Genomic DNA, 56,185 nt, shown 5'->3' on the forward strand with positions numbered 1-56,185 from the left:
GCTCAATAACGCCATGTCGATCACTCCATAGCCCCCGCTGAAAACACGCGAGGGAAGGTTCAAACATGGGTCAATTCTCAATGGAAATATCAGGCCAAGCCGGGTCACTTCTCAATGGAAATCAACAGGCATTGCTCAACGCTAAGGGGGAGGAGGGCTGGGCTGCCAAGCTCGAGATGGCCGCAGATCCTTTGTGCGCTCATTTCAAGGATCGTATTTTGGCTGTGGCAGAAGAAAACTGGGCGCAAGAGATCGATGCTGGCGCATTGGATGAGGCTCAGGTGGTTGCGCTTGATAGAAGCGGTGAAGCACCAGCCTCAACGAATGAAGCAATGTTTGCGATTTTGAAAGATAGATTGTCGGACCTTGATGACCTTCTTCTTCGCGATGCTTCACCGCGAGAGGCTTGGGCGGGAATATCCAAAGAGGCGGTCATGCGGCGGGAAATCGCGCGAGAACTGATCCATGCCGCCAACGCGATCTACACTGTGGATCAGGAGGCTGTGACCGCAGATGAAAAGGAAACCGATATCAGGTTGCGATCCGTAGCCTCTCTCCATGAGGCAGTAATCGAACTTAAGCTTGGAGATGATCGCACAGCTACAGATTTGCGCGATACAATTGAGCAACAGCTGGTGAAAAAGTACATGTGCGCGGAGCACAGCCGAGCCGGTGCCTTGATGGTTACCCTTTCGAAAGATCGGAAGTGGGAGCACCCGGACGAAAGCCGCTGGATCGGTGTGGAGGAACTTTTTTCCCTGCTGCGCAAAGAGGCGGCTCGGATTGAGGATGCGTTGGGTGGCACCGTTGCGATAGCCGTTCATTTTCTTGACTTGCGACCAAGACTTTTGCCGGAGCGAAAAAACACTGAGCTGGCTACATCAGAGTGATAGCCTGAGATGTCGTGCCAGACACCCAAGGACCCAACGGGCAGCGCAAGGGGGGGGCTGCGGTCCGGGCGATGGAAAATGGCAGCTAATACCTTAACTAGAATTTGGGTGCCAAGTGAACTTGCGCGAAATGCCAAGCGAAGTTGCGCGCTACAGGAAAGGGTAACACAAAAAAACCGAAGGCAGGATTGCCACCGGTGTCATTCGATTAAATTTGAAAGGAAGGATGGCTCCCTGAGCAGGACTCGCAGTCGACGAATTACTTGATCGTAAATATTTGAATAATATGCGTTATTTTTTCTTTGTAGGTTTTTTAGTGATGGGTGGCACCCTAAAATGTGCCCTAAAAGTGCCCTAAAAAATTAAAAGGATTCTCATCGATTGCTCAGGCAAAAATCTTGAGATGGTCTTTGTCAGGAAGCTAAAGGGGCCTAATCCGGCAATCGGGCAGGCAATCTGCCGCTGTCGAACAGAGAAGCTCGTCTGAGAATTGCGGGAGGGGGCAGTAGTGCTGATCTGGCTGGACAAGAGCAAGCGAGCGAGTGAACATATATGCATGATGGTCTGTTAGTGTCAGCTGGAAATTTTAAGGTAACATAAAATCGGAAATTTATTATGTCGCAGAAGAAGTATCAGGTTTTCGTTTCGTCTACATTTCGAGATTTAATTGAAGAACGACAGGATGCCATTAGAAATATCCTAGATCTAAAGCATATACCTGCCGGAATGGAGTTGTTTCCAGCTTCTGACGTAGATCAACTCGATTACATTAAAAAAGTTATAGACGAGTGTGACTATTATCTTCTGATTATGGGGGGGCGGTACGGGTCAATCGATGCAGATGGCGTGAGCTTCACTGAAAGAGAATATGATTACGCCGTTGAAACCGGAAAGGTTGTGATAGCCTTTGTCCACAGCAACCCTGATGCCATCCCTGTCGGAAAAAGTGATTTAGATCCCAAGGTTATAGAAGCTTTGAAAGGGTTTAGAGGAAAAGTCATGACTGGTCGTTTGGTTAAGACCTGGGCCACCCGTCAGGAACTAGAACCACTTGTCTTGAAATCTCTAATTCACGCCTTTAACGACTTTCCGCAAGTTGGTTGGATTCGCGGAGATAATGCGGCTACAGATGTAATACTGGAGCAAAGTAATAAGGTTCTTCAGGAAAATGTAAGATTGAGAGAGGAGTTGTCCAGTTTTGAGAGTAGAAATATTGTTGATTTTGATGATATAGCGACTTTAGATGATGTATTTACTGTTCGGGTTGAGACTTCAAATTATATTGTACGCCGTGGGACTCAATTCCATGATCGAACTATCGAGCTAACATGGCGTCAGATTTTTGTAGCTCTAGCAGGTGTGTTGGACAAAGCGAGAACCGACGATGCCATTCTTACTGCCGTCAAGGAGGCGGCAAACGAAATCGGTTTTCAACCCAAAATCTCTAGCATAAACCACACGGACAAGGTGACGATCAAAATCCAGCTTGAGGCATTAGGCTTACTAAATGTGAGAGTAAGCAAAACTGTTAAGGGTGGAGTAGCTGAGTTTTTGTTTCTTACACCTAATGGACGACAACTTTTCGTTCAAAATCGCGTTGTTAGAAAGTAAGTCGATAATTATGTTTGGCGTCAGAGAGAGGGCGGTCAAATTTAAGAGAAAGGCGATTTTGGCTCGTTTTTATAGATGCAAAGATCTGGAAGAGAGTTTTATCCCAACGGTGCCTTTTAAGGCCTTGCATCGTCGGTGCAGCCAATCGCGGCGATCTGCCGGGCTTTTTCCAGCAGGCTTTCACGCTGGTTATATTCGTCCTGGATTTTCAAAATTCGCTCGAACGCCATTTCCGCTTCGCGGCCGTGATGCAAGGCTGCAACCGCCAATGCTTTGACGGCTCTCTCAAGCTGTTCGCGACTGATGGCTGCTGCGGAGTGCATGGTCAAAGCAGTTGGTTTGGGTGGTCTTCGTTGTCGGCCTGCGCAAGACGGTCACGCGAACACGATACCGGTCACAGCGACAGCGCCGGGGGCCTCGGGACCGCATATGTGCCAAATCTCACATTGGCGTTTCGCTTCTGAGCGGCGGATATGGAACAGATGAACCGGAGGCAAATCGCCTAAATCTTCCGGCTCAAGGCCGAAGTCTTGGGCTTTGCGGTAGACTTCTGAAACGGTGAAGGCCGCACCTAGATCGACGTGCCCAAGGACGAAAGCCGCCCATGGCAGGCCGTCTGCGTTTACAAAGAAGTTGAGGCCGTTCATTCGCCGGTCTCCTTCGTTGGGAAGGCAGGCAAAGGGGCGGCTTTGCTTGACGCCAGCAACCGGGAGGCCTCAAGAATGAGACCAATCAGTCCATGCTTTGCCACCAGTTGGGCGGCGCGTAATTGGGCGTCACGATGATTTGCCAGCCATTCGTCCGCTGAAATCGCCTCCGCTGTCGCGCCTGACAGATAGGCATTCAGCCAATAAGTTACGGCTTGTTCGCCGCCTGGGGCATTTGTTGCCTGCAATAGCGCATGGGCGTTGAGGGCTTCCGCAATCATGGCTGCCGCCGCGCTCGGGTCTTCTAAGTCTTCGGCCACCGTACAAAGCGGATGCTCCAGAAAACGCAGGCTACTTGAGCGGTGTTCAACGGGCGCCGAAAGCTTCCATATGACAGGGCCGACAGCCCGGTAGGGGGAAGCCGCTTCCGCAGAAAAGGGCGGTTTTGGAAAGGCCGTCATCTGACACACCTCAAAAAAAAGCGACCGGCGAACCGGTCGCGTCAGTTGGGGAGGAGGCTAGGCGGCTTCTTGTTCGCCGCTCATGTTGTCGGTGTTTTTGCTCTCGCCATTTGCCGCCATCAGCGCGGTTTGCATCTGCCAAGCATTCGACCAGTCGGTATAACGCGGGTCTTTCTTGGTGAACGGGTTATTGGTTACCGGCTGGCCCTCACTGGCGGCTTGGATGCCTTGCACCTGGGCTTCGTTCTTTTCGCCGTTGAGGCCAAGAACGCCTTCGTAAAGGTCAATTTGGGCTTCCCGCTGTTCGCGCTCTTCCTTGGTCATCTTTTCGCGCCGAAGCACTTCCCTCATGGCGTCGGTGTCAAAGCCTTGCTTTTTCGCCGCCTTGTAGATCTCGGAAATATCGGTGCCGATTTGCGCCTTTTCTTCTTCAAGGCGTTTGATTTCGGAATAGAAGCCTTTCAGCGTTTCCGAAGCCAAAGTGGAAGAATTGGAGCCGGTTGCAGGTTGCTGCTTCGCGCCGGTCTTCTTGGCATTGCCGGTGGAAGGTTTATTGGCGGCAGCTTTCGCGGTCGAAGCCTTGGCCGGTTGGGTTTCCCTGGTCGCGTTGGCCTTGGGTCCGGCTTGGTTTTCTTCGGAGTCTGCATTTGTCATTCCATCGCTCCATGCTGTGAACTGGGTTGATGATGAGATACAAGAATTCCATTATCACCTTCAAAGGTGATAATCAAACATAATGAAGATGCATTTGGATAACGCAGATCCGAGAGCCGGTATCATCGCGGAGGATGGGACCGATCCTTTCGGCCTGCAAACCCGCTTGTTTCAGCCACCGGACAAATGCAGGCTGCATAAGGGCAATGAGGGTTTGAGCGCCGACAGATTTTGCAGCCAGGGCGATTGCGCGAGCATTTTCGGAAAGAGCAGCGTTTTTCTCGGCAGGCGCAAGGGTTGGATCAACCGAAAAGCGGGTCGCTTCCCAAGTCGCATTATCGATAGGTGGATTTTCCAATATGCCCCTGGGGATGGATGGCAATCGGCCTAAGGCCGCGTCCCGGATCATGTAGGTGAACGTGCCGCCGTCAAAAGAGCAAGGGTTGAACCGGCTTGCAGCGATCACCCGCCCGTCAACATGTGTCAGAACATACCGTGTGTTCGGATTGTCGTAGCAGTCCCATTCAACGTCATTGTTGTGTGGGACGGACCAGCGGTAGCTGTCAACGAAAAGGGCTTTTCTAATCTGGTGATGCTGATACCAGAAATCGCCATGGAGATGGGCGGTTTCCCATGTCAGGCAAACGGTTTCCATGTCACTGCCTCCTAAGGTTTAGACGGGGGGCAGTGTCAAATATTTCGGTTGTATGTGCGGCTATTTTATAGGGTGAATTGTAAGCCCAGCGTAGGAGCAGATGTTAATCACCACTAGGAAACTCGACACACCTATTGATTTTTGGATCGCAAGTTTCCGCTGCTTTATTGCCGCTTCCGAAGTGCCGAAATGAGCCGCGACTTGCTTAGCTCTGAGGCCGTTGGCGAACAGAAAGACCAGTTCTTTCTGTGGCTTGGATAAGCTATGCGCTTTCAGGGCCAAATCCTGATAATGGTATTCGCGGAGCAAAGAGATAGCCCGGTTTTTGCTGGTCTCGGACAGCTGCTTTCTCAGACTTAAACCGGCAATCATGCGGTTTCCGCCAATGTTTTGCGAAAACACGATGCCTCCGGTCAATCCATGCGCATAGGCGGCTTCTGAAAAGGCATCGTTCGGAGCTCTGTTGTCCCAACTGTTCCAGCCCGGGTAGCGCATTCCGGTTACGAGGACAGGATCACAACTCAGCCCGTCCAGCTCAAAATACTGTTCTTGCCACTGCAAGGGGTAGTTTGTGAAAAGCCCCGGCTCGCTGGATGAAAATAGGCCGATGCCAATGGCAAGTCCGCAATCGCCAATATTCAGCAAATCTGAATCGGGTGTGTCGATGGTACGCATGTTGATACTCACCTTTCTAGGTGAATATAACCTCTTTCTTATTTACATACAACCGAAGGATGTTAATAGTTAATTTCTGCATCCGGGGGGCGTTTTATGGGCAATAAGAGGCAGCAGACCGCGAGAGATCGGCTTCGCGAGGTCGTCAGTGAAATGGAAGATGCGGAAGCCGAAGCTTTGTTAAAAGAAATAAAGCAAAATAGGGAGGAGGAGACTTTGTTAAATAAGTTGGAATCTACGGTTTAATTTTTCTCATCTCATGAATACGGTTTAACTCTGCTTCCGCTTCGTCATCTGTCATCGTTTCGATGAGTTCATACAGTTTTATCTTACTCTCAGAGAACGGATTTTTGTTATCAAGTATGGCTGCATTTGGAATGCTAAGAACTTTGCAAATGCGTTCCAGATTTTCCCACGTCAGGGTTCTGGTTTCCCCGCGCAGGAACTTGCTTACCGTATTCACGCTAAGTTCGGCTTGCTTCGAGACCTGGCTGGGGTTTGTCCCTTTGTAGGCAATAAGGGCACGCAAGTTTTTCCGCCTGCGGTCCCAAATCGCCTGATCGCTATCGAGCGTCATCGTCCGTTCTCTCCATTCTCACATTACTCCGATTTTCACCTTTCTAGGTGAAGTTGTGAATATCCCAAAAAGTTATTTCCAACGCCTCTTGATATGAAGTTAACCTTTGAAGGTGATTTGGTTAGTTGAGGGTTTGGCGTTGTCCGGTATCCATCCGCATTTCGATCCCTGTAGAGTCGCGCTTTGGGACATTCCCGATACAGGCGAATTCAGGGAGTGGGTTTCTCAAACGCTGTGCGCACTCGATCTCACGCCCTACGGCTGGTCGATCCGTTCAAACGTTGCTCCGAATTTGGTCTCCAAGTTTTTGAGCGGTGAACAGGCGGATTTGAGACTGCACACCGCGAGTTGTCTGGTTCGCGCGGCATTCAGGATCGCGCAGGAAAAAAATATGACAGTTCCGAGGCTCCCGTATCGGCCGTAGTGCGCCCCGGCACATCAAACGCCCCGAAAATTCGATGGAGGTTTTACGATGGAACCGTCAAAGGGACCGCGTTTGTCCAAAATTCCGGCTGGGGCGGTCTTAGACCCCAACTTGAAACACCGGGATATAAGGGTTCTCGCCTTGCTGGGTATCAGCGCGGACAGGGCTGGTTATTCTATCCGTTCGCAAGTCAAGATGGCACGGGAGTTGGGGGTTGGGCGGACCACCATCCAACGGGCGCTTGCCGCCCTGGTCGCGGCGGGCTGGATTGAGTGGCTGGTGAACAAGCGGCCGGATGGCGGGGCTTGCTCCCATACCTACCGTATCTTGCAGCCCGGCCACGGCCAGGCTGCGCAAGGCGATTTGCTAACAGAGGGGGCGGGCGCTCCAGAGTGGCGGAAGTCTCCCCCAGGTATCGTAGAAGGGCAGGCCGTGCCCATTCAAAGGGGCAGCTATAAGAACGGCTCTTCTAAAACGAAAGAAGATGACAGCCCTAGCCGGAAACCAGAGACCCCGGAAAGGGGCAAGGAAGACGGGACAGACAGCGGGGCAGGCGAACAACAACAGCGGCAAACGGGCGGGCAGGCCCAAGGGCAGGAGACAGAAGGCGAGGCCCGGTTTGTGACGGTTGCCGCGCGGCGCTTGAAATCTCTTGGGCTTGATATCGGGTCCGCCCGCTTCCGGGGCGGGGCATCGCCTTTGCGGTCCTGGTTCCGGGCGGGCTGCGATCTCGAATTAGATGTTATCCCGGCCGTGAACCGGGTTTTGGCGCGAGCGCCGGAGCCGCCTTATTCGCTGAACTATTTCAGCAAGGCGGTTTTTGCTGGCCAACGGTCGCGGCTGGAATTGTCGTCCAAGCATCCCAAAGATTTCTTATCGAAAAACAGACACTTAGAGCGAGAACGAAGGGCTGAGGCCGATTGCGCGGCCGCGCTTGCCGCGCTCGATCTGGAATGCGCGGGGTCCTGACGATGGACAAGCAGGAGAAGGACCGCGTTCGCCGGGAATTTATCAACCGGCTCAAATCAGGTTTCAGGAAAGTTCCGGTCGACAATTCGAGGCTCTATTTCGATGAGATTTGCCGACAGTTGTCCGAGTTTGAGACGGAAGTCTTGAACGAAGCGGCAGACCGCCTGTTGCGTAGGGCGCGGACAACCGTTTGGCCGGTCATCGGTGTTTGCTTTTCGACTTGTAGCGACGTGCGCCAAGAGCTCGCGAAGGCAAACGGGCCGGTTGAACCCGCGCCGAAGCGGGGTGAAAAGGCGCTTTTGCCCGAACGGGTCGCCGTTGAGTTGGCACTTCGGGAAGACTGGCAGCTTGTTGCGAGCGCTGTACGGGACGGCTGGCATGTCCGGCTGGTCGATTTCTATCGAAAGTTTCGACAATTGCCAGACCTCCGGCAATGCGAAGACCTCTTTGTCGAAACCGTCGAGGGGCGGAAACGGTTTGAACGCCTGGGGGACGCCAATTGTCCCGGATCTATCGCTTGGCACGCCCTGAAGGGCCTGGATGGGCGCAAGCGGCTCTATCAGAAAATTATCGATGAAGAACACACCAGACTGCGTGCGAAAGGCTGCTTCGATGACCGAGACCGTTAGAAAACCACAAGCCGAAAACGCAGATCCTCTGCGCCTGACAGCTTCAAAGGTGGAACGAAAGAAAGAGGCTTCTCGGCGGATGGGTTATCAACGCGGAGCCTATCTTGAATGGTTGTACAACAAACACATCATTGGCGAAGCGCAGTACCTAGCTGGGTGTCGGGTGCGTGCTCTCTTTGTGGAGCGTCAGGGATATAGCAAAAGCCTCGATCTGGTGAACCCGCGCGTTGATGGAGGAAAAATCGACCGCGACTTCTTATTGGTGGCGACGACCGATGCAGAACGCATGCTGAAAGTGCTTTCCACAAAGCTAGGGCAAGATCAAACCTTTGTAGTCTTTTGCGTTTTGGGGCTCGGTTTCTCCATTCAAGAAGTTGCAGCGCATTTTGTCGACCAGGGTAAGGAAGGAAAATCGGAGAAAGTCGACAAGGCGACGAAGGACTATTGCGGCCGGTTGTTTCGGGATGGACTTAATCATGCGGCGTTCTTCTTCGGTTATGCCGTAGCGGCCGCACGATCTACCAGAGGGCTAAATTTACCTATTCATAGATGAACGCAAACTAAAAATTGTATTTTGGTTGTAACAAAATCCTGTTGACTAGATAGTCAATTTGATCATTCATATTTTCTTGATAAACATAGTTTTGGAGGTTGTTATGCGGCTTTCTTTGGAAATTTTATCATCGATATTTGTGCTTTTACTATGTATGAATCAATCTTTTGCAATAGACTTGCAAATAAGTCCATCAAACGGATCTGATATAAAATCAGATAGCCAATATTACGTAAAAACAAGTTGCAAGTGGCACGTAAAAAATCTTGAAGATTATGCGAGTAAATTGAATTCATATGGTGATTACGATGTTTCATCAAGTAATGCGTTAAGAAGAATCGGAGAATTTGTGAGGCCGCATGGTGCTTCAATTGTGTTCCAATATATTGGTTTTTCAGATCGTCCAAGTGTGACGATTAACAGTAGTAACTTAACGGTCGAAGATGCAAAGTCGTTAGCAGCAGATCAGGTGCACCTTATTTTTGAGTATGCAAAAGATCGAGGTAATCAAAAAGTGCCACATACGAGTGGTTGCGATCTTAGTTTCTTTCTTTTTGGAAAGTCAGATCAAGCTATTTATACAGGATTGGCGGTGTCAACCGAAAATACTTCAAGTCGATCTTTGCCTGCAATGCTTGCATTCTTTGACAAAATTGTTGAGAGTGCTTCGGTAATACTTTGGAATAAGCCAATAAGTTCGACTCTTCAGTCGCATGTTGAGCAGGGAAATAATATTATTGATGCATATAATCAATACAGGGAGACTTTGAAGGAAAAAATACTGGTTCCTCAAAGTGTAAAGTTACGAGAGGGTACTACAAAAATTGAAACGCATGCCGTTACTGTCACTGTCAATGTTAGGCGCGTGGATAGCTATTTAAAAGATTACAAAGATATCCCTTTCTCAAGCAATGCTGACCGGTTTTTGTCCGAGAATGATTTGCCAAGTTTAAGTAAATCCTCAAGGCTGGTGGATCAATCTGAAATAAATTCATTTCTGAATTCTTGCGTTCAATTTAGAGAGAAGCTGGAGCAGAGTGGAATAAAGTCAGAGTTAGATATTGCATATTTAATGACAGTTGCTTTGAAGAGATCCTCGCCAGACCTTTTGAATGTGCGACGTTGTTTGGGGAGGGCGCGGCTCTTTGAGGCTCAACGTGAGGTCAATGTTGCAAGGTTGATTCGAAGGAAGCTTGGGGACATTTACGTAATTCCAAAAGATGTTGCAGATGAATTTATGAAACAGTACGCGGCAGAGATAAACCTTGATGGATTGGAAGAACTCAAAAAGGAACAGGCGGTTAATTTTGCGTACAAGAAAGAAAAAGATAAGATAAATGGTTTTTTTAACGTGTATGGAAATTTTGTTGGATCAAAGTCGAATGAAATAGATTGGGAGTATTATACTAAACGTTTGCGCGATAATTTTTCAGACACACTGATTTTCTATGATGTGGGATCTCTTATGGATGGTTTTAGCATTAAAGATAGTCCTGAAGTGGTAATTCAGGAAATATCAAAAAGAGGCTACAATCTTCACAATTGTTATGTTCAGAATACAGGAAATTATAGCGATGGAGATGAACTCGGTGATGGGTATTTTCAGAATGGTCACTTTATTTACTTAATGCATAAGGTTGATCCGCCTACGATTGAAACAAAAGACTTGAAAAAATTGAAACCGGAGACCGCTATTGTTGTTCGGGGATATTTCGACAAATCAACCAATAAGATTGCAATTTTGGAAACGGTTCCTCGCTCTGCACTTCCAATATTTAAGTTAAGAAATACATGCAATGATCTTTGGGATCCGGTGTCGAAGAAGGATTTTGTAGTTTCTAGATAGACAGGAATAAAGCTGAGTTGACGTTGCAAGTTTGAGTATCCAGGTATCGTCATTTTGGTAGGGAGTTCAGATTTTCCCCATTCCTGCTCGAATTTGGGCTTGAACATATCCTAACTGTCTTGTAAGTTTCCTTCACTCTCCGTAAATGCGCCACCGGGAAACCGGGCGGCGCATTTTCTTTTGGGGCGGGTGTCAATGCAGCATGTGAGCGCGAATTTTGATGCCTTCCTGAAGGGGATTAGTGACGTGGAGCGCAACCAAGTTCCCTTCGCTATCGCCTTGACGCTCACCGAGACCGTCAAGGACGTTGAGCGCAACAGTCTGAAGAGCATGATGCGGCGGCTCGATCAGCCGACGCCGTTTACTCAGCAAGGTCTTGCAATCAAGGCCGCGAGCAAACGGAACCTTGAAGCGTCTGTTTTCTACAAGGACCGGCAGGCCTCCTATTTGGAAAAGCAGGAAACGGGTGGGACGCGCTATCCGAACAAGCGGGCGATTCCGGTTCCTGTGAACCAGCGCCTCAATAGGTTCGGCAATATGCCGCGCGGAACGTTGAAGAAACTGTTGTCCCGGCCTGACGTATTTCAGGATGAAATCAACGGTGTTGCCGGTATTTGGCAGCGGCCAAAGAAGGTGAAGCGAGGAAAGTCTAAGGCTCTAAAGCTTCTGGTCGCCTGGGAGCCGAAAGCGAATTACCACGAACGCCTGCGCTTCCAAGACGGCGCACGCAAGACAACGGCGGCGCGGATCGCCACGAACTTTGAGCGCTCAATGAGCCGCGCCCTGCGTTCGGCACGTCGATGATCGCGGGTCCTTTCCAGAAGTTCACGCCCTGGGGGGTAATTCGCGACCGTGGGACTTTGAGACACGCGTTGAAATTCAACGTGTTAGGATGATCTTTATGTTTATGTTGCGCCCATGTCAGACCGTGAGAAATACCCCTTGCCGCGTGGTGTCAAAGACGCGGTAGTCAACCGGGCGCAACTCGCTGAAGCCTTTAACACGACAGAGCCGACCATTGACCGGATGCGCCGGGATGGGATGCCGGTTCTTGAGGAAGGATCGAACGGGCGATCCTATCAATTCCAGCTTTCCGATTGCTACGCCTGGAAGATGGCGCGGGAAAGCGAGAAGAGGGCGGCGGAAGAACAGGTTGCCGATTCCGTCCGGCAACTGCGGATGGAATTGCTCGGCGGGGACCACAACGAAACAGCCGAACAGCTTTTTAGCCCGAAGCAGCGCAAAGAGCTTTACGAAGCCGAACATGCCTACAACAAGCTTGCCGCAATGCGGGGTGATCTGGTTCCGCGCGGAGAAGTGGAAGGCCTGTTTAACAAGGTTTTCGATTTGGTCCGCAAGGCGGTCAACGGAATGCCTGACCGTCTGTCACGAGATGCCGGGTTGACTGGACGGCAGGCCGAACAGGCGGTTGCCGTTGCTGACGATATCCTGGGCGAATTGCACAGAACCTTGAGCGAATTTGCCGACAGCGCAGAAGCCGGGAACGGCTTTCTAGAAGCGGCGGAATAACATGACAACATTTCGAATGCCTGAGCGTCCGCACGGCTGGCGGCCGCCCGAGTATGCGCGGGCGGTCGGCTGCTTGCGGTCTGCGTTGCCGACAATTGCGCCAATCCGCCGTCAAGTGGTTTCGCAATGGTCGGAACAATCGCGGTTCTTGAACGACAACGGGTCAATCGTTCCCTGGCGAAATAGTGTCACGCCTTACATGGTCGAGCCTATGGACGTTTCAACGTCCCGGAGGTTTCGCGCCTGTGTGTTTGCAGGACCTGCCCGAACCGGCAAAACCGATGCTCTGATTTTGAACAAGACCGGGCACACCATCAGTTGCGATCCGCAGGACGTGCGTATCGTTCACATGAGCATCGATGCGGCGAAGGAATTTGCCCGGAAGAAGCTTGCCGCGCTTATCCGGTATTCGCCGGAGGTTGCCGCCCGGTTGGGGAAGGACCGCTACGACGACAACACGCTAACGAAGAACTTTGAGGGCAACATGTCGGTGGACGTGGCTTGGCCCGTTCCGGCCAAAATGTCGGCTTCCGATATTCCGCTAATGTTGCTGACCGATTACGACCGGATGCCGGAAGATATCGGCGGCGAAGGAACGCCGTTCGACCTGAGCTTTAAGCGCACGCAAACCTTCGGTTCGCGCGGCATGACGATTGCGGAGAGTTCGCCGGGGCGGATCGTCCTAGATGACGATTTTGAAGCGCCGGAAAACCAGCCGCATCTTGCGCCGCCATGCACGGGAATTCTTGCAATCTACAATCGCGGGACACGCGGCCGGTTCTATTGGCCTTGTCCGGATTGCTCGGAATCATTCGAACCCGATTTCCGGTTGCTGCAATATCCAGAAGAGGGAACGCCAGCCGAAAAGGGGCAGGCGGCGTTTATGGCCTGTCCGCATTGCGGTTGCATTTTGGAGCACCGGCATAAGCGCGAGCGGAATCAGCTTGCGCGATGGATGCATGAAGGCAAGGGCGGTCAACTGGTTTCTATCCATGACGAAGCCTTGCGGGAAACCGACATTGCTAGCTGGTGGCTGAATGGGACGGTTGCCGCCTTTCAGAGTTGGGCGGAACTGGTCACGCGGTATGAAGGCGCTTTGGAGGAATTCGTCAGCACGGGGGATTCCAAAGCCCTGAAAACGACCGTTACGGTTGATCAAGGCAAGCCGTTCTCCGAACGGATTACCGCCGATGATGACGAATTGTCGGTGAAGGAACTGAGGGACAGAGCCGAAAAATACCAACTCAATATTGCGCCTGCCGAAACCCGGTTCCTGATTGTTGCGGTAGACGTGCAGAAAGGCCGGTTTGTGGTCCAAGTGTTCGCGTTCGGTGTCGAGCTTGAACATTGGGTGATTGCCCGAATGGACATTCACACGCCACCGGAGACCGCGCCACGGGCGAAAGATCGGGCCATTGATCCGGCTCGATACCCGGAAGATTGGGACGTGCTTTTTGACCTTTTGGAGCGCGAATTTCCGGTTCTCGGGTTGGCGTTTTCGTTGGTTCCGGTTGCCCTGGTTGTTGATAGTGCGGGCGAAGATGGGGTTACCAAAAACGCATATGCGTTTTATCGCCGGTCGAAGATCAAGGGATATCGGGGGCGTGTGTTCATTTCCAAGGGAATGACACGCTGGGACCGTGACCGGGCCGTTCTGAGAACGCCGGAGAAGCAGGAAGGCAAGCGGCTTAAGCAGGCCAGCGATTTGAAAATCCTTCAAATTGGCACATGGCGGCTCAAATCCGAACTTGTCGCCGCATTGTCGCGTACCGATCCGGGGCCGGGGGCCTGCCATCTGTCCAAGAACCTGCCTTCAGAAGTTTTCGAGGAACTCTGCGCGGAAGAAAAGACCGCAAAGGGCTGGGCTTTGAAGAAGGGCAAAAAGCGCAACGAAGCCTTTGACCTTGGGGTCTACGCGCTTGCGCTGGTGATCGTGCTTAAGGGCGAACGGATAAATTGGAACCGGCCCCCGGCCTGGGCGGCGGAACTGGAAAAGAATGCCTTCGCCCGCGTACGTCCGATGGCTTCGGACCATGAAGAAGCAACAGGCGATGGCGGCACCGCGGAAGTTGAAACCGAAGCCGAAACCGCAACGCCGGAGAGCCCAAAGCCGGAAAGGCAAGTCCGACCTAACCGCAAGAAGCGGTCACGTTCACGGCACCGTCGCGGGTTAGGAGACTACTAAAGATGGCAAATCTGTTTGACGAAATCCCGAATGTTGAACCTCTCAACATTCGGGCGGGCGATCATGTCCAATGGCGCAAGCCGGATCTTGCCGCAGATTATCCGCCCAGCTCCTATATTCTGGACTATCAGGCGATTTTAGAAGCAAACGCGGAAACGCGCTTCGTCCTGTCGGCTAGGGACGAAGGGGGGAGCTTTCTCGTGTCTGCCACCTCTGCGGACACGGAGGATCTCGTTCCGGGCCTCTATCATTGGGTTGCCGTCATCACCCGGATTTCTGACGGGGCGAAGCGGACAATCAATCAAGGCCGCTTCGAAATACTGCCCAACCTGGCAACCGCAACCGGCGACCACAGAAGCCACAATGAACGGATGCTTTCGCAGATTGAGGCTCTGATTGAAGGGCGGGCCAAGTCGGACGTTGCCAACTACTCCATTGCAGGCCGCACCCTGACGAAGCTGTCGCCGGAGGAACTGACGAAATGGGCCGCAACCTATCGCCGTCTTGTCCGCAAAGAGCGGGAAGCACGGTCAGGTAAAAGCGGCCGTAAGGTCCACAAGGTGAGGTTCCTCTGATGGGTATTTTCTCAAGATTATTCGGGAAGACCGAAGAAAAGGCACCGACGACCCGGATACACACCCGCCTTGCTGTGCGCCGTTTCAAGGCTGGCAAATCGGATCGCATTTCGGGATTTCCGAGTTCCTTAAACGGGCAGGGGATTCAAGAGGACGTTCGCAGCGCCTTGCGCGGGCTTATCTCCCATAGCCGCCATGTCAGCCAAAACAACGACTACATGAAGGGGTTTTACGGCCACGTTCGCCGGAACGTCATCGGGCGCAAAGGCGTCCAGATCAAGCCCCAATCCCGTTACCCCAATGGGGACTTGGACACAGGCGCAAACCGGCTGATCAAAGAAGCCTGGGAGGATTGGGGCAAGCGCGGCAACTGCACGGTATGCGGTAAGTATACCTGGAAGGACGTGCAACGCATTGCGATCAGCTCTTGTCCGCGAGATGGGAATTTTTTGCTGCGCGTTTATCGCGGCAAACAATACGGGAAGTACGGGTTTCAAGTTCAGATCTTGGATTTTCTGCAACTCGATATCGACTTGATGGCGGATTTGGGTGGCGGCAGCTATATCCTGTGCGGGATTGAGTTTAACGCACTCGACCGACCGATTGCCTATCACTTGTTCAAGACCAATCCCGGCCGATTTGGTTTCAGGGGCGAACGTGTCCGCATCCCAGCTAGCGATATCGTCCACCTCTATAATCCCTACGATCTTTCAACGTCCGTTGTCGGGGTGCCCTGGGCGCACACCGCCTTGCGGCGGCTTGGTCTTATGGGAGAGTTCGAAGAAGCGGCGGCGGCAAATGCCCGGTGGGGCGCATCAAAGATGGGCTTTTTCACGAAGCGTGCCGATATCGAAGAGGAAGGGCCGGTTACAGGCAGGGCAGAGGGTAGCGACGGCGACGGCGACACTATAACGGAACCCGAGATTGACGAAATCGAAGCGGGCTTGCTGGAGACGTTGCCGGAAGGATGGGATTTTAAAGCCTTCGATCCAGCATACCCAAGCGGTGAAATGGGACCCTTCATCAAGGCGATGCTGCGCGGTTCGGCGGCAGGACTCGGTGTCGCTTACACGTCTTTGGCGAATGACCTTGAAGGGATCAATTATTCAGGTCTCCGGGCTGGTCTTGGGGAAGAGCGTGATGAATGGACCGTTTTGCAAGATTGGTTTTCGGATCATTTTTGTGGTCCGGTTGCGGCGTCCTGGTTGGATATGGCTTTGCTGACCGGGGCGATCAATCTGCCGTTCGCCAAGCGAGACAAATTCGCAGCCATTTCCTGGACTGCTCGCGGATGGCGAAGCGTCAACCCGAAAGACGATGCAACGGCCAATTCGCTCGACATGCAAAATCTTCTGAAGTCGCCGCAAGAAATCTGCGCTGAACGGGGCCGTTCGCTTGAAGAAGTCTTGGATGACTTCAAGGAAGCGGCCGACCTAGCACAAGGGCGCGGCATTGACTTTTGGTCCGCGCTCGCAGGCGGAGCCGCCGCCATGATTGCAGCGTCCAAGCTGGACAGCAAAGAGGACTGAAAACATGCAAAATGAAAATATCAGGTTGCCGGAACGGATGTTCCGGCAAGGCGTAATCGTGCGGGCTGAGAACGGCGGCGTGGAGGAAATTCCGCAAACCTTAAGCCTGTCGTTTTCGAGCGAAGAACCTGTTGAACGCTATTTCGGTTACGAGGTTCTGGGCCACACACCCGGCGAAGTGGACGCGGGCTTTATGGAAAGCGGGCGTGCCCCTCTGTTGGTCGATCACAGGGCGTCTATAGATAATCAGATCGGCATCATTGAAAGCGTTTCCTTTACGGGCGGCAAGGGCCGCGCGGATGCTCGCTTTGGCAAAAGCGAGAGGGCACAGGAAGTCGCTAAGCGCGTGGCAGACGGCGAAATTGTCAACGTGTCGGTTGGCTATCGCCCGAATGCGATTGAGCTCGTGAAGGAAGGCAAGGGAGACCTGCCGACCTATCGCGTCACCAATTGGACCCCTTTTGAAATCTCGCTTGTTTCCGTTCCTGCCGATCCTTCGGTTGGGATCGGGCGCAATCGGGCAGATGGGGGCGGCGAAATCACCCTAGAAGTAACACGGAAGGTAAATGCAATGCCTGCAAACTCTGAAATCCGTTCGGACGATCCGAACACGGAAGAAGCCCGTAAGAAAGCCGTTGATCAGGCTCGGGCCGAAGAAGTGGCGCGTGTTCGCGAGATCGAAGCGATTGGCGCGCAGTTCAACTGCCGGGACAAGGCAAGCGCTGCGATTAAGAACGGCGATTCCATCGACCTTTTCCGGGGGGCTGTCTTGATGGCTCTCGGTGAACGCGGACAGGAACAGATTTCGGCGGCCGCCGATATCGGCCTTACACCGAGCGAACGGAAACAGTTTTCATTCGTCCGCGCCTTGAATGCCCTGGCAAACCCCAACGACAAGCGGGCACAGGATGCGGCGGGCTTCGAACGCGAATGCGGTGCGGCAGCGGCTAAGGCGCGTGGCAAGGAACAGCGTGGAATTCTTGTTCCTGCTGATGTTATGCGCTCGGATATGCACGGGCAAACGCGCGGTCTGACCGTCGGTGTGTCTGCCGAAGGCGGTGCGCTTGTCGGAACCAACTTGCTGGCGAGTTCGTTCATTGAGCTTTTGCGTGCGCGGGCGGTTGTCCTGAAAATGGGCGCACGGATGCTGAACGATCTGCAAGGCAATATCGCGATTCCGCGTCTCACGGGCGGGGCGACCGCCTATTGGGTAGGTGAAGACGGAGCGGTGACCGCTAGTCAACAAGCCGTTGATCAGGTCGTCTTGTCGCCGCACACGCTCGGCGCCTTGACCAGTTACAGCCGTTTGTTGCTGCAACAGTCTTCGCTTGATGTTGAATCTCTTGTTCGCGATGATCTGGCAAAGGTTGTCGGTCTGGAAATCACCCGCGCTTCGCTTCACGGTTCTGGTGCAAGCAATCAGCCAAAGGGCGTTGCTGCGTTGACGGGCGTCAACTCGACCACGTTTGCGGCGGCGGCTCCGACCTGGGCGGAAGTGGTTGCGATGGAAACGGCAGTTGCCAGTGACGAAGCGGACGTTGGGGCGCTCGGGTATATCATTAATCCGGCTATGCGCGGCGGCTTCAAGACGACTGAAAAGGCGGCGGGTACGGCGCGTTTCATTTGGGAAGATGGCGGCACCGTCAACGGCTATCAGGCCGGGGTGACGACGCAAGTTCTCGTCTCCAATGCCTTCTTTGGCAATTGGGAAGATCTGCTTATTGCGGCTTGGTCGGGCGTCGACTTGACCGTCGATCCTTACACCAATGCGCAGTCCGGTAACGTCCGCGTTGTCGCCTTGCAGGAAGTGGATATTGCCGGCCGTCATCCTCAATCGTTCTGTCACTCCTATTTCGCGGGCTAGGCCTGCGTGAAAAGACCTGATCTCCCGCCGCGCAAGCGGCTTTTTTTATGCCTGAAAGCAAGCCGGAAAACCGGCCTGCAAGTCCGGAGAATGAAACATGTCTGAGAAGAAAATTCTTATCCTGGAAAACACCGTTTGCGGTGCGAAGCCCGTTCGCGAAGGCGACGTTGTGACGGCAAGTGCCGCCGATGCGCGGTTGCTGATCACCTTGAAAAAGGCCCGTGAGGCAACAGCGGATGATGTGAAAGAAACCGCCAAGAAATCCAAGGACGTGGAAAGCGGCGACAGCGGCAAAGGGGGCAAGAGCAGCGAATAGCCAACTGACCTAAGTGCCGCAGTGAGAACAGAGGCGGGGCGGGGTCCGCTCCGCTTCTTCAAGGGGGCATTTATGAAACAGCCAATGCCAAAACCACCCGTTGCGCGGGGCGGTCCAGATCACAAACAAACTCGGGTAATCGGGCTTCCAAATGGAGCGGGGGCGTTGCAAGCCCGGATAGGGGGCGCAAATGGCGCTAAACATTGAAGCCGATTTGGATGCATTCTTTCAAACCGGCGAATTCGCTGTAACTGCGAATTACACGCTTGCCGACACTTCTACCGGCACGCTGGACGGGATTTTCGACACTGAAAGCGAGCCCGTAAACCTGGGCGAAGCCGGTTTCATTCAGGTTCAACCGACCTTTCACGTTCAAACCTCCAAGCTTCCGGCGGGAATGACAGAAGGTGCAACCTTGCAAATCAAGGGCGCGACTTACCGGCTTGCTTTTGACCCGATTCCCAACGGTACGGGTGTTTCCGTTTTGACGCTGGAGGGGGCGGGCTGATGGCGCATATCAGAACACAAGTCCGCCAAGCGATCACAGCAGCGCTAACCGGCCTGCCGACCACTGGCACAAACTGTTTCACCATGCGGACCTACCCGACCGGGTCAAAACAGCATCCGGCCTTGCTGATTTATATGCCGGTGGAGCGGTCTCAAGCATCTGCCATGGGTGGCGGTCGACGCTCACTTGAGCGCTTTATGACCGCAACGATTGAGGCTCAGGCGGTGGGCATCGGCTTTGACGATGAACTCGACCAAATCGCCCTTGAAGTTGAGAAGGCACTTTTCCGGTCCAATCGACTCGGGGGGCTTGCGGTCAATCTGGCCTTACAGTCAACGCGCTTGGACTTGTCGGACGGTAAGGCCGGGAATGAAAGACGTTCGGGTGTTCTGACGCTTGAATATTTGGTGGAAGTGGACGGGCCGGAAGGAGACCCGGAAGCGATAGACTAGGAAAGGGACAATCAAATGCCTGTCGTACATGGAAACGAGGGCTCGGTTGCGGTTGGTGCGAATACGGTCGCCAAGGTGCAAGACTTCAGCCTCAATATTGAAGCGCCGATTTCGGATTCAACCGGTATGGGCGATGCCTGGGAAGACCACGAAACCGGCGCGGCCAAGAAATGGAGCGGGTCAATACGCTGCAAGCGGGTCAAGGCGGATGCGGGGCAGGTTGCCCTTTCTGCGGGGGCACAAGTCACGTTGCACCTCTACGGCGATGGGGACGTTGCCGGGGAGGTTTATTATTCCGGTATCGCGACCATTACCAAGGTGGGGCGGTCTCAGAACAAGAACGATACCGTCGAAATGAGCTTCGACTTTACCGGCAAAGGCGAGCTTACCGAACCGACCCAAACCTAAACGATGACCGGACAATCAAACCAGTGCAAAAAGGGCAGCTTGAACGCTGCCCTTTTGCGTTTCCGGAACAAAGAGACAGGGGGCTTTCATGCCTGCGATTGACAATGTTATTGCGCATTATTCCCGGAACAAGGGCAGCGTTGTACTCGTGCCTGAGTGGAGCGAAACGGGCGAACCCTTCAAGGTCTATTACGACCCGATGACGCCGAAGGAACGCAAGGCGGTTTCTCAAGACAACAATGGGGTTTTTGACGCCGAAGCGAACGTTGATCTGCTGATGATGAAAGCGAAGGACGAACACGGCCAACCGCTTTTCACTGCTGACGACCGGCATCAGCTTTTGACACAGGCGGACGGCGCAATCATCGGTCGCATTGCTTTGGCAATTTTGATGCCGACCAACCGCAAGGCGCTGGAAAAAAACTGAGAACCGATCCGGGGCGGCGTCTTTTGTTTCGCCTTGCGGATCGGCTCAAAATGCGGGTTTCGGAAATCGAGGATTGGCCGGAACCCGAAATCCTCGAATGGTTCATCTTCTTCAAAATTGAAGCGGAGCAAGGGCAATGACCGTCCCGGCGCTTATCTATACCGTTCGCGCGGATGACCAAAGCCGCGCGGTCTTCGCTGCTAACCGGCAGGAAATCCAAAAGACGCAAGCAGCTACGCAACGCCTGAATGCGGACATGACAGGCGTTGGCCGGACGATTGGAAGTCTCAAGGCATTCGGTGCCGGGCTTGGGATAGGCATTCTATCGGCCGAACTAATCCAGCTGCCGGGGATTGTTCGAGATCTTGTCGCGGAAGCCTCGACCCTTGCCAAGACTGCCGACCTTATCGGCCTGTCAACGGATGAGTTGCAACGGTTGCAATTCGGTTTTCAACTGGCCGGGGTGGAGGTCGCGACAACAGAAGATGCCTTGCAAAAGTTCGGCAAGCGGTTGAGTGAAGCCGATAGCAAGGGCGGGCGGCTTGCCGATATCCTCCAAGCAAATGGCATTGCGCTTCGCGACAATGAAGGCCGATTGCGGCCGGTCATGGATCTGTTGCGAGACTATGCCGGTTTGATCAAAGGGGCGGGCAACGAACAGGACAGGCTTTCGCTCGCTAACGAAGCCTTCGGGCGCTCGGGGGCGGCACTGGTGCTTGCCCTTCGTGGCGGCGCGGATGGTGTGCGCGATTTGATGCGCGAAGTCGACCGGGCCGGGGGTGTTCTCGACGAAGAATTGTTGCGGCGGGCGGAAATCCTAGATGACGATTTGGCCCGTCTTTGGCGTCGGTTTGAAATCAACAGCAAATCGGCAATTCTTCACGTTGGCGAGTGGCTGGCCGATCTTTCGACCGATTTTGAAGGGGCGCTTAGCGGACTTGGGAACGCCAGTGTTTGGAAGGACCTAACCGCGTTTCTCGATGATTACGGACTGATTGACCATAAAGGCGTCTTTGAACTGCAAGTGAAGCTAGGCGGCGGCTTGGCGGCGCTGTCAAAACAGCAGCAAGACCAGATTTTTTACCGGGACGATTTGAAGATTCCCGGTAGTTCCAGCGCTACCGAGATCACGGTTCATCCAACGATCCTTCCGAGAAAGAAGACGGGCGGCGGGGAAAGCGGCAAACCTAGCGATTACGAACGGATCATTGCCCAACTCACGACCGAATATACCTTGATTGGCATGACTGCCTCAGAACAGAAGAAGTTCAATTTGATCCGTGCGGCTGGTGTTTCCGAGACCAGCAAACAAGGTAAGGCGATTGCCGAACTTGTCGATCAGATCGATCAGCAAGGGGAGGCGCAAGCGCGGGTCAACGATATCACGTCTCTTTTCGGCGGAATTGCCAGTTCGGAAATCGGCCGGTTCGTCAGCGAATTGGGTCTTGCCGACACGGCTGCGGGACGGCTGGTCGCGACCCTGGCGGAAGCCGCGCTCAAAGCCGCCTTGCTCGGGGAAGGTCCGCTCTCATCTTTTCTAGGCACGTCGAACGGCGGTTTGATTGGCCTCGGAATTTCAGCGATTACAGGCAGTTTTGGCGGCGGCGATCCAATTGCCGCAGCTTTCAAGGGCATGTACGCGGAAGGTGGCACGCTTGGGGCTGGCGAATGGGGGATTGCCGGTGAAAACGGGCCGGAGCCTGTTGTGGGGCCTGCCAAAGTCATTTCAAGCAAGGATGCCTTCGGGCAGAGCGGACACACCACAGTCATTCATTTCAATGTCACGACGCCGGACGCGGACAGCTTCAAGCGATCTGATACGCAATTGAAGGCGATGCTTGTCGATGCGGTCAACCGTGGAAAGCGCGGGCGCTGATTGGGGGCACTAATGGCTCTAGATTTTCATGATATCCGGTTTCCGCCGCGCATCTCCCGTGGTTGCCGGGGCGGGCCGCAACGGAAAACCATTGTGGTCGCGCTCGGGAACGGAAAGGAACAACGCAATCAGCAATGGGCCGATTCAAGGCGGCGCTTCAATGCCGGTTATGGGGTGCGTAATATTGACGATATCCACGCCATTATTGATTTCTTTGAGGAGAGGCGAGGGCGTCTAACCGCCTTTCGGTGGAAGGATTGGAGCGATTTTAAATCCTGTCCGCCCGGTACGGCCGTAACCGCGATTGATCAGCAGATTGGAACCGGGACAGGTGCGCAAGCGGTCTTCCAACTGGTCAAGACCTACGGCGGTGCGCATAACCTCTATGAGCGCATCATTACAAAACCTGTTTCCGGAACCGTAAAAGTTGCCCTGAACGGTGTTGAACTGGCAAACGATTTCTCCGTCGATCACGCAACCGGGCTGGTTACCCTCGCGGTTGCCCCCGGTGCTGACGTAGTCGTGACGGCTGGATTTGAGTTCGACGTTCCCGCGCGTTTCGACACGGATATTTTAGAAGTCGAAGTGGATGCGGCGCTGCTCGGAAATATCCCTGACATTCCTGTTGTTGAGGTTCTTCAATGAGGCAGTTTGCAACAGGCTTTGCTGACCATATCGCGCAAGATTGCACAACGCTTTGCTGGTGCTGGGAAGTTACGAGGCAAGACGGCGGCAAACTCGGTTTTACCGACCATGACCGTGCGCTTGTTTTCAGTGGCGTGACCTTTCAAGCCACTTCCGGGGTGATCGGCTCGGAGATCGAGGCAAGCTTAGGGCTGTCCGTTGATAATATGGATTTTGAGGGGGCGCTTTCTTCGGATGCCATCACCGAAGCGGATATTGCTGCCGGTCTTTATGACGATGCCGAAATCACACTTTACCGGGTCAATTGGCAAAATCCCGCTGAGCGCGAAGTCATCAAGCGCGGCAATGTCGGGGAAACCAGCCGGGGCGAACTGGCATTTCAAGCAGAGTTCCGGGGGCTTGCCCATAGGCTGAATCAGACGGTTGGCCGGACGTTTCAGTACGGCTGCGATGCAGTGTTGGGCGGGGCGCGGTGTGGCGTCAATCTTGAGCAAGCAGCCTTTAGGGCAACGGGAACCGTGACGGGGGCAAGCGAGGCAGCAATTGAAGCGAGCGGCATAAACGGTTTTGCCGATGATCACTTTTCGCGGGGGCTGCTGACCTGGCTAACCGGCGCGAATGCCGGAACTGTGGTCAAGGTTAAGACACATCGGACGAATGGAGCTGTCACCTCACTTTCGCTTTGGCGGATGGCACCGAATCCGATTGCTGCGGGCGATACTTTCACCGTCCGGGCCGGATGCCCGCATACCTTCGATGCCTGCCGGAACAAGTTCTCCAACTCGGTCAATTATCGCGGTTTTCCGCATATTCCGGGCAATGATTTTGTTCTCGGTTATGCCCGTCAAGGGGAGCAGGAAAATGACGGAAGCGCACTCGTTTCTTAAGGCGCAAGCTGTCGATATCGCGCGTCTTTGGCTTAGGACACCCTACCATCACCAAGCGAGCGTCCGGGGCGTCGGTTGCGATTGCCTCGGGTTGTTACGCGGCATCTGGCGGGATCTTTATGGCAGTGAGCCGGAAGCGCTTCCGGCTTATTCGCCGGATTGGGGGCAGGTGGGCCGGGTTGAAACCCTGCTGGACGCGGCTGAACGGCATATGTTGCCGGTGCCACTTGCCGAAGCCGGGCCGGGTGATGTTGTCGTTTTCCGGATGCGGGGCGGCGCAATTGCCAAGCACTGCGGAATTTTGAGCGGCAACGGGCGAATGGTCCATGCCCAAGAAAATGCAGGCGTGGTCGAGGTTGATTATTCCGGCGCGTGGCACCGCCGGGCAGTTGCGGCTTTTGCCTTCCCTTAAGAACGAGATTTCAAAGCATGGCAACACTTCTATTGGGTGTGGCTGCGTCGGCTCTTGTCGGCGCAACCGGCACAACCGGTATTATTGCGTCGGCCATAACGACAGCAGCGAGCCTGGGCGGGTCGCTGATTGACGGGTGGTTGTTCTCGGGCGGGGCATCCTCGCAACATGTCGAGGGGCAGCGGCTCGAAAGCCTGCAAGTGCTGTCTTCGACCGAAGGCGCGGCGATTCCTATTATCGCCGGTTGGGCACGGGTTTCCGGGCAAGTGATATGGGCAACCGCCTTGACCGAGACTGTATCCACGTCGACGCAAAAAGCAGGCGGGAAAGGCGGTGGCGGTGCCAAAGTCACAACCACGAGCTACGCCTATTCAGCGAACTTTGCGATTGGCTTGTGTGAGGGGCCGATTTCAAAAATCTTGCGGATATGGGCAGACGGGAAGGAGCTTGACCTTACCCAATTCAGCCCTCGCGTTTACACGGGCACGGAGACGCAAGGGCCTGATCCTCTCATTCAGGCGAAACAGGGAACGGCGGACGTTCCAGCCTATCGCGGTCTTGCCTATGTTGTTTTTGAAGACTTCGCCCTGGCTGATTATGGCAACCGGATTCCGCAACTGACCTTCGAAATTATCCGGAGCGTTGGTTATGAAGAAGAGATTTTGCCGGGCGTGTGCCTGCTTCCTGGAGCCACTGAGTTCGGCTATTCGCCGGAACTGGTCAAGGATGTAAGCGGCAATGCAAGCACCGTTGACAACAACCGCCATACGCTTGTTGCGAAAACCGATTGGGAGCACTCGCTTGACCTTTTGCAAGCGGTCGCGCCCAGCGTTCAATCCGTTGCCTTGGTCGCCGCCTGGTTCGGAAGTGACTTGAGGTGTGAAAGTTGCTCCATCGCGCCAAGAACCGAATACCTCAAGACGACGACCCCGATTAGCTGGAAGGTCGCAGGGCTTAGCCGGGATACGGCAACGCTGGTTAGTTATGTCGATGGCAAACCGGCTTTTGGCGGGTCACCAGACGACGCCAGCCTGATTGCGGCAATTCAGGACTTGAAGGCGCGTGGACTTAAAGTCCTGCTTTATCCCTTTGTCATGATGGACATTCCGGCCGGGAACGGTTTGCCGGACCCATACGGGGGAGGCGAGCAAGCGGCATTTCCCTGGCGTGGGAAAATCACCTGTAATCCCGCAATCGGTCAAGGCGGAACGCCGGACAAGACGGCAGCGGCAGCTACTCAAGTTGCCGCCTTTCTCGGGTCTGCCGGTGCCGGGCATTTTTCGGAGGTCGGCGGCGCTGTTGTCTATTCTGGTCCGGCTGAATGGTCCTATCGGCGGTTCATCCTGCATTTTGCGATGCTCGCGCAAGCTGCCGGTGGGGTTGATAGCTTTGTGATCGGGTCCGAAATGCCAGGAATGACCAGCATTCGCGGGGCCGGGAACAGCTTCCCGTTCGTGGACGGCTTGATTACCTTGGCAAGCGAGGTGCGTTCAATCGTTGGCGGCGCGACGAATGTCGGCTACGCGGCGGATTGGTCCGAGTATCATTCTTACCGGCCGAACGATGGTTCTGGCGACGTGTTCTTTCATCTGGACGCGCTTTGGGCCAATGCCGAAATCGATTTTATCGGCATCGACAACTATATGCCGCTGTCGGATTGGCGGGACGGCGCGGGGCATCTGGACCATGGCGACGGTTCGGCAGGTTCGCCGTCGATCTATAAAACCGACTACCTCAAAGGCAATATTGAAGGCGGCGAACTCTACCACTGGTACTATGCCAGCGATGCAGACCGCCTGAATCAGATCAGGTCGCCAATCCGGGATACCGCCTATGGGGAAGATTGGATTTTCCGCCAAAAGGACTTCCGCAACTGGTGGCTAAACGCGCATTATGACCGGATCGGCGGAGTGCGCTCGGCAAACGCAAGTGCCTGGGTGCCTGAAGGCAAGCCGATTTGGTTTACCGAGTTCGGGTGTCCCGCAATCGACAAGGGCAGCAATCAGCCCAATGTGTTTTTTGATCCGAAGTCGAGCGAAAGCGAAGTTCCCCATTTTTCATCTGGCGTTCGCGACGATCTGATTCAGCGGCGCTTCCTGAGAGCAACCGTCGAATACTGGCAGGCAGCAAGCGGCAATAATCCGGTCTCCGGAGTATACGGCGGGCGCATGGTGGATACGGGCCATATGTTCGCCTGGGCTTGGGACGTGCGTCCTTTTCCGTCCTTTCCTGTCGATGGTGACATTTGGGCGGACTACCGGAATTTTGAGACGGGTCACTGGCTTTCGGGACGGCTCGGCAGTGCGCCTGCCGATGGCGTGGCTCGTATGATGCTATCGAAAAGCGGTCTTACCGAGAGCGCCGATTTTGATACAGCTGAATTCGCGGGCGTTGCCGATGGTTTCATTATCGACAATGTGACCAGCGCCCGCAGTGTTTTGGAAACGCTCGGGCAGACCTTCTTTTTCGACGCGCTGGAATCGGGCGGGCGTATTGAAGCGCGTTTGCGCCGCAGCCGTCCCGCTGTACGCGAGTTGACCACCAGCGGACTTGTCGAGCAAGGCAAGGACAAGGACCTTGCCAAGATCACAAGAGCGCAGCAAACCGAGTTGCCGCGTGCCGTCCGCCTGACCGGCTTTGACAGCTACCGTGATTTCCAGACCGTCACGGGCGAAGGTCTCTTGGAAGAGGTAACGAGTGATCGGGTGCAAGTCGGTACCCTGCCGATTGTCATGCACTATGAGCGGTTCAAGGCGCTGGCAGAGAACCTTCTTCAAGATGCTTGGGCAAGCCGTGAGACCGGAACCTTTGAAGCGCCGCCAAGCACACTTGATCTTGAAGTTGGCGATATCGTCGGCCTGACTTATGCGGGGCGGCGTCAATTGATGCGGCTCACTTCCATTCGGGACGGCGCGGGGCGCTCTGTCACGGCGCGAAGCTATGACGGCTTTGCCTCGGAAGCTGCCGGGGGAGCCAGCCGGGCACCAACGGCAAGCAAGCGGAAAGAAACGGCGGCGGCATTTGGCGTGTTCATTGATGGGCCGTTGTTGCGTGACACAGACAATGCCTGGGAAGGCTATATGACCGGCTTTCAATTGCCGTTCCGGCCGGGCCTTGTGTTTCTATCCAGTCCTTCCGACAGCGGCTTTGTGTTGCGCGGGACGCTGGAAACGGCGGGGTTGCTGGGCGCACTCGTAGGGGATTTGCCGCCGGGGCCGCTTTATCGCTGGGATATGACAAACGGGCTGATTGTCGAACTGGTGAGCGGGACGCTTCAAAGCCTGGACGATCAATTGGTTTTGGCAGGCGGAAACGCGCTCTTGGTGCAAGCGGCTTCCGGCGATTGGGAGTTGCTGCAATTCGCGAATGCCGAGTTGATCGCTTCGCAGACCTATCGCCTAACCCGGCTGCTGCGGGGGCAGCGGGGCAGCGAAAACGCAATGGGGGCACCTGACGGCGCGCGCATCGTGGTTCTGTCTGGCGGAGCAATTCAATCCGGTCTGGACCGGGGGCAAGTTGGCTTGCCGTTGAATTGGCAAGTGGGGCCTGCGAACGCGGCAATCGGGAGTGAGGCCTTTGCTGAATATAGCTTCACATATACGGGGCGGGGCGAACGCCCTTTGTCGCCTGTGCATCTGAAAGCAAGGGCTTTAGCTGGCGGTGATGTTGTTCTGTCCTGGATACGGCGCACCCGGATCGGCGGTGATGGCTGGGAAACGGAAGACGTTCCCCTAGGCGAGGCAAGCGAAGCCTACGATGTCGAAATCTGGAATGACGGCGGTTTGGTCCGGACCTTCAGCGTACCGGCTGAGACGGCGACCTATACGGTCGCTGATCAGGTCGCGGATCTGGGCGGAACAGGCCAAAGCTTTACATTCAAGGTTTTCCAAGTTTCCGCAACATACGGACGCGGCACGGCCGCAACATCGACTTATCAGGGGGACTATCAGCCATGACAACAACTCCGATCTTGAGCTTGCCGGAAATTGCAGCCGCTCAAAGCCAGAAACACGTCACCCACAACGAGGCCCTCGGGGTGCTCGACGCGATTGTTCAACTGTCGGTCTTGTCGCAAGCTCAAGAAAATGCGCCGGTAAGCCCTGCAAACGGTGCACGTTATATTGTGCCTGCGGGGGCTGCGGGTGATTTCGCGGGGCAAGACGGCAAGATTGCCAGCTACCGGGATGGGGCTTGGTCTTTCTATGCGCCGGGGGCAGGGTGGTCCGCCTATGTGGTGGACGAAGGCGGTTTTGCGCTCTTCCGAAACGGCGCATGGAGCGGGCCGGGGGAGGCTATCGTTTCCTCAACGCTTCACGGGGCGCAAAGCAGGATTGTGACCGTTGAGGAGGAGCTTTCCTTGACCGGTGCAAGCGTGTCAAGTTCGATTGTCATACCTGACCGGGCCATTTGCTTCGGTGTCTCAACGCGGACAACGGAGGCAATAACGGGAGCTACTTCATACAACTGCGGCATTTCCGGCGAGGCTTCCAAATTTGGCGGGGCGCTCGGGATTGCCGCCGGTTCGACAAACGCAGGGGTCATCGGGCCTCAGGCATTCTACATTGATACGACCATTACCATTACTGCGAATATGAGTAGCTTCACGGGGGGGAAAGTACGGATTGCACTTCACTACTTCATGCCCAGAGTTCCCCAGATATAACATAGCTTTATTGTGTATTTTTATCCTCCGTAAAATGAGGGACAAACACAAGAACGGATAAGTAAAATGCAAATATTGCAGAAATGTAAAATATTTGATCAACGTAATCAGGGAGCATATCTTTAAATATTTCTTCTTCGAATGGTGATTTAATTTTATAATAATCGTGGTAACTGCGGGCGCCCATAAGATAAATACTTGGAATGACCAAATCAGTAATCATAACTAAAAAATTAATGGCAGCGAGTACTGGATAGAGTTTCGCATAGCCATCGGGATGTTTGTACGCGACTATTCCTAATGCGCTGAAACCAGCTAGGACAAGGCCGTAGATAAATGTTTCCATGTAATCTCGCCAAATCTTGAGATCTAATGTGTGTTGAGTAGATGAATGGGCATTTATAATACTTGAATATTGAACATTCTGATTGGAAGGGCGATCCAGAGCTTTCAGAATGAGCTTTGCTTCTGACGTCCAAAATTCCTCATTCGAGGTGAGTGTGAGCAAAACAACTCAGCCGCGCAAGCGGCTTTTTTTGTGCCTGAAAGGAGGCGTCCCATGAAAGTAAGTGAACGCGGTCTGGCATTCATTGCCGGACACGAAGGGTTTGTGTCTCGCGGCTACCGCGATACGGGCGGGGTTGTCACAATCGGCTACGGCTTCACCATGAGGTCGAAGGTTTTTGCTGCTTGGTGGCTTGCGAAGTATGGCCGCAAACTGCGGGTGAACGACCGCATGAACCAGGCCGAAAGTGATGATGTTCTGGCGAGGATGCTTTCGGAGGAATACGAAAAGGCCGTCCGCAGCAAGATGCCGCCGAACGCCAAGCAGCACCAGTTCGATGCGGCAACCTCTGCGGTCTATAACCTTGGGTCTGACTTCATGGATTGGCAAGCCGCTAGGCTCTGGATCGCGGGAAAGGTCAAGGACGCGGCGGGTTATTGGGCAACCCATTACAATACGGTGCGCGGGTGCAAGGTGGCTGGGCTGGTACGCCGCCGCAAGGAAGAAGCGCATTTGTTCTTAACCGGCAACTATGCCGGGGTTCGTGAAGGCGATCAGCGGACGGCAAGCCCTGCAAAGCCGGAGGTTCCGGACCCGGTTGTCATGGAGGTGCAAAAAGCGCTGAAGCGTTTCGGCTTCGATCCCGGCGGCATTGATGGCTGGATGGGAACACGGACGAAGGACGCCGTGATTGCCTACCAGAAGACGCATCCCAACCTTGAAAACGATGGCATCATTGGACCGGCAACCCTGGCGCAACTGAGAAAGGACCTCTTGGCGCTCAAGGAGACTGTGACGGGCAGCGGCGGGATTGCAGGCCTTGGGGTGGCGTCTTTCTTCGCCGGTCTGCCCTGGGGCTGGATTGCCGCCGGAGGGGCCGGGCTTCTTTGTCTGTGGCTTGTCATTCGCTACCGCGATTCAATCGCGCGTTGGATCAACCAGCTTGGCGGCGTGGAGGTGGCGTAATGATCGGCATGATCTTGAAATGGCTGTCGGCCGGTCTTCTGGACCGGCTGTTGACGCATCTTGAAAAGCGCCTCGACCGGGACACCGAAACCAAGCGCATCGCCGCCGATGTAGTCAAAGAAGAGATCCAAGCGGAAATGCAGGCGCGGGCAGAAGCCCGTAAGGTGCTGATTGCCGAAAGCGGTCATTTCTGGTCGGGGGTTTGCCTGGATAGCCTGCTTCACCTTGGTTTGCGCGTGGCAGAGGTGCCGGTTTTGCGGGAGTGGGGCGGGGCGATCATTGCAAGCCTGTTTCTTGTCGATGGCGTTCAGAGCGTGGCGCGTGGCATGGCCGCGAGGTTCACGAAATGACGGGGCCGATCACGTGGGACCAAGTGACTATGCTGGTCGGCCTTGCCGTGGTGCTCTGCGGGGCTTGGTGGTTCCTGTTCAGCTATGTCCTGGCGGTGAAGAAGGAATTGCATGAATTCCGCCTGGAGGTCGCCAAGGACTACGCCAGTCAAAGGCTCTTGAAGGATCTGGAGAAACGGGTTGTTCTGGAGCTGAAAGAGCTTCGTGAAGAGTTCCACGTCATGCCCGAACGGCTGGCGGCTCTTCTGAGGGCTGCAAAACATGACTGAGAAACGAAAACCGCGCCTCGATTTGGGGCGCGGTTTTTTTGTGTCTGGAGGGTTGGGGGGGGCGTCTATCCAATCTGTTCATCCCTGGAGCAGTTTTCTTGCAAATTGTTTAGCAGGAATAAGATAAGTTCGTGATGCCTCGCTGTCATAGAGAAATAAAACATTCAGCCAAGTGGTTGAGTATCTTGAACTGTATTACACCACTCTACGAATTCTTGACCTAGCGGAAACTGAATACGACTCTTAATGCTTCTAAGCCAATGTGAATATTCGTCTTTAGGCAGGCAGCTCGCTCCAAAAATGAAGGTCGGTTGCGCCCAAGGCTGAATTTCATGAACACGTGTTTTTCTAGACCTAAAGAAGTTTAGATCTTTCGCTCTCCAACGAAGCAAATGTAGTTGTCTAAGATCAAGGGTGCCAGATAACGATTCTAGTAAACGGATCTGTGATGCATCAAACGATATGTGCTTACGCACACCCAACTCCAAAAACCAAGCTCTGGCGCAATCTAATGGTCGCATTCGAGGGGATAGAAGGAGGTCAGTAATTTCGGAGTTCATATCTTCGAAGCCTTTAATGTTCGAAGTCATAAACTCTTCAATCAAAAGACATACATCTTTTGCAAATGGAATCAGTTCGGAAAGGTGACTGCGAACGTATTTCGCAACTTCTTCGCTCTTAACTAAACGCATCGCGTGAAGAACGATTCTAATGCGCCCCATATCCCAAAATGGTTCGTTCAGAAGTTCTTCTAGCTCTGTGCACAGGTCTTTTAGCATAAGCTCTTTTAGGGCTTCTTTATCATAGTCGTCATGACCGTACGCGGCCCAAAATAGCTTTTCTGTAGCAAATTTTTCTTTGGAATCGTCATCTTCAGCTCCGGGGGTGGTGCTCGAAGAGATAAACTCATCCCAAGTTAGAATTCTTGTTTTTTGAATATTTAGGCTTAGTCCCTCGTTCTCTGTGAGTTGTTTTGCCAGATAGCCCAAAGCCGCATACGGATCTTGACCCTTCTTTACAAAGATGAGCATGTCATCAACGTAACGAGTATGATTATAGCCCTCGGAAATAAGTCCCATGTCGGTGTCGTTTAGGGCTGCTTCTGCCAGAAGTCTGGATGCGTTGGACCCCACAGGCAGGCCAAATGACTGACGGCTTCTCCAGTCTGATATGAAGCTTTCTATTTTCTTCACTGTTCTAGAATCACCCGAAAGGCTAATAAGTATATTCTCCAATCTGTGTCGATATATTCTTGAGTAGTAATCAGAAATGTCTGTTCTGATTACGTGACTGTTTTCATCGGAAAATACTTCTAATTTTATTAGTTCTAGCCAATCTCGGTATGTTCTTTCTTCGTGAAATAGATCTGTGTGTAGACCTGGTTTTTTTCTGTATGAGAAAGCCCGATTGTGATCTAGCGGGTCTCGCCCCTCTTCAACCGCGTCGAAAATTCGTAATACGAGCGCGGTGTAAATAACTGTATCAATAGCGAATGGTTGATGCGCGGCTCTGAAACCGAATTTGGATTTGGGAACAAGGGACTCAACCAAACTCATCGGATGGTAGTCGTTTAGATCTAATAAACTCAGTTTTTCGGCAATTTCTGCTTTCCGATTTTGCAAGAACTTGAGTTCAAGAGGGTAGGGAAAGATATCCGTGTCACCATGAGCGGCTATGTGTTCTACTGCGCAATTGAAATATTCAATTGGAAGCCGCATATTCGTTTCTCCCTTGCAAAATATTAAATATTATATCCATCAGCGATTTTTGCTGCTCAGAAATGTGGTGTAAAATCTGACCTATTGGCATTTTATATTGCGATTTGTTGCGTTCTCGAGCGCGGAAAATTTTTGAATCGTGAGTATGCCTCGACAACTCAAGCAGGTTTCCAGAATTTGTACAATCTAAATTGCAAAAGGTCCGGGCCGATGAAATTAGTGAGCGTTGAAATAGCGCCATAACGCTACAATAATCGGCACCTGGGGACCAATCAGAACCGTAAGGCTGATTGCGACGAGGGCGCTTGTTTTGAGGGCGCTGAGAGCGGTTCGGGCAAGCATTTGAACACCTCATTGATGCCGGAGCTTATAGATTCTAATCTTCACACTCGGCTGCGCAAGCGATTAGCGAGGCATCATGTTCCGGCAAAGTGCTGAAAGCCTCATAGATACGACCGTTCAAGAGCAATTCGCGTCGGAAGGTCTTGTCTCGGTTCAGATAGAACGCGGCACAGATTTTGACGGAGACCCAATTTTTACCGTCAGGGTCATCGTGAACAATGGAGGCAGGACCATCGATCCTCAAAAGACCACGAGCTTGACACGTCAGGTTCGTGCCAACCTTGCGGAAATCGGCGAAACGTCCTTCCCTGTCTTTTCGTTTATCTCAAACGACGACTTTAGCTGATGAGACTGAAGGCAAGTTTCTTGACCACGGACAGCTTGTGTTCCAGCGTCGGACCCTTGCCATAGACGGGCCGGTCGAACTTGTGCCCCATAAGATCTGTTTGCATTCGGTCGGTAACGTCGAGCGCGGTCAAGCCGTCCTGGAATGTGTGGCGCAGCCCGTAGAACGAATGGTTTGGGGATTCTCTCAAGTTATGTTCTGAGAGGTATTTGTTGACCGCTGCGGACAGGCTCGACGTCCTTTCGCTATAAGTCCTGCTGTTCAACTCAATCAGCATTTTTGCGCCGGTCAGTGCGGAGCCGCAAAGCGGGATTACCCGCCTTGAATATTTTGTCTTCAGTTTCCTGCCCGGCTCCGGCTCAATGACGATGTGCGGGATTGCTGCGTCAACGACAAGATTCCGGGCTGCGCATCTGGCGATTTCAGACGGCCGCGCCCCGGTTGACGCCATAACGAAGACGATTGCCCTGGCTTCGGGGTTTAGTGTTGCCAAGCCGGGCAAGAGCTTGTCTTGTACCCATGGCCGCGAAAACGGGTGTTTCTCGGGTTCTTCGTCAGAGGGGAAGAGCATTCCCCGGAACGGATCGTTCTGCGTGATCCGATGAAACTTGCAGACCTCCCGGTGCATCTTGGCAAGATGGTTGAGGTCTTTGTTTGCTGAGCCTGATTTCAGGTCTTCGGTTTCGAGCCGTTCCAGCCACCAGTCCTTGAACTCAAGAGCTTGATATTGGTCTGTCTTGTCCAGAGACGTATCAGAAACGACCGATAGCCAGTTCTTGATTGCCCTCTTGCGGGGATTTCTCCAAACGCGCAACTGATCGTCGGACTTGCCTTTGATTTGGTCCTTGGCGATTCTTTCGTACTCGGTCAGCAGGTCGCTAAACCGTATCTCCGGGAACTTGGCGGTGCCGAACAGGGCTTGAAAGTTTGCGCCGGAATCGGGACCGACTTCGGCAAGCTTCACAGCCCGGTTTACAAAGTCGGACGGCGGAAGCTGGATGACCTCTGAAAACGGCTGATATTGAAACCCAAAGATAGAGGCGAGGTCGATAGCCGCGCGAAAACGGTCCGGTGCGTGGGTGCTTCCGCTTTTAACAAGGCTCGCCCAATAGGCGGTCAAACGCCGGTCGATTTCACCGGCCCGAACGAGGGCTTCGGCCTCGTCCTTTGTCTTCAGGGCTTGTTTGACCTTTTTGCGCCGGTCCACCTCGCGATAGGCAGCGGGCACCTTGCGCCGGTAATGATACCAGTCGCCTTGTTTTTCGATGTACTGCTTATATGGCAGCATGAGACCCCAAGTGCCCTAAAAGTGCCCTAGAAAGTGCCCTAAAAGTGCCCTGGCGAATAGAATTCTAACCCCGGTACAACTCAGGCGGTTGCGAGGTTGGCGGAATTCTGCGGATTATGTCAAGTGGGGGATAAGAAAGAGTGGCTCCCTGAGCAGGACTCGAACCTGCGACCATTCGATTAACAGTCGAACGCTCTACCAACTGAGCTATCAGGGATCACCAGAGCGGTGCGGCTCGTGTCCGCCCCGTCGATGGAGATGCGTATATCAAACGCTTTGCCGGTTTGCCAACCCCTCAGGTCAGATATTTTCACCGAAATGCGGATTTGGCTGGGGAGGGTGTGGAAAACTTTCGTGATTTCAAACGGCTAGCTGATGTTTTTGAGACCGGAAATCCTGTTTCGCCAGCAGAAATCTGCCGGTTTGGGTTCTGATACAGAGCGTGACCGTCATTTAAGCCCATTTGTTTCACGGTCCCGCAGCATCGCGGCGGTGCCGCGGGAGATGGGCCGTGCCCTGTTTATCCTATCGGCCACGGATGGAAGCCGCTTTCCGCTTCAGAGCCTGCTTGCCGGGCGCAACGGATGCCGCTAGACAAGAGGGGTCATGGTTCCTGACGCTTGGCTGCATTGCCAGGCTGAAGGATGAAACGGGAATGCGGTGCGGAGATCTTCTCCCAAGCCGCGGCTGCCCCCGCAACTGTGAGCGGCAAGGGGCCCTGCATGTGAACCCACTGGCGGAAATCCGCCGGGAAGGGGTAGGGAACCGGTTGGAGCCGCAAGCCAGGAGACCGGCCTGACACCTTGTTTCAATCCAGCGCTGTCGGGTGGACGGCTAGGAGACCTTTGATGACTGATCCCTTGAAAAGGGCAGCGCCTCCCCGGACCGTGCTCGTGCTCGGCGGCGCAAGATCCGGCAAGAGCCGGTTTGCCGAATCCCTTGCCCTCAACAGCGGCTTGTCCCGTCTTTATGTGGCAACCAGCCCATTGATCGATGCGGAGACCCGTGACCGTGTGGCCCTGCACAAGGCGCAGCGCGGCGCCGGCTGGCGCACGGTGGAAGAAGAGACGGATGTGGCCGGCGTTCTGGAGTGCGAGGCAGGTCCAGGCCGGGTCATTCTGGTCGACTGCCTGACCCTGTGGCTCAACAACCTTTTTTTCAAAGAGCTGGATGTCGAAGCCGAAACTGAGCGTCTTTGCCGGACTGTCCGGCACCTGAAGGGGCCAGTCATCTTTGTCTCCAACGAAATTGGTCTCGGTCTTGTGCCAGAGACCAAGCTTTCCCGTGACTTCCGCGATGCGCAGGGGCGGATCAATCAGGCGATGGCGGACGTTTGCCAGAGCGTTGTGTTTGTCGCCGCCGGACTGCCGCTCACCATGAAACCCTCCAATCAACCGGATGTAACCCTATGACTGTCGCTTCTATCAAACCGGGTCAGAAGATTCCGGCCACCATCGTCACTGGCTTCCTGGGGGCAGGCAAGACGACGCTGATCCGCAATCTTTTGAAGAATGCGCAAGGCCGCCGCATTGCGCTGATCGTCAATGAATTCGGCGACATGGGCTTTGACGGCTCGCTGCTGAACGGCTGCGCCGATCCCGATTGCGCCGCTGATGAGGTGGTGGAGCTGACCAACGGCTGCATCTGCTGCACCGTTGCCGACGATTTCCTGCCGACCATGGAAATGCTGCTGGCCCGCGACACGCCGCCCGAGCATATCGTCATCGAGACTTCCGGCCTGGCACTGCCCCAGCCGCTGGTGCGGGCCTTCTCCTGGCCAAGCGTCAAGACCAAGGTGACCGTCGACGGTGTGGTGACCGTTCTGGATGCTGCCGCGCTGGCCGAAGGGCGGATTGCGCTGGATGAAGAGGCTCTGGCAGAGCAGCGGGCAGCCGACGAGGCGTTGGATCACGACAGCCCGGTGGAAGAGCTGTTCCATGATCAGCTGGCCTGCGCCGATCTCGTGGTGCTCAACAAGGCCGATCTGGTCAGTGCAGATGCCTTGGCAGAGGTTCAGGCTAAAATCGCTGCCGACGTGCGTCCCTCCGTGCATATCGTTGCCTCCGAGAAGGGGACGCTGCCGATCGAAGTCCTGCTTGGCCGGGAATCGGCTGCCGAGGACGACATGGAAGCCCGGCACGAGCATCACCATCATCACCACGATCATGATGATGACCACGACGACCATGACCATGATGACGATCACCACCACCACGACCATCATCATCACGATGACTTCGAGAGCTTCGTCATTCCGGTTCCGTCCTTCGCAAGCCTCAAGGATGTGGAAGCCCGTGTGCTGAAGGGCATGGCCGTCAAGGGCGTGTTGCGCATCAAGGGGGCGGTTGCCATCGAGGGAAAGGCGGCGCCTGCCATGGTGCAGGCCGTGGGCCCGCGTGTCGAAACCTGGTTTGCCTCCGGGGCAGACGGGTCGGGCCGTCTCGTGGTCATTGGTCTGAAAGGACTGGATCTTGAGGCTGTGAAGGCGCTGTTCGAGGCTGTGGCCGAGGCGGCGGAGTGACCAACGCGCCTATACATGATTGTTGTCATCCCGGACGGAGCGGAAGCGGAGATCCGGGACCGGTGAGCCGGGGTCTATCCAAAAGATCTGTGGCTCTCCGGTCCCGGCTCGCGCTCCGCTTGGCCGGGATGACGAAGGCGGGGTAACCGGCTGATGCATATTCTTGCGAGCCAGACCCGGCGGATCGATGATGGTGGCGATGCGGTTGATCTCGGGCAGGCGCCTGCGGACATCCTGTTTCTCTCCGCAGCCGACACGGAACTGGGCAGCTTCAACGCGGCCCATCATGGGCTTGGCGAAGATCGGTCCTCCTTGCGCCTTGCCAGCATCATGGCGCTGCAGCATCCCTATTCGGTGGACCTTTATGCCGAAAGGACCGTGCGCGGATCAAAGCTCGTCGCGCTCCGGCTTCTGGGCGGGCTGGAATATTGGCGCTATGGGGTCGAGCGGCTGGAAGAAGAGGCGCGGGCCTATGGCGTGACGCTTGTCATCGTGCCGGGGGATGACAAGTGGGATGCGGATCTTGCCAGCCGGTCGACTGTACCGCTGGAGGCTGCCCGGCGCTTCTGGCGTTACTGCGTCGAAGGCGGAACGGCCAATTATCAAAATGGCTTGCGCTATCTTGCTCATATTCTGAATCTGGCTGAAGAGCCGCTGCCGCCGGTGCCCTTGCCACGGGCTGGCATCTATCTTCCCGGACAAGCCGCGCCAGATCTAAGCGCGCTGAAAGCGTCCTGGGGCGCGCCGGACCGGCCGGTGGCGGCCATCACCTTCTACCGGGCGCTGGTTCAGGGCGCTCAGACAGCGCCGGTCGATGCGCTGATCACGGCTCTGAACAAGGCGGGCGTCAACGCGCTGCCGGTCTTTGTGTCCTCGCTCAAGGAAGCAGAATCGACCGCAGTTCTGGAAAGCCTCTTTGCGGATTGCCCGCCGGATGTGGTGATCAATGCCACGGCCTTTGCCGTTTCCAAGGCAGGCGCAGCCCATCAGACGACGACGCTGGATGCGCCGGGCAAGCCTGTGCTGCAGGTGGTGTTTTCCTCGTCATCGAAGGAGGGCTGGGAAGAGAGCGATCAGGGCCTATCCATTCGTGATCTTGCCATGCATGTGGTGCTGCCGGAGGTGGATGGGCGTATTCTGAGCCGGGCCGTCTCCTTCAAGGAAGAAGGCACCTTCGATCCACTGACCCAGTCGGCGCCGGTGCGGTTTGTTCCCGTGCCTGACCGGATCGATTTTGTCGCGAGACTGGCGGCCAATTGGGCGCGGCTGGGACATATTCCTGCCGGTGAGAAGAAGACGGCACTCATTCTGGCGAACTATCCGAACAAGGATGGCCGGATTGCCAACGGGGTGGGTCTCGATACACCTGCCTCCTGCGCCAAGCTTCTCCAGGACATGAAAGCGGCTGGATACGGTACAGGCTCCGCACCGGCGACTTCCCGCGAGCTGATGGATGTGCTGACCGGCGGGGTCACCAATGCCCTGGCCGGGCGCAAGGAGAGAGCCGGTTTTGAAGAGCTGCCGCTCGAGATCTACCGCGAAGCCTTCAACCGTCTTCCGGAAGCCGTCCGCAACGGCGTGACGGAGCGTTGGGGCCTGCCTGAGGCGGATCCGCATGTGACCGGCGGCGCGTTCCGGCTGGCGCTGCACCGGTTCGGCAATCAGGTGGCCGGCATCCAGCCTGCCCGTGGCTACAACATCGACCCCAAGGAAACTTATCACGCCCCGGATCTGGTTCCGCCGCACCACTATTTCGCCTTCTACATCTGGCTGCGTGAGACCTTCGGCGCACATGCGGTGATCCATCTGGGCAAGCATGGCAATCTGGAATGGTTGCCGGGCAAGGCGCTGGCCTTGTCGGAAGGCTGCTATCCGGAAGCTGTGCTCGGACCTGTGCCGAACATCTATCCGTTCATCGTCAATGATCCGGGCGAGGGCGCTCAGGCCAAGCGCCGGACCTCTGCTGTCATTGTTGATCACCTGACGCCGCCGCTGACCCGGGCCGAAAGCCACGGTGTGGCCGGAGAGCTGGAGGTGCTGCTCGATGAATATTATCTCGCCAGCGGTGTCGATCCGCGCCGTCTGAAAGCGCTGACGCGGGACATTCTGGATGTGGCAGCCCGCCATGGTCTAGATCAGGACATCGGCATCACTAGCGATATGGATGAGGCGACGAAACTTGCCCGTCTGGATGCCCACCTCTGCGATCTCAAGGAACTGCAGATCCGCGACGGGCTGCATATTCTGGGCGAAAGCCCGGAGGGCGGCCTGCTGACTGATCTTCTTGTGGCTCTTGCCCGTGTCCCTCGCGGAAAAAAGCCCGACCAGGAGAGTCTGCAGCGGGCCATCGCGCAGGATCTGGGGCTGGTGAATGCCCCCTCATCCGGTCCTTCGGACCACCTTCTCCCCGGTGGGGAGAAGGGCGCAGGAGGAGAGGCTCTGCAAATATCTGGCGCCGCGAATGAGGGTGAGTTGCCCTCATTCCAGAGCGAGCCAAACAAGGACCAAGAGCCTACGGCACAGCAGAGCGCCACTCCCTCTCCCCATGGGGGAGAGAGCTGGGGTGAGGGGGCTTTCTTCGATCCTCTCGACTGCGACTTTTCTGAAACTTGGATTGGCCCCAAGCCTGAGGTTCTGAATAGTCTTTCCAATGACCCCTGGCGCTCCTGCGGCGACATGGTGGAACGGATTGAGCTGCTGGCGCAGAAGCTCGTTGCCGGAGAGTGCAAGCCGGAAGAAAACTGGACGGCCACCCGCGCTGTCCTCAAGTCCATCGAAACGGAGCTGCGCCCTGCCATCACTGGATCAGGCCACGCGGAAACCCAGGCTGTCCTGACAGCACTCTCTGGCGGCTTTGTTGCGCCCGGTCCCTCCGGGGCTCCGACCCGCGGGCGGCCGGATGTGCTGCCGACGGGGCGGAATTTCTATTCCGTCGATGTGCGCGCCGTGCCGACAGAAACCGCGTGGCGGCTTGGCACGCAATCAGCTTCGCTGGTGGCCGAGCGCTATTTTCAGGAAGAGGGCGAGTGGCCCAAGGCAGTGGTGCTGACCTGCTGGGGGACCGCCAACATGCGCACGGGCGGCGATGATGTTGCGCAGGCGCTGGCGCTGATCGGCGCGCGGCCCGTATGGGAGGCAGGTTCCGGACGGGTGACCGGGTTCGAAATCATGAGCCTTGCAGAGCTTGGCCGCCCGCGCGTCGACGTGACCCTCAGGGTCTCCGGCTTCTTCCGTGATGCCTTTCCCCATCAGATCGACCTTTTCGACAGCGCGGTGCGCGCCGTCGCGGCCCTCAGCGAGCCGGAGGAGGCCAATCCGATTGCGGCACGGGTGTTGAAAGACAGCTTGAGCTTTGAAGGGCAGGGGCTTGATGCCGGTGAGTCACTCCGCCGGGCTGGCTTCCGGGTCTTCGGCTCCAAACCGGGAGCCTATGGCGCCGGTCTTCAGGCGCTGATCGACGAAGGCATTTGGGACGAGCGCGGCGATTTCGCCGAGAGCTTTCTGGAATGGGGCGGCTATGCCTATGGCGGCGGCGCTGCAGGAACGTCCGCGCGGGGAGAACTTGAAAGCCGTCTCTCCAGCGTTGATGCGGTTCTGCACAATCAGGACAACCGCGAACATGATCTCCTGGATTCCGACGATTACTACCAGTTCGAGGGCGGACTGGCGGCAACCGTTGAAACCTTGAAGGGCGAGGCGCCGAAGATCTATCACAACGATCATTCGCGTCCCGAACGGCCTGTTGTGCGCTCTCTCACGGAAGAGATTGGCCGGGTGGTGCGGGGACGGGCGGCGAACCCGAAGTGGATCGCGGGTGTCATGCGCCATGGCTACAAGGGCGCCTTCGAAATATCGGCGACGCTCGACTATCTCTTCGCCTTTTCCGCCACCACGCGGGCGGTGGGCGATCATCATTTCGACCAGCTTTTTGCGGCCTATCTCGAAGATGACAAGGTGCGGGACTTTCTGGAAGATGCCAATCCGGCAGCCTACCAGGAAATCCTCGCCCGCTTTGAAGAGGCCCTCCGGCGCGGGCTCTGGACGCCGCGCCGCAACAGCACCCATGCCCGCCTGGACGGGCTGACAGCAGACCTTGAAGGGAGGACGACATCATGACGGCCAAGACCGAAGGCATGAGCGAAGAGGAACTCAACGCCCGCCACGCCGAAAAGATGAAGAAGAAAAAGGCCGCCCGCGACAAGATTATGGCCACCAAAACCATCGAGAAGGGCCTGATCATCGTCAACACCGGCAAGGGCAAGGGCAAGTCCACCGCCGGTTTCGGCATGGTGTTCCGCTCCCTCGGCCATGGCCACAAGGTCGGCGTGGTGCAGTTCGTCAAGGGGCGGCTGGACACGGGCGAGAGGCTGGCGCTGGAGCGGTTCTCCGACCTCGTCACGGTTAAGCGCATGGGTGAGGGCTTTACCTGGGAAACTCAGGACCGCCAGCGCGACATTGATGCGGCCCGTCAGGCCTGGGAGGCTGCTAAGGACATGATCACCAGCGGCGAGTTCCGTCTGGTTCTCTGCGATGAACTGAACATCGTTCTGCGCTATGATTATCTGCCGGTCGAAGAAGTCGCGGACTTCCTGAAAAATGAAAAGCCGGAGGATGTTCACGTCGTCATCACCGGGCGCAACGCCAAGGACGAACTGATTGAGGTGGCGGATCTGGTCACGGAAATGGAACAGGTCAAACACCCCTTCCGCTCCGGCGTGAAGCCGCAGGAGGGGATTGAGTTTTAAGGAGTGCGGCCTCATGCCCTTGGACGTGCGCAGAGCGATAGCCGAAGACGCGGAGCAGGTCGCGAACTTGCTTCGGCGGTCCATTATCGAGCTTTGCACGCCAGATCATCTTGGTGATCCTGAACGGTATGAGCGATGGATTGCGAACAAAACGCCCGAAAACGCGCTTAAATGGATCGAGGGTCCGGGAGCGGTGTTTGTCGCGGTTACAGAGTGCAGGGTTTCCGGTGTCGGTATGGGGTCCCCCGATGGAGAGGTGCTTTTGAACTATGTGCTGCCCGATGCGCGGTTTTCGGGTGTCAGCAAAGCGTTGATGGAAGCCGTTGAGGCTTATTTTGTTGATGCAGGGCTGAAGACTTCAAAGCTCAAAAGCAGCGGCACCGCTGAGCGCTTCTACCGGTCGCTTGGCTATGCCGAGACTGGAGAGGTTGAGGTTCATAGGGGTATGACCTTCCGGTCTTTCCGGAAGTCTTTGATTTAATCACTACGCATGAGTGCGGTGCGCCGCGACAGCTCAGACAGGAGGCGTAATGGCGCGAAGGGTTCCCGCCCTGATGATCCAGGGGACCGGCTCGAATGTGGGCAAGAGCCTGATTGTCGCCGGGTTGTGCCGCCTGTTCGCCAACCGGGGCTTGCGTGTCTTTCCCTTCAAACCCCAGAACATGTCGAACAATGCCGCCGTGACCTGCGATGGCGGCGAGATCGGCCGGGCGCAGGCGTTGCAGGCCATAGGCGCGCGCGTCCCGCTGACCGTCCACATGAACCCGATCCTGCTGAAACCCGAAACTGACACGGGCGCGCAGGTGATCGTGCAGGGCAGACGCTTCGGCACCATGCGGGCGCGGGAGTATGGCCGCCAGAAAGCCCAATTGCTTCCGAAGGTTCTGGAGAGTTTTTCCGAAATTGAATCCGGCGCGGATCTGGTTCTGGTCGAGGGCGCGGGCAGTCCCGCAGAGATCAATCTGAGGGCGGGCGACATTGCCAACATGGGCTTTGCCGAAGCTGCCGATCTGCCGGTAATCCTCTGCGGCGACATTGACCGCGGCGGTGTGATCGCCTCGCTTGTCGGCACCCACGCGGTGCTGGAGCCGTCCGAGCGGGAGCGGATCAAGGGCTTCTTCATCAACCGGTTCCGGGGCGACACCAGCCTCTTTGACGACGGATTACGGGAGATCGAAAACCGCACCGGCTGGCAGCAACTTGGGGTCGTGCCCTGGTTTGCCGATGCGCACCGGCTGCCAGCTGAGGATGCTTTGGGGCTTGCGGATGGCATCGGCAACGGGCCGGTGAAGATCGTGGTTCCGGTGATTTCAAGAATCGCCAATTTTGATGATCTCGATCCGTTGCGGCTGGAGCCGGATGTGACGCTCGAGCTGATCCAGCCCGGCACTCCCTTGCCGGGGGATGCTGACCTCGTGCTGCTTCCAGGGTCAAAATCCACCGTCGGGGATCTGGCTTTTCTGCGCAAACAGGGCTGGGACATCGATCTTCTTGCCCATCACCGTCGGGGCGGGCGGGTTCTTGGCATTTGCGGCGGCTATCAGATGCTGGGCAAGACGATTTCAGATCCGGACGGGATCGAGGGCCCGGTTGGAACGGTTGCCGGGCTTGGCCTTCTGGATGTGGACACCATGCTGACGCCTGAAAAGGAACTGGAACAGGTCGCGGGCTTTCATGTTGCCACGGGCGCTGCCGTTTCCGGCTACGAGATCCACATTGGCCGGACGCAAGGCACTGATTGCAGCCGCCCGTTGCTCGAAATCGAAGCGGCGCCCGGTTACACCAAGCCTGACGGCGCGATCTCTGCGGATGGCCGGGTCGCGGGAACTTATGTCCACGGCCTTTTCACGTCGGATGATTTCCGCGCAGTTTACCTGAGGGAGATGGGCGCCGGCTCTGGTCTCGCCTATGACGCCAGCATCGATGCGATCCTTGACCAGCTTGCAGTGCATCTGGATGGTTGTCTGGATGTTGGGGCCTTGCTGGAGATTGCCCGGAAACGGTGAGCTTTTCTGAGTGTCCAAGGCCCTCACCCCAGCCCTCTCTCACTCCTGATTATGGGGGAGAGGGGGCGCTCAGAGCAAGCTGCAGTGTCATGGACGATCTCGACCTTTTCGTATCGTACGTCACTTCCACCCGAAAAACCTCTCCACCACCTCTCCCAAGCCTGGGAGAGGTCGCCGCGCAGCGGCGGGTGAGGGCTATTAGCCTCTTGTCCACACCAGCAGCTGGTTGTTTGCCGGCATGGGGTGATCAGCCACGAGCTTAAGCCCGATCTTTTCGGCCAGCGCGTTCACGGCCTCAAAGTCACGGACGCCGCTTTCAGGGTCCCGTTCCTTCAGGTTCTTGTCGAAGGCTTCGTTGCTGGGAGTGGTGAAGGCGCCGTTGTATTTGAAGGCGCCATAGACGCAGAGCGTGCCGCCCGGCTTCAACGTTTCGCCCACGCCTTCAAAGAAGGCTTCGAGGAGGGGCCAGGAGATGATGTGCAGCGAATTGGCAGTGAAGATGCCGTCATAGGCGTCTTCATAGTCGCTGGAGGAGACCGGCCAGGGCAGGTCGCCAATGTCCAGCTCGATCGGTGCCAGGAGATTGTCGAGCAGGGTGTCTGCCTGAACGATGCGCTGATCGATGGCGGGAAGGTGCTCGGCAAGGTCGCTGGGGCGCCAGTCGAGATGAGGCAGGTTCTCGGCAAAGAAAAGCGCGTGCTGGCCTGTGCCGCTTGCGATTTCCAGGATCCGGCTGCTGCCGGAAAAAGCTTGTTTGAGGATTTGTAGAATGGGGCGCTTGTTATTTTCGGCCGCTGCGGAAAAGGGAAGCACGCTTTCGTCTCACATTAGGACGCGATGGGAATGTCACCCACAGACTAGCGACAAAATGCCAATGATCAACGCCTGTATTGCGCAAGCGCCTGTGTAAACCCGCAAAGCAGCCCCAATATCCTCCGCATTCGCCAGCCTGCGGCCCTCCGGGTTCATGTAAGGATCATCGACCTTGTAGCCCGGGTAGACGCGGGGACCGGCCAGGGCCAGGGACAGGGCGCCGGCCATTGCTGCTTCCGGCCAGCCGGCATTGGGCGAGCGGTGCTGGTGAGCGTCCCGCACCATGATTTTGAAGGAGTGGGCCGTAGAGCCTCTTCCAAGTCTGGCAGCCCCGGCCAGAAGCAGCCCTGCAAGCCGGGAGGCGGGCAGGTTGATCAGGTCGTCGAAGCGGGCGGAAGCCCAGCCAAAGTCCTGATAGCGCTCGTTTTTATGACCGATCATGGAATCGGCTGTGTTGACCGCCTTGTAGGCAATGAGACCCGGCAGTCCCAGAACGGCAAACCAGAACACCGGCGCAACGATGCCGTCGGAGAAGTTCTCGGCGCAGGATTCGATCGCGGCCCGGCTGACGCCTGCCTCGTCCAGCTGCTCCGGATCACGCCCGACAATCATGGCCACGGCCTTGCGCCCGCCACGCAAGCCCCCCTGCTTGAGCCCGTCACGGACGGCGGCGACATGTTCGTAAAGGCTCTTCTGGGCAATCAGAACGGCCACGATCAAAATCGTGATCACGCCGCCAAAGGCAAATTGATTGCTGAGCCAGGTCAGGAAAAGTCCGAGTGTGAGACTGCTCCCCAAAAGAATCAGCAGAGTGATCACGCCGTTGCGCTTGCGCATTTCTGGCGGAAACGAAGAGCTGTTGAGGCGGGTTTCCAGGGCCGCGATCAGCTTGCCGATCCACACCACCGGATGGGGCAGACGGCGCCAGAGCCAATCCGGGTCTCCCACCAGCGCATCGAGCGCAAGCGCGGCAAGCAGCAGAAGAAGCGTGTTGCCGTCAGTCAGCATGACAGCCCCTTCGAAAAGCGCTTCAAGGCGCCGTTCAGACGCAGCAGTCCGTAATCGGACCCGGGAAGTCCGAGGCGCATGAGGTTCGCGTCAAAGTCAAAGATACGGGTCCAGATCTTCTGTGTGGCCAGACACCTGTGCAGGTTTTCGGCTTGCTCATGCCGGATCAGGACATAGAGCGGCGTGCCGCCGAGGATCTCCATGCCGCAACCGGTCAAAACCGCCTGAAGACCGGCCATTTCCCGCGCAAGCTGCTGCCGCATGGCACCTTGCCAGGAGGTATCGGAAAGAGCGGCGGCGCCGACCTCAAGCGCCGGTCCGCTGACCGCCCAGCTGTCGAGCCGCTGCGCCATGGCGTCACAAATTCCGGCGGGCGCGGCTAAAAAGCCGAGGCGCAGACCGGCAAGACCATAGAACTTGCCGAAGGAGCGCAGGACTGCAACGTTTTCACCCGAGAGGTGAGGCAGCAGGCTGCAATCCGGATCCACATCCGCAAAGGCTTCATCCACGATTAGCCACTGGCCGTTGACGCTGCGCGCGCGGGCAAGTTCCAGAAGCTCCTGAGGAGCGGTCACGCGGCCATCCGGATTGTTCGGATTGACGAGAAGCAGAATGGCGGCGTCGCTGTCTTTTGCCTCTTGAAGAGAACTGCAATCGAGAACAGTCCGGCCAGCGCGGGTCCAGCTTGCCCTGTGGCTGGAATAGGTCGGGCCGAGGATCGCAATCGGGCCATCGGGCAGCAGGTAGGGCAATTGGGCGATCAGTGCCTGTGTGCCAGGGGCGGCGGTCAGCCCCAGATGCTTCGGGATGCGGTAGGCTGCGCGCGCGGCCGTCAGCAGATTTTCGAGATGTTTTGATCCAGGAAGACGCTGCCACGACTCAGCCGTGATCTTGCCGGACACCGGATAGGCGTGCGGATTGATGCCCGTGGAAAGATCGAGCCAGTCGGCCAGCGTTCCGCCGTGCCGGGCCATTGCGCCGGCCAGATCTCCACCGTGAATCATCTCAGCTCAAATCCTGTGCGGGAAAGTCCTGTGTGGACGCGTAGCACCCGCAGGCCGCGCAGGCAATTTCAACGGCCCAAAAGCCACCTGCAACGCGGCATAAGGCTGTAACCGAACGCTAAGACAATCAAAGTTTCGGTCAACTTGTGGATGTTTTGAACGAAGAAAGTGGAGGCCTCTGCCGGAATCGAACCGGCGTACACGGATTTGCAATCCGCTGCGTCACCACTCCGCCAAGAGGCCATCCGTTTCGAACACTTGCTTATAAGCCGGTTCTTAGCCGGTGTGTGGTGCGCACCAGCTGACTGGCGAGGTGATTAGCAGAGCCTCGTGAAAAGCTCAATAAGACAAATGCGTAAAAAAGCGAGGGATGTGGATGACCAATTTGACGGCAGCTGGGGGATGGGCGCATTCTGGCGCTTGTCAGCCACTCTCTCACTCGCTAATGAACCGGGGGAGAAAGACCGGCTACCGAGATGAGGGTCGAGATGACTGACTTTGCACAGTCCCGCAGAAAGATGGTGGACAACCAGCTGCGTACCAACGATGTGACGGATCACCGGATTCTGGACGCGATGGAATGGGTGCCCCGTGAGCGCTTCGTTCCGGCGTCCAAGCAGGTTGTTGCCTATATCGATGAAGAGCTGCCGGTGGAGGCATCCGCCAGCCGGTTCCTGATGAAGCCTCACGTGTTCGGCAAGCTGGTTCAGCTCGCTGACGTGCGCCCAGGTGACATGGTCATGGTCGTGGGAGCTGCAACCGGCTACAGCGCGGCTGTTCTCTCGCGCCTGGCCGGAACGGTTGTCGCGGTTGAGGAAAACCCGGATCTGGCCCGTAAGGCCGGAGAGGTCCTCGTCGAGCTCGGGATAGAGAATGCGGCTGTGATCGAGGCGAAGCTGACCGCTGGCTGCCCGTCTGAAGGTCCGTATGATGTCATCGTCATCGATGGCGCCGTGGATGTCCTGCCGGACAGCCTTTTGGCGCAGCTCAAGGACGGTGGCCGTCTCGTTGTGATCGAGGGCCGGGGAGGCGCAGCTGCCGCCCGGGTTTACAGTGCATCTGCCGGAAGCGTTTCCTCGCGGTTCGGTTTCAACGCATCGACTGGCGTTTTGCCAGGCTTTGAAAAGACTCCCGAATTCGTTTTCTGATTTCCCGTTGGTTTCCTGTCCGGCATGCCGGACAGCCCGCTGTTTAAAAGGGGACTGCTTGTGCGGTCCCCTTTTTGCTGGCTTGGAGGGAAATGGGGCTGAGGGCGGCGAACCTGTTGCCTATATGCCTCAGTTCCACAAATAAGCCCCCTGCGCCCCCTGTTTGCTTGCCTGAAAACACTGGCCAGTTTACCTAGGTCGCCTGATAGTGAGAGTGGCTTTCATGGAGCGTTGGGTGGGTATGCGGAAAACAGTCAAGGCAGCGGCACTTTCGATTGCGATGGCAGGAGCCGTCAGCGCTGCACAGGCGGAAACGATCAAGGAAGCTCTCGCTCTCGCATATTCGAGCAACCCGACGCTGAATGCGGCACGGGCTGAGCTGCGCGGTGTGGACGAGAACGTGCCCCAGGCACTCGCGGGCTGGCGCCCGACTGTCTCCGCGACGGTGCAGGGGGGAGGGAGCTGGGCCAGCTCCGATGGATTCGAGACCTACCGCAACAATGCTTCCATTGGCTTGTCGGTCAGTCAGGCGCTGTTCCGCGGCTTCCGGACGGTGAATTCCACCCGCCAGGCCGAAGCGCTGGTCAAGGCGCAGCGCGAAAGCCTCGCAGCAACCGAGCAGGACACGCTTCTGTCCGCCGCTCAGGCCTATGTCGACGTGATCCGCGACACCGCGCTTGTTTCCCTTCAGCGCAGCGACTTGCAGTTCCTGTCAGAACAGGTGCGTGCCGCCAAGGACCGGTTCGATGTCGGCGAAGGCACGCGGACGGACGTATCCCAGGCCGATGCGCGACGCGCGGAAGCTCAGGCGAATCTGAACACGGCTCTGGCTAACCTCAACACAAGCCGGGCGGTCTACCGCCAGGTTGTCGGCGCGGAGGCGAAGAACCTGTCTGCCGATACCTCTATCAGCCGGCTGGTTCCGCGCTCGGTTGATGAGGCTCTTAAGATTTCGGAAGATCAGCAGCCGCTGATCCGCCAGTCTCAGCACTTGGTGGACGCCGCGATTTACGCGGTGAAGGCGATTGAGGGAGAGATGCTACCGACGGTTTCCTTGGAAGGGTCAGTCAACCGCAGCTGGAACCCGTCGACCACCGTGTCGCAGGCCAACACCGCGAGCGTACTTGGCCGGGTGACGATCCCGATCTATCAGGCTGGTTCCGTTAGCTCCCGCGTCCGTCAGGCCAAGGAAGAGCTCGGCCAGACCCGTCTTCAGCTGGATGTCGTGAGGGCACAGGTCCGCGCCAACGTCATCTCCGCATGGGGCGTCTATCAGGCGGCTGAAGCATCCATCAGCGCGGCCCAGTCCGCGGTCGAGGCGCAGCAGCTTGCGCTTGATGGCGTGATCGAAGAGCAGCGTGTCGGCCAGCGCACCACCCTGGATGTGCTCGATGCGCAGCGCGAGCTGGTCAACCAGCGCGTCAATCTGGTCACCGCCCAGCGTAACCGTATTGTTGGCGGCTATCAGCTGGTGTCGGCCGTCGGGCGGCTGGACGCCGAGGATCTCAGCCTGCAGGTGTCCCATTACAAGCCGGTGGAGCACTACAAGGCGGTCCGCGACAAGTGGTTCGGTCTCCGCACGCCTGACGGCCGGTAATACCCAAGCTGATAAAAACCTGAGCCGGTAAAGCTTAGCCACCGGATTTGCGATACACTAACCTTTGCAACAGGCGCCGGCTCCCAACCGGCGCCTGTTGCGTTAGTTTGAGCGTCCCTCGGTACTTTAAAAGGGGAAAAGGAGAAGGACGCTGGTGACTTGGGTTCACGCGGACTGCTCCGGCACCTTATAATTTCGGTTAACTGTTCGTTCAGGTTTGTCCTGAGTGATTCGAGTGTGTTGCCGTATTTGTATCTTGGGGGAAGGCATGGCGAAGGCGAGTCCGGCTGAAGAGCCGTCGATGGAGGAAATCCTCGCATCGATCCGCCGTATCATATCCGATGAGGAAGCCCCGGCTGAGCAAGCGGGGGCCGCTGGCTCTGCGGACCAAGACGATAACCCTGCGGACTTCGAGGTAGAGGACGACATGGGCGACGCAACCGAAATGTCTCAGGACGATCTCGACAAGCTGTTCGACATGGACGGCGATGACGATCTGGATGAGGCGGCTGCCGACAGCGATATGGAAGCCGCAATGGCGGCGGCTGAAGAAGACACAGACGAAGATGAAGACGTTCTGGAACTGACGGAAGACCTCGCTCTTTCCGAAGACGATGTGGCGGAAGACGGGATTTCGGAAGCCATTGAGGAAAATGACGTCACCTTCGCTCCCGAGGAAGAAGAAGACGAGTCTCTGGACATGGCAAGTGCCATGGAGGCTCTGGAGGTTGCCGCAGCTGCTGCTCCTGCGCCAAAGCCCAAAGCCGCTTCCGTTACGAAAACAAAGCCTGTTCCCCTCGACGATCTGCCAGAGCTTGAAGACGATGATCCGCTGACATCGGATGATACCGGTGAAGCGGTCAACGCCGCTTTCAGCAATCTGGCGAGCCTTTATGTGGGCAATGCCCAGACGGTTGAGGATCTGATCAAGGAGATGCTGCGGCCCATGCTGAAGGCTTGGCTCGATCAGAATCTGCCGGGTCTGGTCGAACAGCTGGTTCAAAAGGAAATCGAGCGGGTTACCCGCCGCCGGTAACCCGGTATCTTCCAAAATGGCATCTGCGCCGCCTGAAGAGGGCGGCGTTTTGCTTTCCAGACGGTGTCTACCCGGCTCTTTTGCCCGCTCCGCTGGCCCTTCCTGGGGCAATTCCCTGGCTCTGCCCCTGTCTTCTGTTGACTTGACCGGCTGCATCCGATTTACACGGCTCAATCACACATTTGCCCGAGATTTTTCAATGCTTGAGAAGACCTACGACGCGGCGAGCGTTGAACCGCGGATCTATGAAACCTGGGAAAAGGCGGAAGCCTTCAAGGCTGGAGCCGGCGCCAAGGAAGGCGCGGACGCCTTTACCATCGTGATCCCGCCGCCGAACGTGACCGGGTCCCTGCACATGGGCCATGCGCTCAACAACACGCTGCAGGACATTCTGATCCGCTGGAAGCGCATGCAGGGCTATGACGTTCTGTGGCAGCCGGGCACCGACCACGCGGGCATTGCGACCCAGATGGTGGTCGAGCGGGAGTTGGCCGCTAACCAGCAGCCGGGCCGCCGGGAAATGGGCCGAGAAGCCTTTGTCGAGCGGGTCTGGGAACAGAAGCGCAAGTCCGAAGGCACGATTCTTGGACAGCTCAAGCGCCTTGGTGCTTCCTGCGACTGGAGCCGGACCGAGTTCACCATGTCGCCGAACCTGTCGGCGGCTGTGCTGAAGGTCTTTGTCGACCTTTACAATGAAGGTCTGATCTACCGCTCCAAGCGCCTGGTGAACTGGGACCCGAAGTTCGAAACGGCGATCTCCGATCTTGAAGTCGAGAACATCGAGTCCGACGGCCACATGTGGCACTTCAAGTATCCGCTCGCTGGCGGTGAAACCTACGAGTATGTCGAGAAGGACGAGGAGGGGAACGTCACCCTTCGCGAGACCCGCGACTATATCTCCATCGCCACTACCCGTCCGGAAACCATGCTGGGTGATGGCGCTGTTGCCGTTCATCCCTCCGATGAGCGCTATAAGCCAATTATCGGCAAGCTGTGCGAGATCCCGGTTGGCCCGAAAGAGCACCGCCGCCTGATCCCGATCATCACCGACGAGTATCCGGATCCGGCCTTCGGCTCCGGTGCTGTGAAGATCACCGGCGCCCATGACTTCAACGACAATGGGGTTGCTCAGCGCAACAACATTCCGATGTACCGGTTGATGGACACCAAAGCCGCCATGCGCTCTGACGGGGCGCCTTACGCGGAAGAAGCGGCGAAGGCGCAGGCGATCATCGAAGGCGCGGCTTTCACCATCAACGAAGTTGATGCGATCAACATCGTTCCGGAAGACCTGCGCGGTCTGGACCGCTACGAAGCGCGCAAGCGCGTCATCGATCAGATCACGGCTGAAGGCCTGGCTGTGATGGTGCCGGCCGATCATCCGGACGTTGCCTGGATGAAGGGCCGTGCGCCTGAGTGGACCGTTGCTGGCAAGGCTGTCGTCCGCCCGCTTGGTGAAGACGAGGAAGCCCAGGCGCTTCTGCCGATGGTCGAATCCAAGAAGATCATGCAGCCCTATGGTGACCGCTCCAAGGTCGTCATCGAGCCGATGCTGACCGACCAGTGGTTCGTCGATGCCAAGACCCTTGCGGAACCCGCCCTGAAGGCTGTTCAGGACGGAGAGACGAAGTTCGTTCCGGGCAACTGGGACAAGACCTATTACAACTGGCTGAACGACATTCAGCCCTGGTGTATCTCGCGTCAGCTTTGGTGGGGCCACCAGATCCCGGTCTGGTATGATGAAGACGGCAAGGAATATTGCGCGGAAAGCGAAGAGAAGGCCATTGAGATGGCGGGCGGCAAGGCGCTGACCCGCGACGAGGACGTTCTCGACACCTGGTTCTCCTCCGCGCTGTGGCCGTTCTCGACCCTAGGCTGGCCGAACCAGACGCCGGAACTGGAGCGTTACTACAAGACCGACGTTCTGATCACCGGCTTTGACATCATTTTCTTCTGGGTTGCCCGGATGATGATGCAGGGCATCCACTTCATGAAGGAAGTGCCGTTCCATACGGTCTATATCAACTCGATCGTGGTCGACGCCCAGGGCAAGAAGATGTCCAAGTCCGTCGGCAACGTTCTCGATCCGCTCGACCTTATCGACCGGTTCGGCGCCGATGCGACCCGCTATGCGCTTGCCAGCCAGGAAGTGCAGGGCCGCCGGACACTGCGCATGTCCGATCAGGCGGCTGAAGGTGGTCAGCGCTTTGCGACCAAACTTTGGAACGCGGCGCGCTTTGCCGAGATGAACGAATGCCGGCGCGTGGCGGGATTTGATCCGTCCACCACGACCCTGACCCTCAACCGCTGGATTGCGACGGAAGTCGGCAAATGCGCGGCAGAAGTGACCGAGGCTCTGGAAGCCTACCGCTTCAATGACGCGTCGGGTGCTGTCTACCGCTTCGTCTGGAACACCTATTGCGACTGGTTCCTGGAGCTGGCCAAGCCGGTGTTCAACGGGGATGATGAGGCTGCAAAGGCCGAGACCCGCGCCACCGCAGCCTGGGCCATGGACGAGATCCTGAAGATCCTCCACCCGTTCATGCCCTTCCTGACGGAAGAACTCTGGGCGCGAATGGGTGATGCCGGTGTAAAGGCTGACAAGCTGCTGGTCGTGACCGAGTGGCCGCAGGCCGCCGTGTCGGATGAAGAAGCTGCTGACGAGATCAACTGGCTAGTCGGTCTCATTTCCGAAATCCGGTCTGTCCGTGCCGAAATGAACATTCCGGCAGGGGCGAAGGTTCAACTGGTCGTGGTTGGCGCCGGTGATGTGACCAAGGCCCGGATCGCCACCCATGAGGCTGCGATTCAGCGTCTTGCCCGCGCCGAAGGCATTGCCATCGCCGAGGTCGCACCCGCTGGATCTGCTCAGATCATCGTCGGTGAAGCCACCTTCTGCATTCCGCTGGAAGGTGTCATCGACCTTGCTGCTGAACAGGCCCGGTTGAGCAAGGATGCCGGCAAGCTGGAAGCTGAAATCTCCAAGATCGAGAAGAAGCTTTCCAACCCCGGCTTCCTGGCAAAGGCCCCTGAAGAGGTGGTCGACGGCGAAAAGGAAAAGATCGCGGAAGCCCAGGGCAAGCTGGACAAGATCAAGGTTGCGCTCAGCCGTCTTGCCGAGATCGGCTGACCACTTGAGAAAAGGAATAAGGCCCGGCGGAGATCTTGTCTTTTCCGGGCCTTATTCCGATGCTACCGACCTCGACATGGTGACCAACCGGCAGACTGAGATTCGATGCGGCTTCACGAGATGAGCAAGACAATGCGGCCTTTCCTCAAGACCCAGACACTGATGGCTGGCCTTCTTGGGCTTTCTCTGGCTCTCGGATTTCCGGGGAGTGCGGCGCAGGCCGATGATGTCATAGAGAACCCGGTCGCGGTCTTCTCCGGTCTCGACAAGATCACAGGCCGGATCATTTCCTTCGACGTCTATGTTGGCGAGACGGTCCAGTTCGGCGCGCTGCAGGTCACCCCTAAGGTCTGCCACACGCGCCCGGCAACGGAAAACCCGCTGACGGTCGGCTTTGTTCAGGTGGATGAAATCACCCTCAACAATGAGGTCCGGCGGATCTTCTCCGGCTGGATGTATGCCGCAAGCCCCGGCCTGTCGGGCGTCGAGCATCCTGTCTATGACGTCTGGCTGACGGACTGCAAGACCTCGTCCTCCGTTCCGCCCCCCGCCAATTACGACGGCCCTCCTGTGAGCCAGGAGACGCCCGCTGACCAGGACCCGCTTGCGGGCCCGGATGATGGCAGCCAAGGCGGCCTCAAGGTTCCCGCCGCCAAGCCGTGATTGAGAGAAGTGAAACTATGTAGCGCAGTTCGTGTCACGAAACTGCGCGTCTCACGTCTACGTGTGGAGATGGTTCTCCAACAGATGTGAGGCTGAAAATGCAATATGTGAGCTATCCAAGCGACGATGCCAACTTTGCGGACACGTTAGCCACGATCAAGCAGCGGATGGACCGCCGGCTGAAGGGGGCAGACGATCTCTGCAATCCGCTCCTTTCGCCCTTTCTTCAGAGGGAAGATCTGGACAAGCTGATTTGCAACTCTGCTGAGGCGCTTGATTTTTCGGCCCTTGTCTTCGGTTTTAAGGGAGGGCCTGATCCAGCGGGGCTGTATCCGCTTCAAAGTCTTTCCGCTTCAACCCAGACCGGGCGGATCTATCACGTGGGATCAGCGATTCCGGTGCCAAAGGCCTTGGCAACGCAGATATTGCCGTTCAACAACATGGCAAATTTCAAGGCTGTCACGACCTACTACGCGAGGGCTGCGATCGCGCAGAGTGACAAGGATCTTCGCTACAAGCGCAGGCTCGTCGCCTTTTTCATCGAGTACACGACCGAACTTGGGCAAGCCCGGAATCTGATCATTTGTTCGGACAAGACCAAGTTTGCCACCATCGATGTCATCAACAAGAGCGCCGATGAAGTGAAAGCAGCCTGTCTTGCCATTGTCTCTGAGTACAACCAGAAGAACAAAGACTATATTATAGACTACGAGGTGAACGATGTTTCTTTGAACTTCTATCCCTTGAGTCCTGACAAGAAGACAGAGATTTCCAACATTTCCTATCGTGAGGTGAGCGGCCAGTCGAACCAGTACATTTCCAATCTGGGGCTGGTTTCAACTGTCAAGCTTTCCTCGAGTGACCTTGTTCCTGATGAGGGTGTTCAGGCTATCTCATTCCAGATCCCATATTCGCCGAACTTTTCGGGACAGGATCTAGCGATCGAGATGGAGGATTCAAGCCTGTGGAGCTATCGCAGCCTTGTTGCTTCGGTGAAGAAAAGTGATTTCTCCGTAGCCATTCCGAGCTTCACCCTAACGGCCGCCTCTAGTGCAAGCGTGGCAATCGGCCAAATCGCTGGCTATACCTATTCCAACTCACGCAGCCAGGAAGTGGAGAACAAGAAGGAGAAGAACTCAAAGAAGACTTTCAAGATCACAATTGGTGCCGGCGGCTACGTTGCCGACACGCTTTTGCAGTCTGGAAGCTTTGAACTTTCTTCGACCATCACCTTGCTGGGAGCGCAGGACAAGGAAATTGTGACCTTGTCTGTTCCCTTGAGTGTTCCCGGCTTCGGGGCAACCAATGAGAATGATCTCGTGCAGGCCGTTCTAGAGACGATCTGACGTGACCTTGTCCAGCACCGCGATCACTTCCTCTCCGGTGACCTGCGGGGGCAGGGCGAAGAAGTCGCCTTCCTCCCGCAGGGCATCGTCGAGCAGGTCAGAATAGATATCCCGGCTGATCTCGATGGTGCCGAAGCGGGCGAGGTGCTCGGTCAGGAACTGGGTGTCGAGCAGTCTGTAGCTGCCCGCAATCAGGCGGGCCACCAGATGGGTGAGGCAGATCTTGGACGCGTCAGTGACACGGGTGAACATGCTCTCGCCAAAGAACACGCCATTGAGGCTGATGCCATAAAGGCCGCCTGCCAGCTCGCCGTCGTGCCAGGCTTCGACGGTGTGGCAGTAGCCTTGCTCGAACAAGGCTCCGTAGAGGCGGCGGATTTCGCTGTTGATCCAGGTCTGGGGCCTGTCCGGCCCGCTGCCGGCGCAGCCATCGATGACGCCCTTGAAATCCGTGTCGACGCGGATCTCGAACTTGTCCGAGCGCAGGGTGCGCTTGAGACGCTTGGGCAGATGGAA

Annotated in this window: 53 protein-coding genes, 2 tRNA genes and 1 riboswitch (1 of these 56 cut by a window edge); of the genes, 38 read left to right on the plus strand and 17 right to left on the minus strand. The window is 56.2% G+C overall.

Annotated features, from left to right (window positions below; genetic code table 11):
- Positions 1–65 precede the first annotated feature (65 nt).
- Both IG616_RS20920 and IG616_RS20925 read left to right on the plus strand, forming a co-directional pair.
- Entirely contained in the window at positions 66–890 is an 825-nt protein-coding gene (locus tag IG616_RS20920) for a hypothetical protein (RefSeq protein ID WP_209007931.1), read from the plus strand.
- A gap of 615 nt (positions 891–1,505) precedes the next feature.
- Complete coding sequence (locus IG616_RS20925) at positions 1,506–2,501, plus strand: DUF4062 domain-containing protein (protein WP_192150570.1); 996 nt, start codon at positions 1,506–1,508, stop codon at positions 2,499–2,501.
- Between the two features lie 116 nt (positions 2,502–2,617).
- On the opposite strand, the gene IG616_RS20930 is transcribed toward IG616_RS20925, so the two are convergent.
- The 7 genes from IG616_RS20930 to IG616_RS20960 form a co-directional block, all read right to left on the minus strand.
- Complete coding sequence (locus tag IG616_RS20930) at positions 2,618–2,824, minus strand: hypothetical protein (RefSeq protein ID WP_192150572.1); 207 nt, start codon at positions 2,822–2,824, stop codon at positions 2,618–2,620.
- A gap of 51 nt (positions 2,825–2,875) precedes the next feature.
- On the minus strand, positions 2,876–3,148 hold the full coding sequence (locus IG616_RS20935; protein ID WP_192150574.1) for a hypothetical protein: 273 nt from the start codon (positions 3,146–3,148) through the stop codon (positions 2,876–2,878).
- Complete coding sequence (locus IG616_RS20940) at positions 3,145–3,429, minus strand: hypothetical protein (RefSeq protein WP_192150576.1); 285 nt, start codon at positions 3,427–3,429, stop codon at positions 3,145–3,147. Before IG616_RS20940 ends, IG616_RS20935 begins: the two co-directional genes overlap by 4 nt.
- Positions 3,430–3,666: 237 nt before the next feature.
- Complete coding sequence (locus tag IG616_RS20945) at positions 3,667–4,263, minus strand: DUF2312 domain-containing protein (protein ID WP_192150578.1); 597 nt, start codon at positions 4,261–4,263, stop codon at positions 3,667–3,669.
- Between the two features lie 73 nt (positions 4,264–4,336).
- Positions 4,337–4,918: an acyl-homoserine-lactone synthase gene (locus IG616_RS20950; protein WP_192150580.1), complete on the minus strand. Its 582-nt coding sequence runs from the start codon at positions 4,916–4,918 to the stop codon at positions 4,337–4,339.
- Between the two features lie 60 nt (positions 4,919–4,978).
- Positions 4,979–5,593, minus strand: coding sequence for an autoinducer binding domain-containing protein (locus tag IG616_RS20955; RefSeq protein ID WP_192150582.1), 615 nt, complete (start codon positions 5,591–5,593; stop codon positions 4,979–4,981).
- A 235-nt stretch (positions 5,594–5,828) separates the two neighbouring features.
- A complete protein-coding gene (locus tag IG616_RS20960; RefSeq protein ID WP_192150584.1) occupies positions 5,829–6,170 on the minus strand; it encodes a helix-turn-helix domain-containing protein in 342 nt (113 codons plus the stop codon).
- A gap of 472 nt (positions 6,171–6,642) precedes the next feature.
- Between IG616_RS20960 and IG616_RS20965 the strand changes: the two genes are divergently transcribed.
- Positions 6,643–7,563: a helix-turn-helix domain-containing protein gene (locus tag IG616_RS20965; RefSeq protein WP_192150586.1), complete on the plus strand. Its 921-nt coding sequence runs from the start codon at positions 6,643–6,645 to the stop codon at positions 7,561–7,563.
- Between the two features lie 56 nt (positions 7,564–7,619).
- Here IG616_RS20965 and IG616_RS20970 read toward each other — a convergent pair whose 3' ends face one another.
- A complete protein-coding gene (locus IG616_RS20970; RefSeq protein ID WP_192150588.1) occupies positions 7,620–8,147 on the minus strand; it encodes a hypothetical protein in 528 nt (175 codons plus the stop codon).
- Between the two features lie 28 nt (positions 8,148–8,175).
- Between IG616_RS20970 and IG616_RS20975 the strand changes: the two genes are divergently transcribed.
- The 19 genes from IG616_RS20975 to IG616_RS21065 all read left to right on the plus strand — a co-directional run bounded on the left by IG616_RS20975 (position 8,176) and on the right by IG616_RS21065 (position 28,868).
- Positions 8,176–8,745 carry a hypothetical protein gene (locus tag IG616_RS20975; RefSeq protein ID WP_192150590.1) on the plus strand — a complete coding sequence of 190 codons (570 nt, stop codon included), beginning with the start codon at positions 8,176–8,178 and terminating at the stop codon, positions 8,743–8,745.
- Between the two features lie 103 nt (positions 8,746–8,848).
- Positions 8,849–10,591, plus strand: a complete 1,743-nt coding sequence (locus IG616_RS20980) for a hypothetical protein (RefSeq protein WP_192150592.1) — start codon at positions 8,849–8,851, stop codon at positions 10,589–10,591.
- 195 nt (positions 10,592–10,786) lie between these two features.
- Positions 10,787–11,395 carry a hypothetical protein gene (locus IG616_RS20985; protein WP_192150594.1) on the plus strand — a complete coding sequence of 203 codons (609 nt, stop codon included), beginning with the start codon at positions 10,787–10,789 and terminating at the stop codon, positions 11,393–11,395.
- Positions 11,396–11,509: 114 nt separating this feature from the next.
- Positions 11,510–12,121 (plus strand): DUF1441 family protein, encoded by a 612-nt coding sequence (locus IG616_RS20990; RefSeq protein ID WP_192150596.1) that lies wholly within the window; start codon positions 11,510–11,512, stop codon positions 12,119–12,121.
- 16 nt (positions 12,122–12,137) lie between these two features.
- On the plus strand, positions 12,138–14,306 hold the full coding sequence (locus IG616_RS20995; RefSeq protein WP_192150597.1) for a phage terminase large subunit family protein: 2,169 nt from the start codon (positions 12,138–12,140) through the stop codon (positions 14,304–14,306).
- 2 nt (positions 14,307–14,308) lie between these two features.
- Complete coding sequence (locus tag IG616_RS21000) at positions 14,309–14,881, plus strand: hypothetical protein (RefSeq protein ID WP_192150598.1); 573 nt, start codon at positions 14,309–14,311, stop codon at positions 14,879–14,881.
- Positions 14,881–16,410, plus strand: a complete 1,530-nt coding sequence (locus IG616_RS21005) for a phage portal protein (RefSeq protein ID WP_192150599.1) — start codon at positions 14,881–14,883, stop codon at positions 16,408–16,410. Before IG616_RS21000 ends, IG616_RS21005 begins: the two co-directional genes overlap by 1 nt.
- Before the next feature lie 4 nt (positions 16,411–16,414).
- Positions 16,415–18,274 carry a phage major capsid protein gene (locus tag IG616_RS21010; RefSeq protein WP_192150600.1) on the plus strand — a complete coding sequence of 620 codons (1,860 nt, stop codon included), beginning with the start codon at positions 16,415–16,417 and terminating at the stop codon, positions 18,272–18,274.
- Positions 18,275–18,371: 97 nt separating this feature from the next.
- Positions 18,372–18,590, plus strand: a complete 219-nt coding sequence (locus IG616_RS21015; RefSeq protein WP_192150602.1) for a hypothetical protein — start codon at positions 18,372–18,374, stop codon at positions 18,588–18,590.
- Positions 18,591–18,780: 190 nt separating this feature from the next.
- On the plus strand, positions 18,781–19,098 hold the full coding sequence (locus IG616_RS21020; protein ID WP_192150604.1) for a head-tail joining protein: 318 nt from the start codon (positions 18,781–18,783) through the stop codon (positions 19,096–19,098).
- Positions 19,098–19,550: a hypothetical protein gene (locus IG616_RS21025; RefSeq protein ID WP_192150606.1), complete on the plus strand. Its 453-nt coding sequence runs from the start codon at positions 19,098–19,100 to the stop codon at positions 19,548–19,550. Before IG616_RS21020 ends, IG616_RS21025 begins: the two co-directional genes overlap by 1 nt.
- A gap of 15 nt (positions 19,551–19,565) precedes the next feature.
- Positions 19,566–19,958, plus strand: coding sequence for a phage tail tube protein (locus tag IG616_RS21030; RefSeq protein WP_192150608.1), 393 nt, complete (start codon positions 19,566–19,568; stop codon positions 19,956–19,958).
- Positions 19,959–20,046: 88 nt separating this feature from the next.
- Positions 20,047–20,385 carry a hypothetical protein gene (locus IG616_RS21035; protein ID WP_192150610.1) on the plus strand — a complete coding sequence of 113 codons (339 nt, stop codon included), beginning with the start codon at positions 20,047–20,049 and terminating at the stop codon, positions 20,383–20,385.
- 136 nt (positions 20,386–20,521) lie between these two features.
- Positions 20,522–22,261, plus strand: coding sequence for a phage tail tape measure protein (locus IG616_RS21040; RefSeq protein ID WP_192150612.1), 1,740 nt, complete (start codon positions 20,522–20,524; stop codon positions 22,259–22,261).
- A gap of 12 nt (positions 22,262–22,273) precedes the next feature.
- Entirely contained in the window at positions 22,274–22,906 is a 633-nt protein-coding gene (locus IG616_RS21045) for a DUF2460 domain-containing protein (protein ID WP_192150614.1), read from the plus strand.
- Positions 22,903–23,793, plus strand: coding sequence for a DUF2163 domain-containing protein (locus IG616_RS21050; RefSeq protein WP_192150616.1), 891 nt, complete (start codon positions 22,903–22,905; stop codon positions 23,791–23,793). The genes IG616_RS21045 and IG616_RS21050 overlap by 4 nt, the downstream gene beginning before the upstream one ends.
- Positions 23,768–24,205 carry an NlpC/P60 family protein gene (locus IG616_RS21055; RefSeq protein WP_192150617.1) on the plus strand — a complete coding sequence of 146 codons (438 nt, stop codon included), beginning with the start codon at positions 23,768–23,770 and terminating at the stop codon, positions 24,203–24,205. Before IG616_RS21050 ends, IG616_RS21055 begins: the two co-directional genes overlap by 26 nt.
- A gap of 17 nt (positions 24,206–24,222) precedes the next feature.
- The gene (locus IG616_RS21060; protein ID WP_192150619.1) at positions 24,223–28,161 is read left to right on the plus strand and encodes a baseplate multidomain protein megatron; all 3,939 of its coding nucleotides are present in this window, start codon (positions 24,223–24,225) and stop codon (positions 28,159–28,161) included.
- Positions 28,158–28,868 carry a DUF2793 domain-containing protein gene (locus tag IG616_RS21065; protein WP_192150621.1) on the plus strand — a complete coding sequence of 237 codons (711 nt, stop codon included), beginning with the start codon at positions 28,158–28,160 and terminating at the stop codon, positions 28,866–28,868. The genes IG616_RS21060 and IG616_RS21065 overlap by 4 nt, the downstream gene beginning before the upstream one ends.
- A 7-nt stretch (positions 28,869–28,875) precedes the next feature.
- Here the strand turns inward: IG616_RS21065 and IG616_RS21070 are convergent, their stop codons facing one another.
- A complete protein-coding gene (locus tag IG616_RS21070; RefSeq protein WP_192150623.1) occupies positions 28,876–29,376 on the minus strand; it encodes a hypothetical protein in 501 nt (166 codons plus the stop codon).
- A gap of 51 nt (positions 29,377–29,427) precedes the next feature.
- On the opposite strand from IG616_RS21070, the gene IG616_RS21075 reads away from it, so the two are divergent.
- Genes IG616_RS21075 through IG616_RS21085 form a run of 3 tightly spaced genes read left to right on the plus strand, consistent with a single transcriptional unit; the run spans position 29,428 to position 30,958 of the window.
- The gene (locus tag IG616_RS21075; RefSeq protein WP_192150629.1) at positions 29,428–30,339 is read left to right on the plus strand and encodes a glycoside hydrolase family protein; all 912 of its coding nucleotides are present in this window, start codon (positions 29,428–29,430) and stop codon (positions 30,337–30,339) included.
- On the plus strand, positions 30,339–30,689 hold the full coding sequence (locus IG616_RS21080) for a hypothetical protein (RefSeq protein ID WP_192150631.1): 351 nt from the start codon (positions 30,339–30,341) through the stop codon (positions 30,687–30,689). The genes IG616_RS21075 and IG616_RS21080 overlap by 1 nt, the downstream gene beginning before the upstream one ends.
- Entirely contained in the window at positions 30,686–30,958 is a 273-nt protein-coding gene (locus tag IG616_RS21085; protein WP_192150633.1) for a hypothetical protein, read from the plus strand. The genes IG616_RS21080 and IG616_RS21085 overlap by 4 nt, the downstream gene beginning before the upstream one ends.
- A gap of 164 nt (positions 30,959–31,122) precedes the next feature.
- On the opposite strand, the gene IG616_RS21090 is transcribed toward IG616_RS21085, so the two are convergent.
- Positions 31,123–32,676 (minus strand): RNA-directed DNA polymerase, encoded by a 1,554-nt coding sequence (locus tag IG616_RS21090; protein ID WP_192150635.1) that lies wholly within the window; start codon positions 32,674–32,676, stop codon positions 31,123–31,125.
- Positions 32,677–33,094: 418 nt separating this feature from the next.
- Here IG616_RS21090 and IG616_RS21095 point away from each other — a divergent pair, with 418 nt between their 5' ends.
- On the plus strand, positions 33,095–33,364 hold the full coding sequence (locus IG616_RS21095; protein WP_192150637.1) for a hypothetical protein: 270 nt from the start codon (positions 33,095–33,097) through the stop codon (positions 33,362–33,364).
- On the opposite strand, the gene IG616_RS21100 is transcribed toward IG616_RS21095, so the two are convergent.
- Together IG616_RS21100 and IG616_RS21105 are read right to left on the minus strand one after the other, a co-directional pair.
- Positions 33,357–34,652 (minus strand): DUF6538 domain-containing protein, encoded by a 1,296-nt coding sequence (locus IG616_RS21100; protein ID WP_343072410.1) that lies wholly within the window; start codon positions 34,650–34,652, stop codon positions 33,357–33,359. The two genes, IG616_RS21095 and IG616_RS21100, sit on opposite strands and share 8 nt — an antisense overlap.
- 141 nt (positions 34,653–34,793) lie before the next feature.
- Positions 34,794–34,869 (minus strand) — tRNA-Asn (locus tag IG616_RS21105).
- 373 nt (positions 34,870–35,242) lie between these two features.
- Positions 35,243–35,464, plus strand: a riboswitch (cobalamin riboswitch).
- A 36-nt stretch (positions 35,465–35,500) separates the two neighbouring features.
- On the opposite strand from IG616_RS21105, the gene cobU reads away from it, so the two are divergent.
- From cobU to IG616_RS21135, 6 genes are all read left to right on the plus strand, one after another.
- Entirely contained in the window at positions 35,501–36,064 is a 564-nt protein-coding gene (cobU, locus tag IG616_RS21110; RefSeq protein ID WP_192150639.1) for a bifunctional adenosylcobinamide kinase/adenosylcobinamide-phosphate guanylyltransferase, read from the plus strand.
- Complete coding sequence (gene cobW, locus IG616_RS21115) at positions 36,061–37,173, plus strand: cobalamin biosynthesis protein CobW (protein ID WP_192150641.1); 1,113 nt, start codon at positions 36,061–36,063, stop codon at positions 37,171–37,173. Before cobU ends, cobW begins: the two co-directional genes overlap by 4 nt.
- Positions 37,174–37,326: 153 nt before the next feature.
- Complete coding sequence (gene cobN / locus IG616_RS21120) at positions 37,327–41,289, plus strand: cobaltochelatase subunit CobN (RefSeq protein WP_192150643.1); 3,963 nt, start codon at positions 37,327–37,329, stop codon at positions 41,287–41,289.
- Entirely contained in the window at positions 41,286–41,918 is a 633-nt protein-coding gene (cobO, locus tag IG616_RS21125) for a cob(I)yrinic acid a,c-diamide adenosyltransferase (RefSeq protein WP_192150645.1), read from the plus strand. Before cobN ends, cobO begins: the two co-directional genes overlap by 4 nt.
- A 13-nt stretch (positions 41,919–41,931) precedes the next feature.
- The gene (locus IG616_RS21130) at positions 41,932–42,399 is read left to right on the plus strand and encodes a GNAT family N-acetyltransferase (RefSeq protein WP_192150647.1); all 468 of its coding nucleotides are present in this window, start codon (positions 41,932–41,934) and stop codon (positions 42,397–42,399) included.
- 49 nt (positions 42,400–42,448) lie between these two features.
- A complete protein-coding gene (locus IG616_RS21135) occupies positions 42,449–43,924 on the plus strand; it encodes a cobyric acid synthase (RefSeq protein ID WP_192150649.1) in 1,476 nt (491 codons plus the stop codon).
- A gap of 198 nt (positions 43,925–44,122) precedes the next feature.
- Here the strand turns inward: IG616_RS21135 and IG616_RS21140 are convergent, their stop codons facing one another.
- The 4 genes from IG616_RS21140 to IG616_RS21155 form a co-directional block, all read right to left on the minus strand.
- On the minus strand, positions 44,123–44,737 hold the full coding sequence (locus IG616_RS21140; protein ID WP_192150651.1) for a DUF938 domain-containing protein: 615 nt from the start codon (positions 44,735–44,737) through the stop codon (positions 44,123–44,125).
- Between the two features lie 33 nt (positions 44,738–44,770).
- Positions 44,771–45,745 carry an adenosylcobinamide-phosphate synthase CbiB gene (gene cbiB / locus IG616_RS21145; RefSeq protein WP_192150653.1) on the minus strand — a complete coding sequence of 325 codons (975 nt, stop codon included), beginning with the start codon at positions 45,743–45,745 and terminating at the stop codon, positions 44,771–44,773.
- Entirely contained in the window at positions 45,739–46,749 is a 1,011-nt protein-coding gene (gene cobD, locus IG616_RS21150) for a threonine-phosphate decarboxylase CobD (protein WP_192150655.1), read from the minus strand. The genes cbiB and cobD overlap by 7 nt, the downstream gene beginning before the upstream one ends.
- A 169-nt stretch (positions 46,750–46,918) precedes the next feature.
- A tRNA-Cys gene (locus IG616_RS21155) sits at positions 46,919–46,992 on the minus strand.
- Between the two features lie 245 nt (positions 46,993–47,237).
- Between IG616_RS21155 and IG616_RS21160 the strand changes: the two genes are divergently transcribed.
- The 6 genes from IG616_RS21160 to IG616_RS21185 all read left to right on the plus strand — a co-directional run bounded on the left by IG616_RS21160 (position 47,238) and on the right by IG616_RS21185 (position 55,669).
- On the plus strand, positions 47,238–47,897 hold the full coding sequence (locus IG616_RS21160; protein ID WP_192150658.1) for a protein-L-isoaspartate O-methyltransferase family protein: 660 nt from the start codon (positions 47,238–47,240) through the stop codon (positions 47,895–47,897).
- Positions 47,898–48,138: 241 nt separating this feature from the next.
- On the plus strand, positions 48,139–49,494 hold the full coding sequence (locus IG616_RS21165; protein WP_209007933.1) for a TolC family outer membrane protein: 1,356 nt from the start codon (positions 48,139–48,141) through the stop codon (positions 49,492–49,494).
- A 268-nt stretch (positions 49,495–49,762) separates the two neighbouring features.
- A complete protein-coding gene (locus tag IG616_RS23395; RefSeq protein ID WP_192150662.1) occupies positions 49,763–50,530 on the plus strand; it encodes a DUF2497 domain-containing protein in 768 nt (255 codons plus the stop codon).
- Between the two features lie 199 nt (positions 50,531–50,729).
- Positions 50,730–53,660, plus strand: a complete 2,931-nt coding sequence (locus IG616_RS21175; protein ID WP_192150664.1) for a valine--tRNA ligase — start codon at positions 50,730–50,732, stop codon at positions 53,658–53,660.
- 162 nt (positions 53,661–53,822) lie between these two features.
- A complete protein-coding gene (locus IG616_RS21180) occupies positions 53,823–54,323 on the plus strand; it encodes a DUF2155 domain-containing protein (protein WP_192150674.1) in 501 nt (166 codons plus the stop codon).
- A 98-nt stretch (positions 54,324–54,421) separates the two neighbouring features.
- Positions 54,422–55,669, plus strand: a complete 1,248-nt coding sequence (locus IG616_RS21185) for a hypothetical protein (RefSeq protein WP_192150666.1) — start codon at positions 54,422–54,424, stop codon at positions 55,667–55,669.
- On the opposite strand, the gene aat is transcribed toward IG616_RS21185, so the two are convergent.
- Positions 55,655–56,185, minus strand: partial view of a leucyl/phenylalanyl-tRNA--protein transferase gene (aat, locus tag IG616_RS21190; protein WP_192150668.1) — the 3' portion only. Its footprint extends 156 nt past the window's final position; the window shows 531 of its 687 coding nt (coding positions 157–687); its start codon lies off the right edge, out of view; its stop codon occupies positions 55,655–55,657. The two genes, IG616_RS21185 and aat, sit on opposite strands and share 15 nt — an antisense overlap.

The sequence above is a fragment of the Roseibium litorale genome, from assembly GCF_014842915.1.
Taxonomy (GTDB): domain Bacteria; phylum Pseudomonadota; class Alphaproteobacteria; order Rhizobiales; family Stappiaceae; genus Roseibium; species Roseibium litorale.

What these genes read in the sequence shown, in the direction of transcription:
- IG616_RS20940 (WP_192150576.1), bottom strand. Translation starts at nt 3,429, where the DNA reads ATGATTGCGGAAGCCCTCAACGCCCATGCGCTATTGCAGGCAACAAAT.
- IG616_RS21075 (WP_192150629.1), top strand. Translation starts at nt 29,428, where the DNA reads ATGAAAGTAAGTGAACGCGGTCTGGCATTCATTGCCGGACACGAAGGG.
- IG616_RS20925 (WP_192150570.1), top strand. Translation starts at nt 1,506, where the DNA reads ATGTCGCAGAAGAAGTATCAGGTTTTCGTTTCGTCTACATTTCGAGAT.
- IG616_RS20950 (WP_192150580.1), bottom strand. Translation starts at nt 4,918, where the DNA reads ATGGAAACCGTTTGCCTGACATGGGAAACCGCCCATCTCCATGGCGAT.
- IG616_RS21065 (WP_192150621.1), top strand. Translation starts at nt 28,158, where the DNA reads ATGACAACAACTCCGATCTTGAGCTTGCCGGAAATTGCAGCCGCTCAA.
- IG616_RS21090 (WP_192150635.1), bottom strand. Translation starts at nt 32,676, where the DNA reads ATGCGGCTTCCAATTGAATATTTCAATTGCGCAGTAGAACACATAGCC.
- IG616_RS21010 (WP_192150600.1), top strand. Translation starts at nt 16,415, where the DNA reads ATGCAAAATGAAAATATCAGGTTGCCGGAACGGATGTTCCGGCAAGGC.
- IG616_RS21130 (WP_192150647.1), top strand. Translation starts at nt 41,932, where the DNA reads ATGCCCTTGGACGTGCGCAGAGCGATAGCCGAAGACGCGGAGCAGGTC.
- cobW (WP_192150641.1), top strand. Translation starts at nt 36,061, where the DNA reads ATGACTGTCGCTTCTATCAAACCGGGTCAGAAGATTCCGGCCACCATC.
- IG616_RS21035 (WP_192150610.1), top strand. Translation starts at nt 20,047, where the DNA reads ATGCCTGCGATTGACAATGTTATTGCGCATTATTCCCGGAACAAGGGC.
- IG616_RS21055 (WP_192150617.1), top strand. Translation starts at nt 23,768, where the DNA reads ATGACGGAAGCGCACTCGTTTCTTAAGGCGCAAGCTGTCGATATCGCG.
- IG616_RS21080 (WP_192150631.1), top strand. Translation starts at nt 30,339, where the DNA reads ATGATCGGCATGATCTTGAAATGGCTGTCGGCCGGTCTTCTGGACCGG.
- IG616_RS21000 (WP_192150598.1), top strand. Translation starts at nt 14,309, where the DNA reads ATGGCAAATCTGTTTGACGAAATCCCGAATGTTGAACCTCTCAACATT.
- IG616_RS21095 (WP_192150637.1), top strand. Translation starts at nt 33,095, where the DNA reads ATGTTCCGGCAAAGTGCTGAAAGCCTCATAGATACGACCGTTCAAGAG.
- IG616_RS21135 (WP_192150649.1), top strand. Translation starts at nt 42,449, where the DNA reads ATGGCGCGAAGGGTTCCCGCCCTGATGATCCAGGGGACCGGCTCGAAT.
- IG616_RS20965 (WP_192150586.1), top strand. Translation starts at nt 6,643, where the DNA reads ATGGAACCGTCAAAGGGACCGCGTTTGTCCAAAATTCCGGCTGGGGCG.
- IG616_RS21100 (WP_343072410.1), bottom strand. Translation starts at nt 34,652, where the DNA reads ATGCTGCCATATAAGCAGTACATCGAAAAACAAGGCGACTGGTATCAT.
- IG616_RS20990 (WP_192150596.1), top strand. Translation starts at nt 11,510, where the DNA reads ATGTCAGACCGTGAGAAATACCCCTTGCCGCGTGGTGTCAAAGACGCG.
- IG616_RS20995 (WP_192150597.1), top strand. Translation starts at nt 12,138, where the DNA reads ATGCCTGAGCGTCCGCACGGCTGGCGGCCGCCCGAGTATGCGCGGGCG.
- IG616_RS21020 (WP_192150604.1), top strand. Translation starts at nt 18,781, where the DNA reads ATGGCGCTAAACATTGAAGCCGATTTGGATGCATTCTTTCAAACCGGC.
- IG616_RS21165 (WP_209007933.1), top strand. Translation starts at nt 48,139, where the DNA reads ATGCGGAAAACAGTCAAGGCAGCGGCACTTTCGATTGCGATGGCAGGA.
- IG616_RS20935 (WP_192150574.1), bottom strand. Translation starts at nt 3,148, where the DNA reads ATGAACGGCCTCAACTTCTTTGTAAACGCAGACGGCCTGCCATGGGCG.
- IG616_RS20945 (WP_192150578.1), bottom strand. Translation starts at nt 4,263, where the DNA reads ATGACAAATGCAGACTCCGAAGAAAACCAAGCCGGACCCAAGGCCAAC.
- IG616_RS21005 (WP_192150599.1), top strand. Translation starts at nt 14,881, where the DNA reads ATGGGTATTTTCTCAAGATTATTCGGGAAGACCGAAGAAAAGGCACCG.
- IG616_RS21025 (WP_192150606.1), top strand. Translation starts at nt 19,098, where the DNA reads ATGGCGCATATCAGAACACAAGTCCGCCAAGCGATCACAGCAGCGCTA.
- cobD (WP_192150655.1), bottom strand. Translation starts at nt 46,749, where the DNA reads ATGATTCACGGTGGAGATCTGGCCGGCGCAATGGCCCGGCACGGCGGA.
- IG616_RS21175 (WP_192150664.1), top strand. Translation starts at nt 50,730, where the DNA reads ATGCTTGAGAAGACCTACGACGCGGCGAGCGTTGAACCGCGGATCTAT.
- IG616_RS21160 (WP_192150658.1), top strand. Translation starts at nt 47,238, where the DNA reads ATGACTGACTTTGCACAGTCCCGCAGAAAGATGGTGGACAACCAGCTG.
- IG616_RS21030 (WP_192150608.1), top strand. Translation starts at nt 19,566, where the DNA reads ATGCCTGTCGTACATGGAAACGAGGGCTCGGTTGCGGTTGGTGCGAAT.
- IG616_RS21040 (WP_192150612.1), top strand. Translation starts at nt 20,522, where the DNA reads ATGACCGTCCCGGCGCTTATCTATACCGTTCGCGCGGATGACCAAAGC.
- IG616_RS21015 (WP_192150602.1), top strand. Translation starts at nt 18,372, where the DNA reads ATGTCTGAGAAGAAAATTCTTATCCTGGAAAACACCGTTTGCGGTGCG.
- IG616_RS21060 (WP_192150619.1), top strand. Translation starts at nt 24,223, where the DNA reads ATGGCAACACTTCTATTGGGTGTGGCTGCGTCGGCTCTTGTCGGCGCA.
- IG616_RS21180 (WP_192150674.1), top strand. Translation starts at nt 53,823, where the DNA reads ATGGCTGGCCTTCTTGGGCTTTCTCTGGCTCTCGGATTTCCGGGGAGT.
- IG616_RS23395 (WP_192150662.1), top strand. Translation starts at nt 49,763, where the DNA reads ATGGCGAAGGCGAGTCCGGCTGAAGAGCCGTCGATGGAGGAAATCCTC.
- IG616_RS21185 (WP_192150666.1), top strand. Translation starts at nt 54,422, where the DNA reads ATGCAATATGTGAGCTATCCAAGCGACGATGCCAACTTTGCGGACACG.
- IG616_RS21045 (WP_192150614.1), top strand. Translation starts at nt 22,274, where the DNA reads ATGGCTCTAGATTTTCATGATATCCGGTTTCCGCCGCGCATCTCCCGT.
- cobN (WP_192150643.1), top strand. Translation starts at nt 37,327, where the DNA reads ATGCATATTCTTGCGAGCCAGACCCGGCGGATCGATGATGGTGGCGAT.
- cobU (WP_192150639.1), top strand. Translation starts at nt 35,501, where the DNA reads ATGACTGATCCCTTGAAAAGGGCAGCGCCTCCCCGGACCGTGCTCGTG.
- IG616_RS21085 (WP_192150633.1), top strand. Translation starts at nt 30,686, where the DNA reads ATGACGGGGCCGATCACGTGGGACCAAGTGACTATGCTGGTCGGCCTT.
- IG616_RS20985 (WP_192150594.1), top strand. Translation starts at nt 10,787, where the DNA reads ATGCAGCATGTGAGCGCGAATTTTGATGCCTTCCTGAAGGGGATTAGT.
- IG616_RS20960 (WP_192150584.1), bottom strand. Translation starts at nt 6,170, where the DNA reads ATGACGCTCGATAGCGATCAGGCGATTTGGGACCGCAGGCGGAAAAAC.
- IG616_RS21050 (WP_192150616.1), top strand. Translation starts at nt 22,903, where the DNA reads ATGAGGCAGTTTGCAACAGGCTTTGCTGACCATATCGCGCAAGATTGC.
- cobO (WP_192150645.1), top strand. Translation starts at nt 41,286, where the DNA reads ATGACGGCCAAGACCGAAGGCATGAGCGAAGAGGAACTCAACGCCCGC.
- IG616_RS20930 (WP_192150572.1), bottom strand. Translation starts at nt 2,824, where the DNA reads ATGCACTCCGCAGCAGCCATCAGTCGCGAACAGCTTGAGAGAGCCGTC.
- IG616_RS20975 (WP_192150590.1), top strand. Translation starts at nt 8,176, where the DNA reads ATGACCGAGACCGTTAGAAAACCACAAGCCGAAAACGCAGATCCTCTG.
- IG616_RS20980 (WP_192150592.1), top strand. Translation starts at nt 8,849, where the DNA reads ATGCGGCTTTCTTTGGAAATTTTATCATCGATATTTGTGCTTTTACTA.
- cbiB (WP_192150653.1), bottom strand. Translation starts at nt 45,745, where the DNA reads ATGCTGACTGACGGCAACACGCTTCTTCTGCTGCTTGCCGCGCTTGCG.
- IG616_RS20920 (WP_209007931.1), top strand. Translation starts at nt 66, where the DNA reads ATGGGTCAATTCTCAATGGAAATATCAGGCCAAGCCGGGTCACTTCTC.
- IG616_RS20955 (WP_192150582.1), bottom strand. Translation starts at nt 5,593, where the DNA reads ATGCGTACCATCGACACACCCGATTCAGATTTGCTGAATATTGGCGAT.